This is a genomic window from Ectothiorhodospira shaposhnikovii, assembly GCF_047222355.1.
In the GTDB taxonomy this organism is placed as follows: Bacteria; Pseudomonadota; Gammaproteobacteria; order Ectothiorhodospirales; family Ectothiorhodospiraceae; genus Ectothiorhodospira.
Genome location: NZ_CP178333.1, coordinates 171,998 through 229,668 on the forward strand (window position 1 = coordinate 171,998; position 57,671 = coordinate 229,668).

Here is a 57,671-nt window from a genome sequence, read left to right on the forward strand (position 1 = left end):
CCCTTCTTATGAATCGTGTGGTGCGGATCCGCATGCTGGGTGGTGTGGGGAGGGCGGGCTAAACACCCGCCCTTACCCGATTAGCTGATTCCAGCGCAACGAGAGCCCACTTTGTATATTCGGCACCAGACGAAAAATTTGTTTCGATAATCTTCTTTAGAGTTACGTTATATATTCCATTGATTTCAGAATGCCTTACTGCGTCTAGGGACTCGTCTAGAATCTTTCCGCTGTAGTCTTCATTATCACTCAAATGACGCACTCGATATCGTTTAGTCTTGACATCCAAGCCCAGTAGTTCGGCCTTAAAAGTAACTGATTCAGACATATCGATATCTATTTTGCTAACCAGATCGAATGCCTTTTTAATTTCCTGTTTAGAGAGCGACAAAACTCTACCACGTTCGCTATTAGGTGAACCCCAATGCAGCTTCATAGGAGAGTCTAGTTTTGAAACCTCCCTTAAAAAGGAACGATATTTGGATGCAACCCTACCTTTTAATTCATGAAGTTTATTGCTGATATTATCTTCATTGTCCCTAGATTCGATTAAATTCGTTAATTCCAGAAGAACATCGGATGCCAATGAGCTATGAAACAAATCAGACGTTGACTTGGATTTTAGCTGTAGCCCGAACGAGCCCTCGAAAATCTGAGTGGCTCTGAATTTTGTTGCTTCGAGAATATCCGCTGGGATCGCGCCTTTTAGAGTGACATCGCCCTTACAATATTGCCCAAGTGCATTGGCGAGCTCTTGAAACGAAGTAAGTATGCCGCCCAAATCTCTTGCGTCAATTTCAGGAAGCTTGGTGTCCCAAGGGTAAAAATGAAGGTTATACGTTTCTCTTCTTGAGCCCGCTGCCGCAAGATCGGCATCAACAACTCCCAAACCGAGATGAACGCCTTCTTTCGATTCCAGATAAGCAGCTTCATCAGGCAAGTCTTCTAATGGTATTTGTTCTGGGAAGACATGGCGTACAGTGGATTCTCCAGAAAAGTTAGATTCCACTTCATAAAGGTATCCGTCTTCGGGAGTTAGAAAGGCTGCTCTAAGCGCAATACCTTTACTTACGATTGTGGAAAATCTATCTGCTGAAACAGGTAGATACAGCCACTTGTAACTTTCGTAATCATCAAACACAGATAATGCTAGATACTTTGTGCCAGAGTTATTTATACATGAGAAAAGCCGCGGAATATCATAAAACTGAAAGACAGTTTCAATACGCAATTTTCCGAGAATTGTGTTATGTGGAAGGTTAAGCATGAGCCACCTTCGAAGTATCCATTGGCATAAATATTTCAGCTAACTCTTGGGCGCTAATAAGTGGCCACAGCGTCTTGTGATTATAATTGTTTTTCGAGGGAGTGGGCGCAATTACACCAGATTCTGAACCTAGTTCAGCGATACAAAGCTTCTTTTTCCTCAACGCTGGCACCAATGATACAGCAGTTTTACAGTCCTCTTCTGAAGTATAAACAGACAACCCTCTAGCTTGACATGCCTTTTTACCCCAATCCTCATCTGGTTTTAGCTCATAATAAGACAGAAAATCCCTGTGTTTGGGGTTTGTTCTATTGGTGAATCTATACACCACACCCGATACATCTTCCGCATCGTCCGGTGGGCACTTCTCAGGATAATGATCTGGCCACATTGAGATTTTCTCTTCCATCTTTAATTAATCCCTGTACGACAGCTCAGAACTTCCACCAGCTAACATATAAGCGTTTATCCGCTGTGCGCAGCATGGCGGATAAACGTCTGTTGGACGAAGCCATGTACCGCACATCTTTATAATGGGGATTGTATTTTTGGCGGCGGGCCAGGCAGGCCATGAGCGGCCCTTTGGCAGGTGTGGATTACCTGTGCGGGTTCCTTCAGCCACTGTGGAGCCATGCTGGGGGATCCTTGGCAAGTGTGTTTTGAATGAACATAGCCTGATTGTTGGCCCTGTTTCAATGTTTTGCCCGCACTCAGGCCCGGCCTTTCCGGAGGCCGTCGTCAGCCTGCTCCGTCACCCACTATTTTTCAATCACTTAACATCGTCGTGCCTTGAGCGTGGGGCATGGGACAGGACGCGATATTTCGGCAATGACATGCAAACGACCTTTCCGGCATCGGGGACAAGGATACTCGGACGCTTCCTTGCGTGGCGCGGCGGTGGCTGCCGGTGGACGCGCCATCGATAATGCCCTCCTGACCTGATCAAGCTTTTGACGGCGGCACCGATTGGCCAAAAAGCCGTAATGGCGCACCCGCATCAAACCCTTGGGAAGGATGTGTTGCAAAAAACGGCGCACAAATTCTTCCCCGACAATACCATCACCTTACGCTGTTCCGTCCGATAGTCCTTGTAGGTGAAGTGAACACCGCCCTCATCTACCTTCACAATCCGCTGGTGGGTGATGGCAATGCGGTGTGTGTAGCGGCCCAGGTAGTCCACCACCGTTGCACCCCGGTTCAGGCAGGCCTTGGTGTAGACGTTCCACGATTCCCGCATCAGTGCATCCAGCACACGGTCGACTTCTCCCGGGTGACTCACCCGCGACAACGCACCGCTGGCGGCCGCCTGTCTCAAGGCAGACACCATCAGGCCACGAAACCGTCTTGACAGGGCCTTGACGGGAAACAGGTAGTTGCCCTGGCAGGATTGCCATTGACCATCCTCGCGCAGGGCGCCACCGGGGACGAGACAGTGCAAGTGAACATGCTGTGTCAGGGTTTGCCCCCAGGTATGCAGCACCGCCGTCATGCCCAGTTCTCCCCCCAGGCGCCTGGGATCTTGCCCGAAGGCCTTACACAGTTGGCCGGTATTGCACCGGCCCTGTTGATCTCCATGTCTCCGGCTCCTTGCCGAAAATCCACACTGCCACCAAGGCTAGTTCATCCTGCGGCGATTTTCACGCCTCCACCGGCTCCAGCAATTCCATCAGCAGTTGTGCATGGGCGCGTCTGAGGTCTTTCAGGCTGGCCTGGGTGGCTTCTTCTCCAAAGATCATCCGCGTGATGGCGGCGTACAGGGCCGGGGCCATGAGTAGTTCCGCCTGTTGGGTGAGGGGGCTGTGGCGTACGAGGCCCCGGGCGCGGCAGTGCTCCAGCATGGTCTGCTGTTCCTTCAGATAGGTGTCCAGCACCTCGCGGCGCCAGTAGTCCACCAGGTGGGGGGCGCGGTGGCTCTCGGTGATCAGCAGGCGCAGGGCGGCGATGAAATCCGGGTCGGTAACCCGGTCGTAGGTGTGTGCAATGAAGGCGTCCACCACCTCCGCCAGGGTGTCGCCATCGTCCAGCATCCATTTGCGGTTGTTGAAACTGGGGCTGAGCACCTTGAACAGCAGGGTCTCGAAAATCTGGTCCTTGCTCTTGAAGTGGGCGTAGAGGCCGCCCTTGGACAGGCCGGCCCGGGCGGCGATGTCATCCATCCGGGTGGCGGTGAAGCCTTTCTCCGAAAACTCGATCAGGGCCGCCTCGATGATCTGCCGCATGCGTTCTTCGGCGGCGAGGCGGCGGCGTCTGGCGGGAGGCCGGGGGGCGACGGTGCTGGACATGATGACGTTCCGGTTGCCGATATGGGTGGCGCGCGTTCTTCAGGCCATGCGTCCCAGGGTCTTGCGGAAGCGGGCCAGGGAAACGCTGAAGAGTACCGTACCGATCAGGAGCAGGAACAGGCACTGGGGCCAGATCACGTCCAGGCCGGCGCCCCGGTAGAGGATGGCCTGGCCCAGTTCCACGAAGTGGGTGGTGGGGGCCACCAGCATCACCTGTTGCACCAACTCGGGCATGCTTTCCCGTGGCGTGATGCCGCCGGAGAGCATCTGCAGGGGCAGCAGCACCAGTACCATCAGCATCCCGAACTGGGGCATGTTGCGGGCCAGGGTGGCCATGAAGATGCCCATGGAGGTGGTGGCGAACAGGTGCAGGGCGGCGCCCAGCAGGAACAGGGATACCGAGCCCTGGATGGGCACGCCCAGCAGGCCCCGCACCACCAGGAACAGGGACGCCGTGGCGGCCAGCAGGACCACCAGGCCCATGGACCAGATCTTGGCCAGCATGATTTCACCGGGGGTGACCGGCATCACCAGCAGGTGTTCCACCGTGCCGTGCTCCCGCTCCCGGATCAGGGCGGCGCCGGTGAGGATGATGGAGAGCAGGGTGACGTTGTTGATGATCTGCATCAGGGCGCCGAACCAGACCTCGTCAAGGCCGGGGTTGAAGCGGGCGCGCAGTGCCAGATCCACCGGCGGCCCCGTGGCGTCACGGTAGCGCTGCACGAATTCCTGCACCTCCGCCATGACAATCTGCTGGAGGTAGGTGTTGCCGATGAACGCCTGGCTCATGCGGGTGGCGTCCACGTTGAGCTGGATGTCCGGCGAGCGTCCGGCCAGCACGTCCCGCTGGAAGTTGGGCGGGATGTTGAGCACGAAGGTGTAGCGTCCGGCGTCCAGGCCCGGGTCCATCTCGGCCCAGGTAATCAGCGCCGGTCGCTCGAACATGGGCGGATAGAAGGCCGAGGTGATGCGGGCGGACAGGGGGGACTGGTCCTCGTCGACGATGGCGATGGCGGCCATGTTGATGCCGGAGGGGAGGGCGGTGGCGGCGGTGTACACCGAGATGGTGACGGTGTAGAGGATCAGGACCAGCATGATCGGGTCCCGCAGGAGGCTCCACAGTTCCTTGACGCCCAGGCGATGGATGTTCATGAGGCGGCGCATGGTCAGCGCTCCTGCTTTTTCAGCAGCAGGATGGACAGCCCCATGATCACCGGCACCGCCAGTAGCATGGGCCAGAAGATGGTGTACAGGTCGCTCAGGCCCAGCCCCTTGCTGAAAACGCCCCGGGTGATGAGGAGCATGTGGGTAGCCGGGTAGATCTCGCCGACGAGGCGGCCGGCGCCTTCCAGGGAACTCACCGGGTGGATCATGCCGGCAAACTGGATGGCGGGGATCAGGGTGCCGATCATGGCCAGGAACATGGCGGCCACCTGGCTGCGGGTGACGGTGGAGGCCAGCAGGCCCATGCCGGTGGAGATGATGCTGAAGATGAGCACCGCCAGCAGCAGGGTGGGGAAACTGCCGGTGACGGGCACGCCGAACAGGGTCACCGCCAGCAGGGCCATGAGCAGGAAATTGATCATGGCCAGGGCCACATAGGGGATCTGCTTGCCCAGCAGGAATTCGACGCGGGTGACCGGGGTGACGTAGAGGTTGGTGATGGAGCCCATTTCCTTTTCCCGCACCACCGACAGGGCGGTGAGCATGGCCGGCAGCATGAGCAGCAGCAGGGGGATGACCGCCGGCACCATGGCGGGCAGACTGCGCACGTCCGGGTTGTAGCGGAAGCGGGTTTCGATCCCGGCGACGGGGGTGGCCGCGGCGGTGCCCAGGCGCAGGGCCTGCTGTTCCAGCAACCATTGCCGGTGGATGCCCTGGACGTAGCCGCGGACGGTCTCCGCCCGTCGCGGCATGGCGCCGTCGATCCACATGCCGATCTCCACCGGATGACCCCGCAGCAGGTCACGCCCGAAGCCGGGCGGAATTTCGATGGCCAAGGTCAGTTCGCCGTTGACCATGCGCCGGTCCAGGTCGGCGTAGTCCCGGATCGGGGGCCGTTCGTTGAAGTAGCGGGAACCCGCCAGGCTCAGGGTGTAGTGCTGGCTGAGGGTGCTCTGATCATGGTCGAGGACGGCGTACTGCAGGTCTTCCACGTCCAGGCTGATGCCGAACCCCATGATCACCATGAGGATCAGCGAACCCAGCAGGGCCAGGGAGGCGCGGACCGGATCGCGGCGCAGTTCCAGGGTCTCCCGCCACAGGTAGCTGAGTAGCCGTTGCGGGCTGAACCGGGGGCTACGGCTGTGACCGCGGGTGGGGACAGGGGGCGTCCGGGGCGTGGCCTGGGGTTTGTGGCCGTCGTCCGCCGCGGCCTGATCGGTGCCCGCGCCGGCCTCGATCAGGTAGTCGATGAAGGCCTGTTCCAGGCTGTCGGCACCGCGTTTTTCCACCAGTCTGGCGGGGACATCGCTGTCCAGCACCTGGCCGGCGTGCATCATGGACATGCGGTCGCAGCGTTCGGCCTCGTTCATGAAGTGGGTGGAGATGAAGATGGTCACCCTGTCTCGCCGGGACAGGTCGATGAGCAGGCGCCAGAAGTTGTCCCGGGCGACGGGGTCCACCCCGGAGGTGGGTTCGTCCAGGATCAGCAGTTCGGGGCGATGGACCATGGCCACCGCCAGGGAAAGCCGCTGGCGCATCCCCAGGGGCAGTCTATCGGGCAGGCTGTTGCGCACGTCTTCCAGGTCAAAGCGCTGGACCATCTCGTCCACCCGGGCCGGTATCTCCGTCTCGGGCACCTGGAACAGACGGGCGTGCAGCACCAGGTTCTGCTGCACCGTCAGTTCCCCATACAGGGAGAAGGCCTGGGACATGTAGCCCACCCGGCGGCGGGTGTCGATGTCCCGCGGGTCCACCTCGTGCCCGAATAGCCAGGCCTGACCCTCGCTGGGGGGGAGCAGACCGGTGAGCATTTTCATGGTGGTGGTCTTGCCGCAGCCGTTGGAGCCCAGAAAGCCGAAGATCTCCCCCCGGCGGATGCGCAGGCTCACCCGGTTCACCGCGACGAAATCACCAAAGCGCATGGTCAGGTCCCGGGCCTCGATGGCCACGTCGCGGGCCTCGCCATCCTCCAGGGGCGGGATGCGTACCGGTTCGTGGCCCCGTGTCTTTTCCTCCGGCAACAGCTTGATGAAGGCCTCTTCCAGGTGCCGGCTGCCGGTGTTGGCCAGCAGGGCCGCCGGGGTATCCGTGGCTAGAACCCGGCCCTCGTCCATGGCCACCAGCCAGTCGAAACGCTGGGCTTCGTCCATGTAGGCGGTGGCCACCAGCACGCTCATCTGCGGGCGATCCTTGCGGATGCGGGTGATCAGGTCCCAGAACTGGGCGCGGGCCAGGGGATCGACGCCGGTGGTGGGCTCGTCCAGGATCAGCAGGTCGGGATCGTGGATCAGGGCGCAGCACAGGCCCAGTTTCTGTTTCATGCCGCCGGAGAGCTTGCCCGCCGGGCGGCTCAGGAAGGGCTGCAGGCCGGTGCTGCCGGTGAGGTCGTCGATGCGGCGGCGGCGTTCGGGGGCGTCGTGGCCGAACAGGCGGGCGAAGAACTGCAGGTTTTCTTCCACCGACAGGGTGGGGTAGAGGTTGCGCCCCAGTCCCTGGGGCATGTAGGCGATGCGGGGGCAGACCGCCTCCCGGTGACGGCGGTCGGCCATGTCGCCGTCCAGGACCGTGATCTGTCCTGTCTGCATGGCCCGGGCGCCGGCCAGCAGGGCCAGCAGGCTGGATTTGCCCACCCCGTCCGGCCCGATCAGGCCCACCATGCGGCCGGTGGGGATCTCCAGGTGGATGTCCCGCAGGGCGATGACCGGGCCGTAGCGCAGTCCCACCCCTTGCAGTCGGGCGACCACGGGGGCGGCGTTCATCCGCGGGGTACCCGGGCAGCGAGTGCGTCAGGCCAGGAGGTTTGCGGGTCCAGTTTCACCCAGACCACGCCGGGCAGGCCGGTCTTCACCTGGGTGAGGTGCTGTTGCAGCAGTTCCCGGTCGATCTGGGCCCGGACCCGGAACATGAGTTTCTGGCGTTCGGAGGCGGTTTCCACGGTCTTGGGGGTGAACTGGGCGGTGCTGGCCACGAAGGAGATGTGGGCGGGAATCACATATTGGGGGGCGGCGTCCAGAATGATGCGGGCCTCGCTGCCCAGGGCCACCCGGCCGGCCTGCTCGGTGGGCAGGAAGAAGGTCATGTATACGTCGCTCAGGTCCACCAGGTTGAGCACGCGGCCGCCGGCTCCCAGCACCTCGCCCGGCTGGGCCACCCGGAACTGTACCCGGGCGTCCCGGGGGGCGGTGAGCCGACTGTCCAGAATGTCTGCCTCGATGCGGGTGATGGTGGCGGCGGCGGCGGTCACGCCGGACTCGGCGCCGGTGACCTGGGCCTCGGCGGCGGCGATGGCGGCGCGTACGGCTTCCGCCTGGGCCTTGGCCGCATCCACCGCCGCGCGGGTGCTCTGGGTGCGTGCGCGGTCGTCATCCAGGATCTGTTCGGAGATGGCGCCCCGCTGGGACAGGCTCTCCGAACGGACCAGCCGGCGCTGGGCGGCGTCCAGCTCGCTTTCCCGCTGCACCACCAGGGCCTGGGCGGCGGCCAGGTCGCTGCGGCGCAGGGCCACCTGGGCCCTGGCGCTGAGCACCGTGGTGAGGGCCTGCTGGTGCTGGGCGCGGGCCTCGGCCAGTTGGGCCTCCAGGGAGCGGGTGTCCATCTGCGCCAGTACCTGTCCGGTGGTGACGAAATCCCCTTCGTCCACGAAGATCTCCGCCACCCGTCCCGGCAGCTTGGTGGCCACGTCGATTTCGGTGGCCTCGATGCGGCCGTTACCCGAGGCAAGACCCGGGTGGGTGGCGCCGTCCTGAAACTGCATCCAGGCGTAGAACGTGCCGGCGGCAACCACCAGCAGGGTGGCGACAATGCTCAGTGTCTTGAGTGGGGGGCGCATGATGCAGACCTGTGTGGCGTTGCAGGGGATGCTGTGGCCAGTGTGGCACGCTGCGTTGCCTACGGGTCTTGATCTGTATCACGTTAAAAACCGACTGGTCGGTTTTTAACTGGGCCGAACCGAGGGCTTCAGCCGCCCCGGCGCCGGAACCGGCTGGATTTCTTGAGTTCGCCGAGAATCATCCGTTCCAGTCCGTCCAGGTCTTCGCTGCGTACCTGGGCCACGTCGCTGATCCAGGCGGTGGTCTCGTTTCGTTTCTTGCTGAAGTAATCGAGGATGAACTGCTCCGACAGGAGCATGAAGCGGATCGCCTGGGCCGGGTCGACCTGCAGGAACGGGTTGCGGGCGATCTGCATGGCGGACGATTCCTGCTGCTGGCAGTAGCGGTTGAGCAGGGCGTAGAGGGCCATGCGGGCGTCGGACTGGCCGATGGGCAGGTTGTTTCGGGTTCGCGGGTGCAGGGCGGCGTCCACCAGGGCATCCAGCCACAGGGTCAGCTGGTTTTCGGAAATGCTCACCTCGCGGGCGCGTTGTTCCGCCACCAGGGCGCTGATGCGGGACTGCAGGTGTTCGGCCTGATGATTGGTCTGGTTTTTCTTGACCGTGCGACGCCACAGGGTCTGGGTCTGTTCCAGCTCCGTGCGCAGGTGTTCGATCTGTTGTCGGAGTGTCTCGGCCTGATGGTCCAGTCGGCTGACCTGCTGGAGCTTGTCGTGCATCTCGTGCTGCACGATGTCCAGCCGCACACGAAAGTAGCGGCTGAGCAGGTTTTCGATGCGCTCACTATGCTGATGGAGCTTGACGATCGCCTGCCGGATCGTTTCCGCGTGTTCTCCGTCGGCGGACTGGTGTCGAAGGAGCTGGGCGGCCATGCTGGCATCGCTGTTTTCCGCCCGCACGTCCAGCAACAGGGCGTTCAGCGCGCGGATGGCATGACCCAGCCGATCCAGCAGGATCGGTTCCTGATCGGCCTGCCAGCGGCCATGCAGGCGTTCCAGATCTTCCAGTTTGTAGTGGAAGATCTTCACGTTGGCGGTATTGCCCGTCAGCCTGGATTTGTCCAGGGCGGCCATCACTTCGTCGCCGTAACGCGCCTGCAAGTCCAGGCGACGTTCCAGGTGATGGGCGTTGGCCGCCAGGATGAGGCTTTCCAGGGCGCGCCGGGAGTAGAGCGGGGCCTCTTCCACCAGATCCAGGGGGATGTTTTCGGGTAGCTTTTCCGGGGGCAGGCGGGCCAGTTCCTCCGGCGAGAGCGAGGTCACCAGCTTCCTGAACACCTCCATGGGGATGGCGGGTTGACGCGTTGCCGGAGGGATCATGGTGTGGGCCGCGTGCGGGACGGGGACGCCTAGGCGTCCCCGCGTCCCAGGACGGGGGTCTGCAGTTGCCGGGCGAAGTCCAGCATGCGTTGGGTGGAGCGCAGGGCGCCCTCGCGCACGGACTCGTCCACCTGGACTTCATTGCCGCCTTGTTCCAGTACCTGGAGCAGGTTGTGCAGGCCGTTCATGGCCATCCAGGGGCAGTGGGCACAGCTACGGCAGGTGGCGCTGTGGCCGCCGGTGGGGGCTTCGATGAAGGTCTTGTGGGGGGCCGCCTGGCGCATCTTGTAGAAGATGCCGCTGTCGGTGGCGACGATCAGGGTGGGGTGGGGCAGTTCCCGGGCCGCCTTGATCAGCTGGGAGGTGGAGCCCACGGCGTCGGCCTGGGCGATGACCCCGGCGGGGGATTCCGGATGGACCAGCACGGCGGCTTCCGGGTGGGCCTTCTTGAGGTCGTCCAGGCCGCGGGTGCGGAATTCGTCGTGGACCACGCAGGTGGCATCCCACAGCACCATGTCGGCGCCGGTGGTTTCACGGATGTAGTGTCCCAGGTGCCGATCCGGCGCCCACAGGATCTTCTTGCCCTGGGCCTTGAGGTGTTCCACCAGCTTCACGGCGATGCTGGAGGTGACCACGTAGTCGGCGCGGGCCTTCACCCGGGCGGAGGTGTTGGAGTAGACCACCACGGTACGGTCGGGGTGGGCGTCGCAGAAGGCCTCGAACGCATCCGCCGGGCAGCCCAGGTCCAGGGAGCATTCCGCTTCCAGGGTGGGCATGAGCACGGTCTTTTCGGGGCTGAGGATCTTGGCGGTCTCGCCCATGAAGCGTACCCCCGCCACCACCAGGGTGGAGGCCGGGTGTTCCTGGCCGAAGCGGGCCATGTCCAGGGAGTCGGAGACGCAGCCGCCGGTCTCTTCGGCGATCCGCTGCAGGTCTTCATGGACATAGTAATGGGCGACCAGCACGGCATCCCGTTCCTTGAGTAGGGTCTTGATCCGCTCGATCACTGCGTCGCGCTCGGCGCTGGTGAAGCGGGGCATGTGACTCTCCACCCAGGCGGTTTCAGGGACCTGGAAGCGGTGGAGGGGTTGTGCGGTGACTGCGGTCATGAATCTTGAATCCCCTTGGGCATGCAGGGTGCTACCTTAATTGATCTTAATCGATCCTGGCCCGACTGGAGGCCCGAAGCGCCCCTCGGGTGCGGAAATCGGGTGTGTTTGTTTACGGTCATTGTGTTTGGACCGGAAGATATTATGCCCGTTCAGTGGCGTTGTCTGCTGAATCCGTGGCGGTGTCTCTTAATGTTGTTAATCAAAAACAATAGGTTGCCCATATGAGTAAGCCGCAGTTGTCTCCCGCCAAGGGGCGCCGCTGGTGGCGGCCGGCCGTCGAACTGCTGGTTGTGCTGCTGATCTTCCTGGCCTTGAAGGCCTGGCTGCAGCGGGACATGATCAGTGGCGAGGCACCCGACTTTCAGGCCCGGCTACTGGACGGAACCCCGGTGAGCCTGGCCGATTACCGGGGGGCGCCGGTACTGGTGCATTTCTGGGCTACCTGGTGCGGGATCTGTCGTCTGGAGCAGGGCAGTATTGAGACGATCAGCCAGGCATGGCCGGTACTGACCGTGGCCATGCAGTCCGGGGATGCCCAAGCGCTGGCAGCTTATATGGCGGAGCATGGTTATGCTCAGGCGGTGATCGCCGACGAAGACGGTGCCCTGGCGGCCCGTTTCGGCGTGGGGGCCGTACCGGCCAGCTTTGTGCTGGATGCCGACGGCAATATCCGGTTCCGGGAGCGAGGGTTAACCACCGGCTGGGGCTTGCGTGCACGGCTGTGGATGGCCCGGTTGCTCTGAGGTGATGGAACGGTAAATCCGTAACAGCTGTGCGCCCTGTCATGGAATTTTAATCCGGTAGCTGGGCTGCTGCGGGGCTTTAATCACGTTATATTCACCCCCAAAAGATCCGGGACACTGCTCCTCCGGGGCCGGCCCGGCGATGCGCCTGTGAGCGCTGAATGAGATGGGGCGTCAGACCCCTGCAAGAGGAGTAGACATGCACGAGCCCTAAGACGTCGTTTCGCCGGAGACCGCGGGCAGCCTGGCGGGACTGTTCAGGGAGCGAGTCAAGAGAACACCAGGAGCGGTGGCCTATCGTCAGTACGACACGGTTTCTGCCAGCTGGCAAACCCGAACCTGGGACGAAGTGGCCAAAGAGGTGGCCCGTTGGCAGGCGGCACTGCTCAAGGAGGGGTTCAAGCCCGGCGACCGGGTTGCGGTCATGCTGCGCAACTGCCGGGAATGGGTCGTCTTCGATCAGGCTTCCATGGGGCTGGGGTTGATTACCATCCCGCTCTATACCGACGACCGGCCCGATAATATCGCCTATATCCTTCAGGACGCCGGTGCCCGGATGCTGCTCCTGGGGGGCAAGGCCCAGTGGCGGCGGCTGCAGGAGGTGCGGAATCGTCTGGAGACGGTACAGCGCATCGTCTCGGTGGAGGCTGTTCCCAAGGGGGATTTCCCCGAAGAAGAGCGCCTGGTTTCCCTGGATGACTGGACCCGGGGACTGGAAGGGGAACTGATCACCCACGAGGCGGACCCTCACGGCCTGGCTACTATTGTCTATACCTCCGGCACCACCGGACGTTCCAAGGGTGTGATGCTTTCTCATCACAATATCCTCTCCAACGCCTACGCCTCCCAGCAGTGCGCGCCCATGGGCGCGGATGACCTGTTCCTCTCCTTTCTGCCGCTCTCCCACACCCTGGAGCGTACTGCCGGTTGCTACATGCCCATGATGGTGGGCGCCCAGGTGGCCTACGCCCGCTCTATTCAGGGGCTGGGGGAGGATCTGCTCACCTTGCGTCCCACGGTGATGATCTCGGTGCCGCGTATCTATGAACGCATCTACGGGCGCATCAACGCCGGGTTGGAGGAAAAGTCGCCCTTGGCCCGCAAGCTGTTCCTGACCACGGTGAATATCGGCTGGCGGCGGTTCGAACATCAGCAGGGGCGTGCCGGCTGGCATCCCGGTCTGCTGCTCTGGCCGATCCTGAAGAAGATCGTGGCCGACAAGGTCACTTCTCGCCTGGGCGGCCGCCTGCGCTATGCGGTCTGTGGTGGTGCGCCGCTGCCGCCGCCCATTGCTCGTTTCTTCATCGGCCTGGGGCTGCCGGTCTTCCATGGCTTCGGCATGACCGAGTCCAGCCCCGTGGTGAGCGTGAACCGCCCCGATGACAATCTCCCCGCCAGTGTGGGCGCGCCCTTGCCCGGAGTGGAGGTGAAGATCGGCGCCGATGACGAGCTGCTGGTGCGTGGTCCTTCGGTGATGCAGGGGTATTGGAATAACGAGGAGGCCACCCGGGAGACCATTGATGCCGATGGCTGGCTGCACAGCGGCGACAAGGCCCGGTTCGACGAGCAGGGCCATATCTTCATCATCGGCCGCATCAAGGAAATTCTGGTGCTGGGCAATGGGGAAAAGGTGCCGCCCGCCGACATGGAAATGGCCATCACCCTGGACCCGGTGTTCGAACAGGCCCTGGTGCTGGGGGAGGGTAAGGCCTATCTGAGCGCCCTGGTGGTGCTCAACCCCGAAGAATGGGAGAAACTGGCCAAGACGCTGGAGGTGGACCCTCGGGATGCCGAGGCCCTGCGCAGCCGCAAGGTGGAAAAGGCCTTGCTGGAGCGGGTGGGCGTTCAGCTCAAGGAGTTCCACGGCTATGCCCAGGTGCGGCGTCTGACCGCCTCTCTGGAGCCATGGGAAGTGGATGGCGGGTTGCTCACGCCCACCATGAAGATGAAGCGCAACCTGATCATGGCCCAGTTCCAGCGGGAGATCGAGCAGATGTACGAGGCGCACAGCAATCGCTGAGACCTGTGCTGGAGCGATCTGCGGCTGCGATTGGAATGATTCGGCGGTGCGATTGAAGCGATTGACGGTAAGGGGGGGAGAGGACTTCCTCAAAGCGATGTATTGAGTTTTTCACCAAAGTGATGCACTGAGTTTTTCACCAAAGTGATGCACTGAGTTTTTCACCAAAGTGATGTACTGAGTTTGTCATTCCCGCGAAAGCGGGAATCCAGTCATGGATTGACAGTTCTGGGCTCCCGCTTTCGCGGGAGTGACGTCAAGGGGGCGGGAGTGACGGCAAGGGGCATGGGTGACGACAAAGGGCAGGAGTGATGGCGAAAGCAGGTGTGGTAGCAAGGGACGGGAGTGGTGGTAGGGGGCTTTTCAGAACGTATTAACCCGGCAATCAAAAGTCTTTGACTTAAAATCTCAAGCCATTGATTTCAATCGTTTAAAGTTGAAAATGGTCATGCTTGTTTAATTGCCGGTTTAATAATATCGACGACACTACAAAGACGACATTAAAAATAGGGGATGCAGGGGATGACGATGCAGGCAGTTCGTATTCGTAACGGCCTTTCACTGGGGGCGGCCGTTTCACTGGCGCTGGCGGGTGGCGCCATGTGGTCCGAGCCGGTCAAGGCGGCCGGATTCTACATTCAGGAGCAAAGTGTCAGCGGCCTGGGGCGGGCCTTTGCGGGGGATGCCGCCATTGCCTCCGATGCCAGTACCATCTTCTTCAATCCCGCGGGGATGACGTATCTGTCGGGGCCGGAGGTTCAGGTTGCGGTGCATCTGCTGGTGCCGAAGGCGGATGCCCGGAACAGCAATTCCACGGCCGCCACGCCGGGGACGTTGGGTAATCCGTTGCCCTATGGGGGCGGCAACGGCGGAAATCCCTATGATCCGACGCCGGTACCGAACTTCTTTTATGCCAGACCCTTTAATGATCAGCTCTGGTATGGCTTCGGAATCACCGCGCCATTCGGTCTGGCCAATACCTACGACAAGGACTTTTTTGCCCGCTACGATTCCACGGAGACGGAGCTGAAGGTCATCAACTTCCAGCCTTCCATTGCCTACCAGGTCAATGAGCGGTTTTCCGTGGGTTTCGGTCTGGACATCCAGTATGCGGATGCCACTTTGAAGAATGCCGTGCCGGATCCGACCCGTCCTGGTGGCCCCTCGGTGGATACCGATGGTGAAGTCAGCCTTGAGGCGGACAGCTGGGATTATGGCTTCAATCTGGGGGTGATGTTCCAGCCCACCCAGGATACGCGCCTGGGTATTCACTATCGCCAGGGCATCAAGCACACTCTTGATGGCAAGGCGCGCATTACCGCCCCGAATTTTTCCAGCCCGAACCCCCTTCTTCCCGATCCGGGTTCTGTGACCAGTGAAGGTGGGGAGGCGGCCCTGCGTCTTCCCGACATCGTGACCCTGGGTGTGATGCACCGGCTGAATGACCGCTGGACGTTGCTGGGTCAGTACAGCTGGTTCAAGTGGTCCAACTTCGACGAGATCCGGGTGAAGTTCGATACTGACCGCAATGATAACGAAACTCTGCAGAACTATAAGGATACCTGGGCGCTGTCCATCGGTGCCGAATACCGCCTGGATGATCGCTGGACCCTGCGTGGGGGCATGCAGTATGACCGTACCCCGACCCAGGACGATTTCCGCACCACCCGGACCCCGGATGGTGACCGGACCTGGTTCTCCCTCGGTGCCAGTTACCAGCAAGGACCCCACTGGGGCTTCGATCTGGCCTATACCTATATCGACATCAGCAAGGAGTCTCTGGTTTTGACGCGGCCTTTCTTTGAAGACACGCCTGTCTCGAGTGAAGTCAGTATCGACGGCACCACCCGCGGTCACGTCCACATCCTGGCTGCCGCCATGCGCTACAACTTCTGAGGTCCCATGGACGCCACCTTCCCGGCCCTGCTGATACGCGACCAGGTTCAAGGGTCTGAGCGCGTCGATTTCATCCGCATGGATGAGGCCGATCTCATGCCCGGGGACGTGGAGGTGGCGGTTCATTATTCCTCGCTCAATTACAAGGACGCCCTGGGCATTACCGGCAGCGGTCGGGTGTTGCGTCGTTCTCCCATTGTGGGCGGCATCGATGCGGCCGGTGAAGTGATCGCCTCTTCGGACACCCGCTTCAAGCCCGGTGATCCGGTGCTGGTCACCGGGGCGGGCCTGGGGGAGTATCACCACGGGGGGTTCGCCGGTCGCATCCGGGTGCCCGCCGACTGGGTGGTGCCCCTGCCTGCCGGAATGGATTGCCGCCAGGCCATGATCCTGGGCACGGCGGGGCTGACCACCGCCCTGATTCTCAAGCGTTTTCAAGAAAATCAACAGCTTCCGGAGATGGGGCCGATCCTGGTCACCGGCGCCAGCGGTGGGGTCGGCGCCCTGACCATCAGTCTGCTGGCCGCCCAGGGCTACGAGGTGGTGGGCCTCACCGGGAAACCGGAGATGGCTCCCTGGCTCAGGTCGCTGGGGGCGTCCGAGGTACTGGACCGACATGGTCTGTCCATGGGCTTTCGCCCGCTGGAGACGGCCCGCTGGGGCGGTGCCGTGGATGTGCTGGGGGGGGAAGTCCTGGGCTGGCTGGCCCGGACCGTGGATGACTGGGGCAACATCGTGGTGGTGGGTCTGGCCGGTGGGGCGGATCTGCGGACCACGGTCATGCCTTTCATCCTGCGGGGGGTGTCACTGCTGGGGGTGACGTCCGCCAACTGCCCCCTGCCCATGCGAGGCCCCCTGTGGGAGCGGCTGGGCAGTGACTGGGCGATTCCTCATCTGGACTCCATCCTGAGCGAGGAGGCTACTCTGTCGCAGTTGCCCGAGTTCAGCCGCCGCATGCTGGCGGGCAGGACCTGGGGCCGAATCCTGGTGAATCCGCGCGCTGATACCTGAGTCGGTCAGGGTTGGCCGATGCCCGATAGGATGGAGTCCCGGGTAATGACTTCCCGCATCACCCGGCTCTCGGGATGCCTTCCACCGCAGATATCCAGCACCCTGCCATCGGCCAGGTGGGCTTCGATGTTGTAGCCCAGGCCCGGTTCATGATTGAGGGTGATGGTGCGGGTCTCGCCGGCTCGCAGCTGCAGCAGGGTGGTGTGTTGTTCGGTGTCCACGTTGGCATAACCGATCTCCACCGTGGGGATGGTCTCGCCGGTGCGGTTCTGTACATGCACGATGATGGCACGCTCGGGCAGAGTCAGTTCCGGGGTGGTGGCCCAGAGGGTGATGCCGATACCCGCGACCAACGCCATGGGTACGAGTAGCCAGAGTGTCCAGGAGCCTGAGTCGTTCATCAGCGAATGCTAATTCGTCAGCCGGCCCCTTGTCATTGATAACCGGCAATTCGGATCTTGCCCGCCCCACCCTCCCGTGTCCGAAGGCTGCCTCATCCCTGCTATGCTGGCACCATACCCTGTCTGACCCTCACCCGTCCTCGCCAAAGGAAAGAACGGATGCCTCCTCTTGCCCCCCGCCGACCCTGGTTTCCTTTCGTGTTTCCCCTGCTTGCCGTCTTGCTGGGTGCCTGCGGTGGCCCGCCGGAACCGGAACCTGAACCCCGGGTGCGCCCGGTGATGGCGGTCGAGCTGGAAAGCCCGACGGGATTGGCGGCACGCAGTTTCAGCGCCCGGGCCGAGGCGGCGGAACGGACCGGCCTGGCCTTCCGGGTGTCCGGCCAAGTGGTCTCGGTGCGCGCGGATCTGGGGGATTACGTGTCCGCCGGCACCGAGCTGGCACGACTGGATGACCGGGATTACCGGCTCAAGGTGCGTGAACTGGAAGGGCAGCTGGCGGCCGCCGAAGGCAAATTGACGGAGGCCCGGGCGAATTTTGAGCGGGGCCGCACCCTGGTGGCCGACGGCACCATCAGCCGTGCCGATTTCGACCGTCTTCAGGCCGGTTTTCAACAGGCCCGGGGGCAGCGGGATGCCCTTGCCGAAGGGCTGGCCACGGCCCGGGCGGCGCTGGAGGACACCGTGCTGCGGGCACCCTTCAATGCCCATGTGGCGGTGCGTGCCGTCGAACCCTTCGAGCAGGTGAGCCCCCAGCGGGTGGTCTTCGTGCTGGATCGACTGGACGTGATCGAGCTGCGGGTGGGCATGCCGGAGACACTGGTGGTGCACCGTGAGCGCCTGACGGCGGTGGATGTGCATTTTGCCGCCCTGGGCCGCGACTATGCCGGCCACGTCAGGGCCATCGGGGTGGACGTGGATGAGGATACCCAGACCTATCCGGTGCGCATCGCCGTGCAGAATCCGGATCGTCGCATCCTGCCGGGCATGACCGCCCGGGTGGATTTTCGCGCGGCGATGCCGGAAGCACACCTTGCCGACTATTTTCTGGTGCCGCTGACGGCCGTGACGGAATACCGGGGCGATCCCCATGTGTGGCGCCTGGACGAGGCGGATGAAAGGGTGCACCGGGTTCCGGTGAGCCTGGGTCCCCTGGAGCGTGAAGGCATGCGCGTCCGGGGGGATCTGCAGCCCGGTCAGCGGGTGGTGGTGGCCGGCGTGCAGCATCTGGAGGAAGGTCAGCGGGTGCGGTTGTTGACCGAGGATGACATCCGGGGGGCGCGCCGATGAACGCCGCTGTCTGGGCCATCGGCAATGGCCGTTTCGTGGGGTTCGTGGTGGCGCTGCTGGTGCTGATCGGCATCGTTGCCTATACCCAATTGGGGCAGCTGGAAGACCCCGAGTTCACGGTGCGCACCGCGGTGGTCTACACCGAATATCCCGGCGCCCGGGCGGTGCGGGTGGAACAGGAGGTGACCGAGCGCATCGAACTCAAGATCCAGCAGATGGGGTCGCTGGATCAGGTGGAGTCCTACAGCCGGGACGGGGTGTCGGTGATCTTTGTGGACATCCAGGAGCGCCATGGCCCCGACCAGTTGCGCCAGATCTGGGATGAGTTGCGCCACAAGGTCAACGAGGCGGCGCTGAGCTTGCCGGATGGCGTCGTCGGCCCCTTTGTGGATGACGAGTATGGGGATGTATTTGCCATGTTGCTGTCGCTCACCGGGGAGGGGTACGGGTACGACGATCTGGACCGCATCACCGATACCGTGCGCCGTGAGTTGTTGCGGGTGCCCGGGGTGGCCAAGGTGGAGATCTTCGGTGCCCAGGGGGAACGGGTGTTCGTGGAAACCTCCCGGGACAAGATCGCCGAGATGGGCCTGACTCCCCATCTGGTGGTGCAGGCCCTGAACCGTCAGAACGTGGTGGCCCCGGCCGGGTTCGTGGAACTGGGGCCCCGGCAGGTGCGGATCTTCGCCAGCGGGGTGTTCGAGTCCCTGGAGCAGATCCGGGACCTGGCCATCCGCAGCCCGGTCACCGGCAATCTGGTCTATCTGCGGGATTTTGCCGAGGTGCGCCGGGGCTTTGCCGATCCGCCCGAGGCCCTGCTGCGTTATGACGGGACGCCTGCTCTGGCCATCGGCATCGTGCCCACCTCGGGGGTGAACGTGGTGGACCTGGGGCGTCTGGTGAACGAACGCCTGGACGAGATCACCCGCGGCCTGCCGGTGGGCATGGCCTTCGGCGTCATCGCCGACCAGCCCCGGGAGGTGCGCACGGCGATCAACGAATTCATGGTCAACCTGGCCATGGCGGTGGTGATCGTCATTGCCGTGCTGCTGATTTCCCTGGGGTTGCGGACCGGGCTGATCGTGGGGTCCGGGGTGCCGTTCACCATCCTGGCCACCTTCATCGCCATGTGGATCACGGGCATCGACCTGCACCGGGTGTCCCTGGGGGCGCTGGTGATCGTGCTGGGCATGATGGTGGACAATGCCATCGTGGTGGCGGAGCTCACCTATGTGAAGATGCAGCGGGGCCTGGATCGTCTGGAGGCGGCGCGGGAGGCGGTGGCCGAGACTGCCTGGCCGCTGCTCTCCGCCACCCTGATCGCGGTGCTGGCCTTCTCCCCCATCGCCCTGACCCAAACCGCCACCGGGGAATTCACCCGCTCCCTGTTCTGGGTGGTGGGTTTCAGTCTGCTGCTGAGCTGGGTGCTGGCCATCACGGTCACCCCGGTGATGTGTCATCGCTGGATGAAGGTGAGCGCCGGCGGCGAAGGGCAGGACCCCTATGGGGGGCGGCTGTACGGCGGGTTCCGCGGCCTGCTCCACACAGTGCTGGTCTGGCGTCGCACGGCAGTGGCCGCCTTCGTGGGTCTTTTGATCGTGGCGGTGCTGGGTTTCATGCTGGTGCCGCAGATCTTTTTCCCGCCGGCGCAACGGGCCCAGTTCATGGTGGATTACTGGTTGCCCGAGGGCAGCCGTATCACCCATACCGCCGCCGACATGGCGGCCATCGAGGCCTGGCTGGGAGGCCACGAGGAAGTGGATACGGTAACGGCCTTCATCGGCGAGGGTGCCCCCCGATTCTATCTGCCCATGTTGCCCGAAAGTCCCAATCCCGCATTCGGCCAGATCCTGGTCAATCTGCGCGAGGTTGGGGATCTGGAGCCGATGATGGCCCGGACCCTGGATTTCATGCGCGAGGGCTTCCCCGACGCCGAACCCCGGGTGCGGCCCATGCAGCTGGGGGATCCGGTGCGCTATCCGGTGATGCTCCGCATCCTGGGGCCGGACCGTGTGGTGTTGCGGGAACTGGCGGAAGAGGCCGCGACCCGGCTGCGGGCTGATCCCCGGGTGGCCCATGTTCACCCCAACTGGCGGGACAGGACGCCGCAGATCCAGGTCCAGGTGGACCAGGAACGGGCCCGGCGAGCCAATGTCACCAGTGCCGCCGTGGCCGAGGCCCTGGCCACCGCCTTTGCCGGCCAGGCCATCGGCGTCTACCTGGAAGACGACAAGCGCATCCCTATCGTATGGCGTTTCCCCCTGGAGGAGCGTACCGATCCCACCCGGGTGGAGACCATGGTGATCTGGCCGGAGCAGGGAAACCGGCCGGTGCCGTTGTTGCAGGTGGCGGATATCTCGATGGTCTGGGAAGACGCGGTGATCTGGCGTCTGGACCGGGAGCGGGCGTTGACCCTGCAGATGGATCTGGTACCCGGCGTCACCGCCCATGAGGTGGTGCGGGATCTGGCCCGCGTGGTGGAGGATCTGTCATTGCCGGTAGGGTATCGACTGACCTGGGACGGGGAGGCGGCCAAGTCCGCCGAGGCCCAGCGGGGTGTCCTGCAGCCGGTGCCGGTGGTGCTGGGCTTGATGGCGCTGGTGCTCATGGCTCAGTTCAACAGCTATCGCCGTTCCCTGATCATCCTGCTGACCGTGCCCCTGGGAGTGGTGGGGGTCAGCGCCGGCCTGTTGTTGCTGCAGCAGCCCTTCGGTTTCATGGCCCTGCTCGGGGTGATGAGCCTGTCGGGCATGATCATCAAGAATGCCATCGTGATGGTGGAGCAGATCGATCTGGAGATGGAGCGGGCGGAGGATGCGCGCCAAGCCCTGGTGGAGGCGGCGGTGAGCCGCGTCCGGCCGGTGATGCTGGCGGCCCTGACCACGGTGCTGGGCATGATCCCCCTGGCCCTGTCCGGTCCGTTCTGGGCGCCCATGGCCATCGCCATCATGTTCGGCCTGGCCCTGGCATCCCTGCTGACCCTGCTGGCGGTACCGCTGTTCTATGCGATCCTGTTCGGCAGCTGACGGGCGGCCCTGGCCGGTGAGGTCAGAGCCGCTTGCTCACCACCTTGATGCCGTCATCCTCGGGGCTGTTGCGGGAGGTGAAGCCCAGTCGGTGCATGAGGGCGATCATGTTGGTGTTCTGGGTCAGCACCTCGCCTTCCATGGTGCGCAGGCCCCGGGAGCGGGCCACGTCCATGAGTTCGTTCATCAGGTGGGAACCGATGCCGCGGCCCTGCCATTCGTCCGCGACCACCAGGCCGAACTCACAGCTCTGCTGATCCGGGTTGGCGGTGTAGCGGGCCACGGCGATCTGCAATTCCGAGCCGTCCGGCTGTTCACGCACCGCGATCAGGGCCATCTCCCGGTCGTAGTCGATCTGGGTGAAGCGCACCAGCATGTGGGGGGTGAGTTCGTGCACTGCCTGCATGAAGCGGAAGTAGCGTGCCTCCGGCGAGAGATTGCGCACGAACTCCTGCTCGATCCTGGCGTCTTCCGGTCGGATGGGACGGATGGTCAGATTGATGCCGTCCGGCAGTTGCCAGTTGCTCACCAGGTGGGCGGGGTAGGGATGGATGGCCATGTGGGCATAGCGGTCCGGCATCGACGGCGGATAGTCCACGGAGATGCGGGCGTCCACCGCCGCCAGTCCCCGTTCGTCGGCGATCAGGGGATTGATGTCCATGTCCTGGATCTCCGGTAGTTCACAGACCATCTCCGACACCCGCAGCAGTACCTGCTCCAGGGCCTCGTCGTCCACCGCCGGCATGTTGCGGAATTCCTTGAGCAGCTTGGCCACCTTGGTGCGGGCGATCATGCCCTCGATGATGACCTCGTTCAGGGGCGGCAGGGCCACGGCCCGGTCCTTGATGACTTCCACGGAAGTCCCGCCGGAGCCGAAGCTGATCACCGGACCGAAGACCGGGTCCCGCAGCACGCCCACCATCAGTTCGCGGCCGTAGGTGCTCTTGTGCATGCGCTCGACGGTGACGCCGTTGATGCGGGCATCGGGTCGCAGGCGCCGGGTGTCCTCGATCATGGTCTGGAAGGCGCTGCGCACGGACTCGGCGCTGGCGATGTTCAGCCGCACCCCCTGTACGTCGGATTTGTGGGTGATGTCGGGGGAGTCGATCTTCATGGCCACCGGATACCCCACGGTGCCGGCCGCCACCAGGGCCTCGCTGGCGGTGTTGGCACGCATGGTCTGGGTGACCGGGATGCGGAAGGCAGACAGGACCGCCTTGGATTCCATGGTGCTCAGGACCTTGCGGCCTTCCGACAGGGCGCTTTCAATGATGAGCCGGGCACCTTGCACGTCGGTGCGGGTGCGGTCGGAAAGGGGGCCGGGAACCTGCAGCAGCAAGCGCTGGTTGCGCTTGTGGGCGGCCAGATAGGCAAAGGCCTCCACCGAGGCTTCCGGGGTGGTGAAGTGGGGCAGGCGTTCCTTGGTGAAGTGCTCCCGGGCGGTGCGTACCTGATTGTCTCCCATCCAGCAGGCCAGCACCGGTTTTTGGGTCTTGCGGGCCACCGGGGTGATGGCCTGCGCCACGCCCAGGGGATCGGTCATGGCCTGGGGGGTGAGCATGACGATGGTACCGTCCACGCCGTTGTCATCCAGGCAGGCCTTGAGGGCCGATTCGAAACGTTTGGCATCGGCGTCTCCCAGTAGATCCACCGGGTTGCCGTGGGACCACTGTTCCGGCAGGGCCTTGTTCAGGCTTTCCATGGTGGCGGCGCTGAGCTGGGCCATGGCGATGTCCAGTTCCACCGCCCGGTCCGTGGCCATGACCCCCGGGCCGCCCGCGTTGGTGACGATGGCCAGCCGGTTGCCTTCGATCCGGTAGCCGCTGGAGAGGATGCGGGCCGCGGAGAAGAGTTGCTGGATGGTCATGGCGCGCACGGCGCCGGCCCGTTCCAGGGCGGCGTCGAAGACGTCGTCGGCACCGACCAGGGCGCCGGTATGGGACATGGCGGCCCGGGAGCCTTCCGCATGACGACCGGACTTGATGACGATGACCGGCTTCATGCGGGCCGCTGCCCGCAGGCCGCTCATGAAGCGTCGGGCGTTGCGGACCCCTTCCACGTAGACCAAGATGCTGCGGGTCTCTCGGTCCAGGGCCAGGTAGTCCAGCACGTCGCCGAAATCCACGTCCGAGGCATCCCCCATGGAGACCACGGCGGAAAAGCCGATTTCCTGGCTTTCCGCCCAGTCCAGGATGCCGGTGCAGATGGCGCCGGACTGGGACACCAGGGCCAGGTTGCCGGGCAGGGCCCGGTTTTTGCTGAAGGTGGCATTCATGCCCCGGTTGGGTCGAATGATGCCCAGGCAGTTGGGGCCGATGAGGCGCAGGTCGTACTCCTTGGCGATCTCCATCACTTCCTGTTCCAGACGCTTGCCCACCCGGCCGCTCTCGGCAAAGCCGGCGGACAGGACCACGGCGCCCTTTACCCCGTGTTCGCCGCAGTGACGCAGGATGCCGGGCACCGTGCGCGCGGGTGTGGCCACGACCACCATGTCCACCGGGCGACCGATGGCTTCCACATCCGGATAGGCCTTGCGACCCTGGACAGTGTCATGCTTGGGATTGACCGGGTAGAGCTCGCCCTTGAAACCGGCGTCGATGAGGTTGGCGAAAACCAGGGTACCAAGGGCGTTGGTCCGTTCGCTGGCACCGATCACGGCCACGCTGCGGGGATTGAAGATGCGGCTGAGAAAGTGTGGTCCCATGATTCGACGGTCGACGCCCCTGAGTGAGTGTTCATCCGAGTATAGTATGGGAGATGCTGCGGTGCGGCGAAACCGCTTCTTGAGCAGGGCTTTCATCAGTTTGCACGCCTCTTTTTGCTGCACTGCTTCGGGGTAATATGGTCATGACCACGAAGGAGCCCATGACCATGACCATCGCATTCATTACCCACCATGACTGTACCCTGCATCGGGTTGCCACACATCATCCGGAAGTGCCGGAACGTCTGGCGGCCATCGATGATCGCATGCTGGCCTCGGGGTTGAGCATGCTGCTGCGTCATTATGATGCCCCTCTGGTCACCCGCGAGCAGCTGTTGCGTGTCCATGCCGAGGATTATATCGACTGGGTGGAGGCCTCCGCACCGGGTTCCGGCGGGATGGTCTGCCTGGATGACGGTGATACGGTGATGACCGAGCACACCCTGCAGGCGGCCCGACGGGCGGCGGGGGCGGTCATCCTGGCGGTGGATCTGGTCATGGGCGGCGAGGCTAAATCGGCCTTCTGCAGTGTGCGTCCTCCGGGCCACCACGCGGAGCGCGCCCGGGCCATGGGTTTCTGCATCTTCAACAACATTGCGGTGGGCGCCGCCCACGCCTTGGCGCGTCATGGTCTGGAGCGGGTGGCCGTGGTGGATTTCGATGTGCATCACGGCAACGGCACCGAGGAGATCTTCCGCAATGAGCCGCGGGTATTGTTCTGTTCCACCTTCCAGCATCCCTTCTATCCCTTTACCGGAACGGAGGTGGATACCGACCATATCGTCGGTGTGCCCTTGGCCAGAGGGACGACCGGGACGGAATTCCGGGAAGCGGTGGCGGAACACTGGCTGCCGGCCCTGGAGGCCTTCCGGCCTCAGCTGATGATGATCTCGGCCGGTTTTGATGCCCACCGGGAGGAGGACATGGCGGATTTCATGCTGATCGAGGACGACTACGCCTGGGTGACACGCAAGCTGAGGGACATTGCCCTGCGCCATGGGGAAGGGCGGGTGGTGTCCTGCCTGGAGGGGGGCTATGCCCTGTCGTCCCTGGGGCGGTCGGCCTGCGTGCACGTGGATGCCCTGATCGGGCCGTGACGGCGCCCCGTCCCCGATCCTTCTCCCCCTGCCGGGGGAGAAGGGAGGCGTGTCAGGCTATGCCTTCCACTTGATGTTGCAGCCCAGGCTGGGTGTCTGGTCCTGGGGTGCCGGCCGCCCCGCCAGCAGGGCGTCGGCGGCGGCCCGCAGGTCAGCGCCGGTGACCGGGATGTCGCTGCCGGGTCGGGAGGCATCGAACTGCCCCCGGTAGAACAGCCGCCGGTCCGCGTCGAACAGATAGAAGTCCGGCGTGCAGGCGGCGTCATAGGCCCTGGCCACTTCCTGGGTCTCGTCGAACAGGTAGGGGAAGGTGTAGCCGAAACGACGGGCCTCGTCCTTCATCTTTTCCGGGCTGTCTTCCGGGTAGTTTTCCACATCATTGGCATTGATGGCGATGACGGCCAGCCCCTTCTCGGTATAGGCGCGGCCGAAACGGGCGAACTCGTGCCGGATCAGCTGCACGAAGGGGCAGTGATTGCAGATGAAGGCGATGACATAGCCCTTTGCATCGGGAAAGTCATCCAGGGATACCCGCTTGCCGGTGCTCGGGTCGGGCAGGCTGAATGCCGGGGCCTGGGTGCCCAGTTCCAGCATGTTTGATTCTGTTCTTGCCATGGTGGCTTTCCTCCTCGTGATGGCGTCATGGGCAGGGGATGGTGTGGCGCTGATGCACCGATTCGATCTCCTCCAGGACGGCTTGGCTCAATGTGATCTCCAGGCTGGCGATGTTCTCTTCCAGTTGTTCCAGCCGGGTGGCGCCGATGATGTTGCTGGTCAAAAAGCTGCGACTGTTGACGAAGGCCAGGGCCATTTGGGCCGGTGACAGTCCGTGACGTCGGGCGATTTCCACATAGGCGCGGGTGGCGGCCACGCCGGTTTCCCCGGAGTAGCGGGAGAAGCGGGAGAACAGGGTCAGGCGGCCATCGGCGGGGGGTGATTCCAGGTATTTGCCGCTCAGGGCACCGAAGGCCATGGGGGAATAGGCCAGCAGACCCACCTGTTCCCGGTGCGCCATTTCCGCCAGCCCCACCTCGAAGCCGCGGTTGAGCAGGTTGTAGGGATTCTGGATGGACACGACGCGAGGCAGGCCCTGGCGCTCGGCCACGCGCAGATATTCCATCAGGCCCCAGGGGGTCTCGTTGGAGATGCCGATGGTGCGTACCTTGCCGGCCTTGACCATGTCCCCCAGCACCGCCAGTGTTTCGGCGATGGGGGTGTCATCGGCTTCCGGCTGGTGCTCGTAGCCCAGCTTGCCGAAGTAGTTGGTGCTGCGCATGGGCCAGTGGATCTGGTACAGGTCCACGTAGTCGGTTTGCAGGCGCTGGAGGCTGTCGTGCAGGGCCTGCTCCAGGTGAGCGCGGTCGTGTCTGGGGCCGCCGCGGATATGGCCCAGCTCGCTGCCGGGGCCGGCGGCCTTGGTGGCGATCACCAGGTCGTCCCGGCATCCCCGCCGGGCCAGCCAGTTGCCCAGATAGGTTTCGGTGCGCCCCTGGGTCTCGGCCCTGGGGGGTACCGGGTAGAGCTCGGCGGTGTCGATGAAGTTGATGCCGTGATCCACGGCCATGTCCAGCTGGCTGTAGGCCTCGGCTTCGGTGTTCTGTTCGCCCCAGGTCATGGTGCCCAGGCAGAGCAGGCTCACCTGGATGTCCGAAGTGCCCAGAGTCCTGTATTGCATGATGTTCTCCCGTCCGTTTCAAGCGTTCAGGGGCATGGTAATCCAGGATGTCCGCAATGACACGGCAATGGGGCCGAGAGGGATGTCCCGCCGGGGCTTGGGGTGGCAATCCCCGGCGGGTACAGAGCACGTCGGGCTTAGCCGCGTTTTTCCAGCAGGTCGCGGATGATGGGCGCCAGGATGATCTCCATGGCCAGCCCCATCTTGCCGCCGGGCACCACGATGGTGTTGCGCCGTGACATGAAGGAGTCATGGATCATGTTCAGCAGGTAGACGAAATCCACTCCGAAGCGTTTGGGATCACGGAAGCGGATCACCACCAGGCTTTCGTCCGGGGTGGGAATGTCGCGGGCGATGAACGGGTTGGAGGTATCCACCGTGGGTACCCGCTGGAAGTTGATGTCGGTGCGGGAGAATTGCGGGGTGATGAAGTTCACGTAGTCGGGCATGCGCCGCAGGATGGTGTCGACAATGGCCTCGGCGGTGTAGCCTCGTTCCGCGTTGTCGCGAAAGATTTTCTGAATCCACTCCAGGTTGACGATGGGGACCACGCCGATGCCCAGATCCACATGTCGGGCCACGTCCGTGTCACCGTGCTTGACCAGGCCGTGGAGGCCCTCATAGAACATCAGATCCGTGCCTGGCGCGATGTCTTCCCAGGGAGTGAACTCACCGGGCTTGAGGTTGCCGTTGAGACGGCCATTGTGATGGGCGGCCTCGTCATCATTGTGGATGTAGTAGCGCTTCTTGCCGGTGCCTGTTTCGCCGTAGGTATTGAACAGTTCCTCCAGCTTGTCGAACAGGTTGGCGTCGGGGCCGAAATGGCTGAAATGGTTGTTGCCCCGGGTGCCGGCCTCTTTCATCGCCTGCTTCATTTCCACCCGGTTGTAGCGGTGGAAGCTGTCGCCCTCGATGACCACCGGGTTGATATGCTCACGACGGAAGATGTGTTCGAAGGCATTCTTGACGGTGGAAGTGCCGGCGCCGGATGAGCCGGTGACGGCCACGATGGGATGTTTCTTCGACATGTTCTGACTCCTCGTTGCTTGATGGTAAAAGCCTGCGACTCATTATTTATTTGATTTATTTGTATCTATCGGCACGGTCGCCGTGACCCGGGCCGTATGCCTTGTCATCGCTGCAAAGTCGTGAGTCCCGTTCGTGTCGTGCTGGGCCTAGAACACCAGGTTCAGCATCACCAACGACACGATCAGGAACAGAATCGTCATGATGCCCCCCGCCCTCACGAAGTCCATGACCCGGTAACCGCCAGGTCCCATGATCAGGGCGTTGACCTGGTGGGTGGGAATCAGAAATGAGTTGGAGGTGGCGATGGCCACGGTGAGGGCAAATACCCTTGGATCCGCGTCCATGCCCATGCCTTGCGCCGCCACGGCAAAGCTCACCGCCAGCGGCACCAGTAGCACTGTAGCCCCCACGTTGGACATCACCAGGGTGAAGAACGTCGCCAGTATCGCCATGGTGGCCTGCAAAATCCAGGGAGACACCTGGCCGAGCAGGGAGAGGGTCTGCTGGGCGATCCAGGCGGCGGTGCCGGTCTGATCCACGGCGGCCCCCAGGGGGATGAGACTGGCCAGCAGGAAGACCGTCTTCCAACTCACGGCCCGGTAGGCCTCGTCGATGCTCAGCACGCCGGTCAGGATCATGCCGACGGCCCCCGTGAGCAGGGCCACCGACAGCCGCAGGTCGGTGAACAGGATCAGGGCCAGGGTGATGAGAAAAAAGGTCAGGGCGAAATGCACCTTCTGGGGGCGCAACTCCTCGTGGGGGTAGTCGCTGGTGATGACGACGAAGTCACGGTCCTTCTCGATCCGGGCCAGCGAGTCCCAGCGGCAATGGCAGACCAGGGCATCTCCCGCCTGCAGCGGGACTTCCCGCAGACCCTGGCGAATGGTTTCCTCGCCCCGATGAATGCCCAGGACCGACAGCCCGTAGGTCTTGCGCATGGCAATGTCGGTAACCGAGCGCCCCACCAGATGGGAACTGGGCGGGATCACCACCTCGCCGATGCCCGACCGGTTGGGTGCCAGGGCGTCGGCGAAGATGTCCAGCCGGTCGTTGAGCCGGTTGCCGCTTCTGGCGGCAAAGGCCTCCAGGGCTTCATGGCGCCCCAGCAGGGCCAGGTGGGCATTGGGCGCGATGGTCAGGCCGCTCCAGGGGCCGACCCGACGCTCTCCGTTCATGAAGGTGGCCACGACGATGACGGGGAATTCCCGTTCCAGGTCGCCGACGGTCTTTCCCGCCAGCGTGCTCTCCTCGCTCAGGCGCATTTCCCGGATCACGAAGTCCAGTCCGTAGACCCGCTGAAAATAGGCTTCGGTGCTTTCGGCATTGGTACTTTCCCCCTTGGTGGCGGGCAACACATAACGGCCCAGCAGGACGAAATAGAGAATGCCGGTGGTCACCAGGGCCAGGCCGATGGGGGTGACATCAAAGAGCTGGAAGGGCTCCATGCCCTCCGGCAGGAGATCGTTGAGCAGGATCAGGGGGCTGGAACCCACCATGGTGATGGTGCCGCCGAGGATGGCGCAAAAGCCCATGGGCATGAGCAGCCGCGACATGCTCAGGCCGGTGCGGGCGCTGATGCGGGAGACCACGGGAATGAACAGGGCGGCGGCGCCCACGTTCTGCATGAAGCTGGAGATCACGCCCACGGTGCCGGACACCATGGGCAGGATGCGCCGTTCCGTGTGGCCGCCGACCTTCATGATGAAGCTGGCCACCTGGCTCATGACACCGGTCTTGTCCAGTCCGGCGCCGATGATCATGACCGCGATGATGGACATGACGGCGTTACTGGCAAAGCCGTTGAACAGGTTCTGGACATCGGTGATGTCGTGCAGGCCCGGTACCAGGCTCATCAGTCCCAGCAGCACCATGATGCAGATGGCGGCCACATCCACTCGAACCACTTCGGTGACGAACAGGACGATGGTGAGTCCCAGCAGCCCCAGGACCACCATCATCTGCGGTGTGAGAACGAGTGATTCCATTTGGATTATATGTGTATGAGTTTATGATATATATATTTCAAACCTTTCCATTATTTCATCATATTCTTGAAATGCAACTCCCCATCCGGGGCGTCATGGCGCCCCGGGACAGGGCCGCGCCTCTGGTCCGTGGGACAGCAAGTTCGCTATGCTCCCTGAACGACCTTATCGCCAGGAGACCCCTGCCATGGACTCACAGCTCTCCCCCGTGGGGCGGTTCCAGACCCTCCTGCTGGCCACCGACGGCACCGAATGCAGTGCCGGCGCGGAAGCCGTGGCGCTGGGCGCGGCATCCCGCTGCGAGTCCCGGCTCATCCTCATGCGGGTGGTGCTGACCAATCCGGAATATGAGTCCATGGCGCCCGACCGGGTGGCGGACGAGACGGCGGCGGCTCGGGACGACCTGGAGCGCCTGCGCAAGCGGGCCGTGGACATGGGCATCGCCTGCGAGACGGTGATTCGTCATGGCGTGGATGCCTATCTGCCCGTGGTGCAAGCGGCGGAAGAAAAGCGCGTGGACTGCATTGTGGCGGGGCGTCGGCAGCGCAGTGACCTGGCCCGTCTGATGGTGGGGGATTCCACCGCCAGGATCATCGGTCATGCCCCCTGCAGCGTGCTGGTGGCCGCCCAGGGCGCGGATCGCCCCCGACGCCGGATTCTGGTGGCAACGGATGGGTCCCGGCTGGGGGATGCCGCCTGTGTGGCGGCGGCGCACCTGGCCGAGGTCTGCGAATTGCCCCTGACGGTGCTGACGGTCACATCACCGGATCAGAGCGAAGAGCGGCGGGTAGAGGCCAGTCAGACGGTGCAGCGGGTGCTGGACAGTCTGATGCGTGAGCGTCGGGGGCGGGGTGCGGGGCTGGAGGGCATGGTGGAGCAGGGGCGGCCGGACGCGGTGATTGTGGATGTGGCCCGCGGCCGTGGGGCGGACCTGATCGTGGTCGGCAGTCACGGCCGCACCGGTCTCAAGCGCCTGTTCATGGGCAGTGTCTCCGAACGGGTCATTGGTCATGCCCCCTGTCCGGTGCTGGTCATCAAGTAACCGCCGGTTCCCTGGCAAACAGGACGTCCCACACGCCGTGCCCCAGTCGTTGTCCCCGTTGTTCGAATTTGGTCAGGGGACGGTATTCGGGGCGGGGGCTGAAACCCTCGCCGGCCAGGTTGCGGAATCCGGCGGCCTGATTCATCACCGTCAGCATGTGTTCGGCGTAGGGTTCCCAGTCGGTGGCCAGGTGCAGTACGCCGCCCGCCCGCAAGCGCGATCCCAGTAGTGCCACGAACGCCGGCTGTACCAGGCGCCGCTTGTGATGCCGCTTCTTCGGCCAGGGATCGGGGAAATAGATCTGTATCCGGTCCAGGGATCCTTCCGGAATCTGCAGTGTCAGGACTTCCACCGCGTCATGGCAGGCCACTCTCAGGTTGGAGAGTTGCAGGGCCTCGATCTGTTGCAGCAGGTGTCCCACGCCGGGGCGATGGACTTCCACGCCGATGAAGTCCCGGCCCGGGGCTTCGGCGGCCATCCGTGCCAACGACTCCCCGTTGCCAAACCCGATTTCCAGCGTGACCGGCGCCTGTCGGCCAAACAGGGCGGGCAGGTCCAGCGGCTGTGGCGTGAATGCCAGCCCCCAGCGCGGCCAGAGGTCATCCAGGGCGCGCTGCTGGCCGGTGGTCAGTCGTCCTTCGCGGCGGACGAAACTGCGGATCCGGCGACGGCCGTCAGCGGTGGGTGTGAAAGGCAGTGAGTTGTTCATGAGGCGGGATCAGGCCATGGCGGACCCGGTTGGGTCCGCCGATAGTAACGATGGATTAGAAGAAGGTGCCGTCGATGGGGGACGAGGCAGAGGCATAGCGCCGGCGCGGCATCCGGCCCGCCAGGTAGGCCTCGCGACCGGCCAGGATGGCGTGTTTCATGGCCGAGGCCATGAGGACCGGGTTGCGGGCGGCGGCGATGGCGGTATTCATAAGTACGCCGTCGCAGCCCAGTTCCATGGCGATGGCCGCATCGGAGGCCGTGCCCACGCCGGCGTCGACCAGGATGGGCACATTGGCGTTTTCCACGATCTCCAGCACGTTATAGCGATTCTGGATGCCCAGGCCCGAGCCGATGGGGGCGGCCAAGGGCATGACGGCCACGCAGCCGATCTCTTCCAGGCGCTTGGCCAGGATCGGGTCATCGCTGGTATAGACCATGACCTTGAAGCCTTCGGCGACCAGGGTTTCCGCGGCCTTCAGGGTCTGTACCACGTCGGGGTAGAGGGTTTTCTCGTCACCGAGGACTTCCAGTTTCACCAGGTCGTGGCCATCCAGCAGTTCCCGCGCCAGACGACAGGTGCGCACGGCATCTTCGGCGGTATAGCAGCCGGCGGTGTTGGGCAAGATGGTGTAGCGATCCGGGGGGAGTACGTCCAGCAGGTTGGGTTCATCCGGATTCTGGCCGATGTTGGTGCGTCGGATGGCGACCGTGACGATCTCGGCGCCGCTGGCCTCGGTGGCCTGGCGGGTCTCTTCCAGGTCCTTGTATTTGCCGGTTCCCACCAGCAGGCGGGAGCGATAGGCGGTGCCGCCGATCACCAGGGGGGAATCGGTGGTCGTATCCGGGGAGTGGCTTGTGGTCGACATGGGGATACCGTGTATGTGTTGAGGATTAACCGCCGCCGATGGCCTGCACGATCTCGATGCGATCGCCGGGAGCAAGGCGGTGGGCGTCGAACCGGCTGCGGGGCAGCAGTTCGCCGTTCACTTCCATGGCCAGGCGGCGACCGGTCAGGCCCAGTGCTTCCACCAGTGCGGTTGCGGTGGGCGGCTCCGGCAGTTGGCGGGTTTCGCCATTGACAATGATGTCCATCGTGGAATCTTCTTAAGTAGACGGATGGCAGGGGAGGCATCTTAACGTAAAGCCGTCGCGTTCGGGACGCATGGTCCCGTGTGCGTCGTGACCGTTGAGAAGCGAACCCCGAGCGCATACACTATGGTCACTGCGCGGGTGTAGTTCAATGGTAGAACCTCAGCTTCCCAAGCGTGCGACGCGAGTCGCAAAGGTAGCTAGCCTTCCCCCACGTTTAAGAGGGGTAGAGTAGCACCCAATCGGGTATCAGCGTCCGACCCTTGTGGTCGGGGGTCATGGTGCCCTAGCGGCGAAGGCCGCTTCAATGATTGTCCAGCATCGCCTTCGGGCGATTGCAGTGGACCGGATGTTCAGCCATCCGTAGCCTAGGGGCGGTGCGGCGTTGGTAACGACGCGGTGCTAAGCGCCCTGACAATGTAGCCACCCATGCGGGTACATGCCGTCCCGCGAGGGGTGGCATGTGTAACCAGAAGACGCGTCTGGTGAGGCGCTAGGCTGGTCTAAAGGGTTAGCGTAAGCTAATCGCTGTTAAACGCCGTAAAGTTGAACAGGCCAAAGCGTCTGACAGGCCTGAGCCAAAATGGCAAGTGGTCGGTTGTCCTGTTGCTTGGTCGGGACACGCTGACATCAGCACCACCGGCGGAAAGGCGAAACCCTCGTAGACCGTGTCATTGACGCGGAACGCGGTAAGCCCGACACGCTGTCCCCTCGGGGACTAGGCCCACCGCAAGGTGTGCCGAAGGCGTAGCGGGTAAAGGATCGTGGAGAAAGCGAATGCCCTGCTGTAATGGTGGGGATAGGGGATGAAACGATCGCCCCGATGCGAAAGCATGCTGACTTCCACGTGGTGGCCTGTCGCTAGATAGGCCTGTAGAAATCGCCCTGAGGGGACTGTACACGGTCCCCTCAGGGGAGAAGCGTGTATCAGTCCTCAAAGGTACCGCGGGTGTAGCTCAATGGTAGAGCTCCTGCTTCCCAAGCAGGCGACGTGGGTTCGATTCCCATCACCCGCTCCACTCCTGTCCCGTTCCGGGATGGGGTTCACCTAGGAGACTGATATGGACGCTATTTCACATAAATGCGATGTCGTCTCCTCCGACTGGACGCACTGGCACCAGATTCATTGGTTCAGTAGCTACCAGGCGGTGCGACGACTACAGACCCGCATAGCGAAGGCGACTCAGCTTGGTGACTGGCGTAAAGCCAGACGTCTGCAGCGGCTGCTGATACGCTCATCGAGCGCAAAGGCGATCGCGGTAAGGCGTGTCACCGAGAATCGGGGTCGCAAAACCCCCGGCGTGGATGGCATTACCTGGTCCACTCCGGAGTCGAAAATGATGGCCGTCCGGGCTCTTGAGCCCAAAGGCTATCGACCAAAGCCTCTTCGGCGTATTCACATTCCCAAAGCCAACGGAGGGAAACGCCCGCTGGGTATCCCCACGATGCACGACCGAGCCATGCAGGCGCTGTATCTGCTGGCCCTGGAACCTGTCGCGGAGACCACGGCTGATCCCAATTCCTACGGCTTTAGACCCGAGCGTTCCACGGCGGATGCTATTGTCCAATGTCGGAACGCGCTCGGACGCTCCCACTCTCCGGAGTGGGTGCTGGATGCCGATATCAAGGGTTGCTTTGACAATATCAGCCATGACTGGATGGTGAAGCATGTCCCCATGGATGTGTCGATCCTGAAGAAGTGGCTCAAGGCAGGGTATGTGGCCCAAGGGCGTCTGTTTCCGACCCAGGCCGGCACTCCGCAAGGCGGGATTATCTCGCCCACCCTTGCCAACCTCGTGTTGGACGGGCTGGAACGTGGGTTGAAGGAGCATTTCCCACGGCGGGCGAAGCTCAATGTGGTGCGGTACGCGGATGATTTTGTCGTGACGGCAAGTAGCCGTGACATTCTGGAAGACAAGGTCAAGCCGTGGATTGAGGCGTTTCTGGCGGAACGGGGTCTCACCCTGTCACCGACCAAGACCGAGATCCGCCACATCACCGAGGGTTTCGATTTTGTTGGCTGGAACGTGTGCAAGCGGCAGGGGAAACTGCTGATTGTTCCGGGGAAAGGGAACGTAAAGGCGTTTTACCAAAAGGTCAGGGATCTCCTGAGGCGGATGCGTACGGCTCCTCAGGCCGAGGTGATCCACGCACTGAATCCCGTTCTACGGGGTTGGGCGTACTATCATCGAAGCCAGATGGCGTCGCGCACGTTTGCCAAGATGGATCACAAGATCTTCACGGCCTTATGGCGCTGGGCGCTACGTCGGCACCCGAACAAGGGGAAAAGATGGGTCAGGAGGCGGTATTTCCAGACCCTCGGTCCCCGGCAGTGGGTGTTCACAGATGGAACTCAGACTTTGATCAGGCTGTCCGATGTCAAAATCAGGCGGCACAACAAGATCAAGTCCGACGCCAACCCACATGACCCGGCATGGGGCGAGTACTTTGACTCTCGTACGCGGGAGCGGATGCTGCAAACCCTGGCGGGTCAGAGGAAGGTAGCCTGGCTTTGGAAACGACAGGCGGGGATTTGTCCGATATGCCGTCAACAAGTGACTTCAGAAACGGGGTGGCATCTTCACCACCGGATCTGGAGGACGCACGGCGGTAGTGATGAAGCGTCAAACCTCGTCATGTTGCACCCAGATTGCCACCGGCAGTACCACGCGGTGGCAGGGTCGCCGGTTCCGTCAGTGACTGACGGGACTTAGCGGCTGCTTGAGCCCGGTGCAGGGAAACTTGCACGCCGGGTTCTTAGGGGGGGGATTGGGCCGCGAGGCCCGATCCCCTACCCGACTGATGACGTGGGTTCGATTCCCATCACCCGCTCCAATTCAGCTTCCATGGAAATCCACTGAGTTCCATAAGTCGTTGTCAGCAAAGAGTATTTCGCCAGACAACGATCCAGTGAGATCCACCGGAATCCACCCGCTGCTGGACTGATTCAGTCCATCCGGTAGTCCATCAAAGCGGTCGGGTTCGAGTCCGGATTGTTCCTGGGGTTGAGCGGGCCATGGGATGAGCATCTGACTCCTGACTCTGTTCAGGAGCAGACATGGCACTTACCGACATGACGGTCCGGCAGGCCAAGGCCACCGGCAAGGACTACACCCTCGGCGATAGCGACGGGCTCTCCCTCGGCGTGAGCGCGCAGGGAGGGAAATCCTGGCACTTCCGCTACACGTGGCTTGGCAAGCAGAAGCGGATGTCCCTGGGAACCTACCCGGAGATCAGCCTGCGCGATGCCCGCGCCAGACGTGACGAGGCCCGCGCGCTGCTGGCCAAGGGCATCAACCCCCGGCTCCATCGCGAGAAGGAACGTCAGGCGATCTCCCTGGCCGCCGAGCACACTTTCCAGGCGGTCTACGAGAAGTGGCTCGCGCACCGCTCGCTCAAGCTCAAGGAAGGCCGGCAGAGCACGCTGGTTCAGATTCGGCGCGCCTTCGACAAGGACGTCCTGCCCGCGTTGCGCAAGCGGTCGATCTACGAGATCAACCGCGCCGACCTGCTTGAGGTCGTCGGCCGCATCGAGCGGCGCAAGGCGCTGTCGGTGGCCGAGAAGGTGAGGACCTGGTTCAACCAGCTCTTCCGCTACGCCTTGGTGATCGTGCCGGGACTGGAGCGAAACCCGGCCTCCGACCTCGATGTCGTCGCATTGCCCCAGCCGCCCGTGCGCCACAACCCGTTCCTGCGCATGGAGGAGCTGCCCGCTTTCCTGCGAACCTTGCGCAAGTACCCCGGCAGACAGCAAACCCAGCTCGGGATTCGACTCCTGTTGCTGACGGGTGTGCGGACGGGAGAGCTCCGCCGTGCGGAGCCGGGGCAGTTCCTTCTGGACGATGGCCTGTGGATCATCGAGCCGGAGAACGTGAAGCAGTTGAAGACCCGGATGATCAAGGCGGGAAAGAACCTAGCGGACATCCCTCCCTACATCGTGCCTCTGTCCGTTCAGGCCATCGAGGTCGTCAGGTTCATGCTGGACCGCTTCAAGCCGGCCCAACGCTATCTGTTCGCCCACGCCAGCGACCTCAATGAGCGCATCAGCGAGAACACCATCAATGGGGCGCTCAAGCGTCTGGGTTACGAGTCGCAACTGACCGGCCACGGCATCCGCGGGACGATTTCGACGGCGCTCAACGAGATCGGCTACCCGAAGGTTTGGATCGAGGCACAACTGTCCCACGCCGACCGGGACAAGGTGAGCGCGGCCTACAACCACGCCGAGTACGTGGAGCAGCGACGCCGCATGATGCAGGACTGGGGCGATCGGCTCGACCTGTTCGAACAAGGCCAGGTCGAAGCCGCCAGCGCCCACCTGACCGTCCACCTGGAAGGCGTAACCGGCGCCGCGGAGGATCGGAACGCCGGAACGCCTCCAGGGGAAGCGGCGGCCCCGATTCTGCTGGCGGCAATGCCGCGGGATGGCATGAGTCTGTCAACGATCCCGGTACAGCGACTGTCGGCCGTTCGGGCGCCCCGATCCGAGGAGCCCGCCCTGTCGAACATCCAGCGCGAACGGATGCTGCTGCTCGATATCCTGGAGGCGCCCCACAACCTCTCCGTCGCCGAATATGCCAAGCTCGCCGGCAAGTCCCGCCGCTGGATCACTTACGAAATCCAGGCCGGCAACCTCCTGTCGATCAGCCTGGGCAACCGGGGACAGCGCGTACCGGATTGGCAGCTCGATCCCCTCAAGCGCCGGCTGGTCCAGACCATCCTCAGGCAGATGCCCCCGGGAGTGGATACGTGGCACATCTACCACGCGCTCATGCGGCCGAGTGGACTGTTCCAGGGGCAGTCCCCGATCAATGCGGTGACGCCGGAGAACCTGCACGTCGCCGTGCATCTGGTATGCAGTGCGGTGGGCGAGAAGGTGATGCAGCGCGAGGGTCTTGGCATGTGAGCCTGAAGTGCCCCAACGGCAGGTCGCCGACATGAGGGTTCTACACGGGATCGGTTATCAGCGACAGATACGGATTGTTCGGTGGCGCGTTGATGAACAGGACCTGCGGGTCTTCCAGCAAGTAGCCGTGGAGGCGCCGCGATTTCCGCAGCCCCGTGACCGTGCAGGTCCAGATGTTCAGGCCGCTCCGTTGCTTGCGGTGCAGTTGCAGCTTCTCGAATCGTTTCTGCACCCATTGCCAATCGGCCAACTGTTCCTGCCTTGCAAGCAAAGCGGTCTTGGGGTGCTCCTGGGCATAGCGCTGGAACACGCCCGGACTGACCAGATAGACGGTATCGGCGACCGTATGCACCAGCGCCTTGGCGTCATTGATGATGAGCGTGCGCGCCTCTATGCGCCGACGCAGCCAGGCGACGAAGTGCTCGCCCGACGGCGTCTCCTCCAGCGCTGGGGTCGAGGCAGGTGCCGGTGCTCTCGAGTCGGCCGTGGCTCCTGGGTCACCGGACTCGATGGTTCGGCCTTCCATGGCGGGAAGGGGAGACTCGTTGGCCGATGAAGAGCCGGCCAACGCCACGTCGGAGGTGCCAAGCAGACCCAGCAACGCTTCGATGCCATCACCGGCTGGCTGCACCGGCAAAGACTCGGATACGGCCGAATCCTCCACGACTGGCAGCGACGCGGGAATGGTCGGTTCCACCTCCTCCTGCACCACCGTCACCGTTCCGGCGAACGGCGGAGGCCGCTCGTCGCCTTCCCAGATCAGTGAGGGCGCGAGGCGCAGGAGCGTGAAGGTATGCGACCAGCCCGCGTCGCTGGTGACGGTGGCCTTCCAGATCGCCTTGTCATCCGGTGTGGCCAGGGCAATGCCATGGTCCTGCAGGACGTTGAACACCGCCGTGTTGTTCGACGGAATGCCGTCGATGCCCAGGGCCAGCAGATGGGCGCGCAGCTTGTCCGCGACGGTCTTGCTCACCAGCCAGAGCGCGTCCTGGGTCAGCCATCCATCCGAGGCTTGGGGCTGATTCAGCTTGAATTCCTCCTTGAGCAGATAGCGCAGGCCGTCCAGCAGCTTGCGCTGCAGCGCGTGCCTGGGCGCCGCCAGCGCCTTGCCGGGATCGCCGCCGAGTTCCTGGGCGACCGATGCCTGGTCGGCCTGCACGACCAGTTCGCCGAGCGTGCCGGCGTGCTCGTACTGGCCGGCCAGCACGTACAGCAGCGCGGCCCAGAGGTCGGGATAGCCGCTGAGCCAGTCGAAGATGTCCCGATCGAGAAGGCGCGCGTAGAGCAGCCCGGTGGCGGCGCTGTGCAGGCGGTACTCGCGCTCCTTTCGGTAACGGAAGCGGTAGGGCTTTCGCAGCGGACCATGCCAGGGATGCCAGATCGTGCCGTCGGCATGTTCGACGTGCAGATCGACCGCGATCTTGCCGATGTCGTGCAGCAGGGCCGCGTAGGCCGTGCCTGCGGTCCAGGCTTCGGCCTGGGCTGCCTGTGCCTCCGGCGTGACGCCCGCAGGCAGCAGGTATGACTGCCGCAATTTCAGCGCGTAGGCGACAATCTCCAGGCCGTGGTCCAGCATGCCGCCCGGATAGGCGTGGTGGTGGTTCTCGGAGGCCGGGAACTGCTGGACCAGCTCTGCGTAGCGCTCCAGTGGGGCGAGGTAGAGCGTGGCGAACTGCCGGCGCGAGAGCGATGTGCTCTGCCAGATGTGTTCCAGCAGTTTCTGCCGACGCGGCGTGGCCAGCAGCGATGCGGCCGACTCCGGCCGCATCGACCCTTTCGGAGTTTCGACGGCGGAGGTGGGCGGTGTGCCGGCGGTGGGTGGCACCCGTTTGCGCTGGAACAGCGAGAGCATGGCGAACCCCGGATGACGGGCTGCTCGGGGGCGCCTTTTGGCCTTTTCAGGATAGGGCCTTTCCCCTTGGCGCCCTTCCTTTGCCCCTTCCCAGCCCTTTGGCCTTTGTCGGAAGCCTTTGGGTATAGGGCCGCTGCTTCGTGGATGCCACGATGAATGCGGCATGGGGCAATCCCGGCAAGTGGGTCGCTGCGGGACGTTCGTCAGCTCTGGCCCAAGCCGGTGTCGAGGGCGGCGGATTGCGCTGCGAAGTCGTCGGGACGGCGCTTGCGGAAGGTTTCGAGATTGGCGAGCTTCCAGCGCAGTGCCGGCAGTTGCGCGGCGTGCTGGCACTGCACCAGCGACCAGTCCGGTTCTGCGCGCGCCAGCCCGCTCAGAAACTGCTTGTGCGCGGTGCTCAGTCGCTGTGGCAGCTCGCGCCGCATCCTGGCGCGAGCGTCGAGCAGTGTCTCCAGGGAGCAGTCCACTTCGGTCATGCCGACAAAGGCCCGCTCGTACTCGCCGGCGATGTCCTTGTCGTTGCCGAACAGCACTTCGTGGGGCGGCCGGTTGTGGCCCGCCAGATAGATCACGAAGCACTCGACCATGCCATCGCTGATGTCGCCCGATTCGTAGAGCTGCCACACGTCGAACAGGTCGCGGGGGTGCTGCCGATCCAGCGCGGCCACCAGCTTGCTGGCGTACAGCTCGTCCGGTGCCAGAACCGGCAGCTCGAACTCGACGCCGAACAGATCGCTGGTCTTGACGCTCAGCGGCAGCCGCTCGACGGGCAGCACGCTGCCTCGGAACACGACGTTGACCTCGATCTTCACCTGGTTGGCGTCGTTCTCGACGATCAGCTTGGTGTCCCCCAGGTCCTTGGCGCGAACCAGGCGTGTCTGCACGCCCAGTGGTGCAACGCGCGTGGCGATGGCGGCCAGCTCCTGGTTGATGGCTTGCAGCGCTTCGTCGCGCGGCGTCTGCCACGGGAGGTACACCACGTCGATGTCCACCGACAGGCGCGGCATGTCCCGCACGAAGAGGTTGATGGCCGTGCCGCCCTTCATGGCGAAGATGTCGTTGGCGAACACGTCGGGCGCGACGGCCAGCAGCAGGCGAACGGTGTCCGCGTAGGTCTTATCCATGAGGTCTCAGGCTCAGCAAGGTGCCGTCATCGAGCCGGCTCATCCAGCGCGTGTTGCTGCCGGTGCGAACCGGGTACTGCTCCAGCAGGGCATCGACATCCACGAGGCTGGTCTCGCGCGCCCAGGTGAGGAACAGGCGCACGGCCTTCACGCTGGCGCAGCAGGACAGCAGTTGCCCGAGCAAGTCCTTGCGGGGGGAACGCAGTCCATCAAAGAGGTTGCGGGCCTCTTCGAGGCTCTGCTTGACGCCGGCTTCGTACAGCATCTCCAGAACGGCACGCTCGGGGGCTGCCACCCGCAGATCCTCGGGCAGACCAGGCGGCGTGGTCAGAGTCTTGCCGGCCAGCGCCGTATCCGGCCAGTCGAACAGGCGGGCGTGGACGTAGCGGGCCGGAAAGCGCGAAGTGAACCAGGCCGGCAACGCGAAACGACCGTCGCCCCACAGCACCAGCGCCTCCCGGCTGCCCAGGTTGTGCCGCACACCCTGCAGGGCCAGGGCGCTCTTGCCGCCGACGTGCAGGCCGGGCACGCGCTGTTGCAGGAACTTCAGCGCACCGTAGACCCCGAACGCATCGTTCGGGAAGGCATAGACGCCATGGGCCAGGCGCACGAGCCACCCGCCGTCGGCATAGTGGGCGGCGAGCTGGGGCGACACCCCGAACTGGCTCAGGGTGGCAAGGTCGAACGGCGCCCCGCGGGGGAGTCCCGCCTGCAGTCGCTTGATTACCTGATGCCGAGAATTTCCATCCATGCTATAAGAATAGCACGGAATCCAATCATCCCCTAGAGCTATCGCAAGAACGTGCAGGGAAAGTAGCATAACGTTTGATTTATCGCGCAGAGTCTAATCGCCCTGCGACCGCTCTGCCAGCCGCAACCCGCCCTCCTGATCGCGGTCTATCCTGGAGGGCAAGCGGCACCACTGAAACCGAGGCACATGAGCATGACCACCAACACGCACAACGGGCGCTGGAGCCACCGGCTGGGCCGGGGGGCTGGCCGTGCCTGGCGTGGATACCTGCGCCGCGAGCAGCGTGTCGCCGGCTGGCTGGTGACGCGCTGGGTGCCTGCGGGCGCGGCGACGGCGGTGCTCTGGATCGTCAAGCTGGCCGTACTTGGCATGCTGCTCTACACCGTATCCTGGCTCGTCCTGCTGCTGGCCTTTGCGGTGATCGCCGCATGGCTCGCGCGGAACGCCGACGAGGACGACGAGAAGCAGCCGGAACTTAGAGACGGACACTCGGGCGTCGGCCTGTACGACAAAGATGACTGGCGGATCGACATGGGCGATCCCGACGAGCCGTAGCTGCCGCATCAACGCGAGAGAGTGCTCCTTACTTCGCAGCACCTTTCGATACAGCCGTCATCGCAAGGCGAGAGCCACTACCCCCAGCCGACTTCGCATCGGACGTGCCAGTGATGAGACCGCCCAGGAAGTTTCCGGCGCGAACGCCTGCCCATCCGAGTGCCATGACCCAGAACGTCGGCAACACGATGAACATCGTCGCCATGACGAAGTTGAGCAGCATGTCCCCGAAGGCGTTGTTCAGGCCGATCAAGGGATCGAAGTTCGAGTGCGGCCGGCTCGCGCCGAACCCCCAGCCATAGAGCGCATCCAGGATCGTGCTGTCGATCCAGCGCGCGAGCTGGAACCAGAAGTCCACGAAGAACAGCGCGAACTGGACGCAGCTCACCGTCACCACCGTCTTCAGGTCGTAGGTGCCGATCAGCAGCACCAGCGGGATGCAGATGACGAGCGCCATCTTGAGTATCGTCAGCACCATCGGCAGCGCCTGGCGCACCACGTCCATCGCCGGAAAGAAGCCCAGCGAGCCGACGGTCAGCCCCAGGTCGCCCGCGCCGCGCGTGACGATGTTCGGCAGCGTCTTGTCGATCTGGCCGCCGTAGTCGGTGTAGACGGCGCCCTGGTTCATCTTCTGCTGCCTCGGCGAGACCACGGCGCGGATCACCGAGTCATTGACCTCGCTCTGCGACAGGAAGCCCACCCAGCGCCCGATGCGGGTCAGCAGGTCCGGGGCGACCTGTGCCAGCAGCCGGCTGCGCAGTCCCTGGCCGCCATCGGCCCACCACTGCCGGCAGGACGGATAGCCGCCGCCGCTGTCCACCTGTGCCAGCCCCGCATCGCGGGTCGCGTCGTAGGGCCAGCCCGTGCGTGGGGTCTTGGCGCGATAGGTGTCATAGAAGCCGGGCGTGTCGAGGAAGTAACTCGACCCGATCCAGGTGACGTCGTTCATCTGCTCGTCGGAGAGCGTCGGCCGGTTCATGAACAGCTTCGCGCGCGACGGCCCGTAGCAGTCGTGCGTGAAGTCGGCGACCTCCTGTGCCAGCACCGGATCATCGATGCGCGTGGCATCGACATCCATGCGAATCTGACGCAGGTCGGTGCCGCAGGGAATCGCCGCCACCGCGGCGCCCGTGACCGCCTTCGAGATGGCGTGCATGAAGAACCACCACACCGGCACCAGCGCGCTCTGGTCGTTGAGCGCCGTGTAGACGTTGGACCAGCCCGTGTCGTTGGGCAGCGGGACGTTGACCTGGCATTGCGCGGAGCGCGTGGTGTCGAACCTGATCGTGGCGAGATCCACCGGGATGAACGGGATGCCGGCGAACATGATGACCACGATCGCCACCCACACCCGGTTCTCGATGCGCATCGACGACAGCACGCCCTTGTTGCCTTCGTCCGCACCTTCGCTGCGGGCCTTGAGCCATTCCTGGATCACGATGGCCACGAACGGCAGCGCGAACACGCCGCTGGCCACGAGGATGCTCCAGATGCCGTTGTTGACCACCCAAGCCACCAGGGTCAGGTAATACTCCAGGTAGTCCGTGGTGTAGAGCGTCATGCCTGCCTCCCGGTGTCAGCCGTGCTGCAACAGTTGGCTGGCTTCCAGCGCGACCACGGCGATCACGGCCGCGATCTCCGTGCGCAGCAGGCGCTGATGCGTCTCGCGTGACGGCTCCCGCCGCAACAGGCGCCGACGCATCCACCACCAGCCGTAAGCCGTCGCCCCGTAGAGGCACAGCCGCCACACGAAGAAATGGCCGGCATGCGCCTGCAGCCAGTGCTGCCAGCCCTCGACGCCGCCGACCACGTGGATGCCGGCGATGTTCACCGCCACGGCGGCGGCGACCACCAGCAAGGTCCACAGCAGCGCCACGCCGACGCGGCGGTTGAACAGCCATGGCAGCCGCAGCCAGGCCAGCCGGCTCACTGGACTACCCTCCTGTCGCTAGCGCGACATCCTCCCCTAGGGAGGTTCGCGCGCCCTTCGGGCGGCCGTGCGGGCGCGCTCATGGCGTACCGCTCCGCGGCTTCTGGACTTCCCGCAGACGGTCGCGTGTGGTGTCGCCCTCGAAGACGCCGCGCGAACCGGCAGCGCGGGTGCTGTGGCGCTGGATGATCGCCATCGCCGAGTTACCGGCCAGCGTGCGGCGCAGCTCCAGCTCAGTCTTGAGGTTGTTGATCTCCTGCTCCAGCGGTATCCGTCCGGTAGCCCCCGTATTCCATAGTCCCCACTGATCCTCCATCGTCACCGGTACGATCTCAAGCAATAAGGGGATGTGGCGGATGAGCAGAGGTATCCAACAGCGCAAGCGCGCTTTCTGGAAGGATCTGGTCCAGCAGTGGGCGGCCTCAGGCCAGAGCAAGGCGGCCTTCGCCCGTCAGCATGGGGTCACGCCCCGCCAGTTATCGCAATGGGCGGCGCGGTACCCGGAGTGGGTGCTGGGCGAGGCTGAGCCAGGGCGCGCGCCTTCGAAGCCGACAGCCGTGCCGCAGCGGTTTTTGGCGGTCCGCACGGTGGAGGACAAGCCCGATCCCGTGGCCCTGTCGCTGCAGCCCGGGGTTGGACCGGTGGTCGTGGCATTGGGCAATGGCCGACGGTTGGAACTGTATCCGGGGTTCTGCGCGCAGACCTTGAAACGGGCCATGCAGGTGCTGGAGGCATGATCGGCTGGCCCACGGGGATGGCCATCCATCTGGCAGTGGCGCCGGTGGATTTCCGCAAGGCCTTCGATGGCTTGTGTATCGAGATTGTTGAGGTGCTGGAGCGGGATCCACTCAGCGGCGAGCTGTTCGTCTTCCGCAACCGGGCCGGAGACAAGCTCAAGGCCCTGTACTGGGATGGTCAGGGCTTCGTGATGATCTACAAGCGCCTGGAGAAGGGGCGCTTCAAGTGGCCCCATCACGCCGAGGGTGATGCAGAGGAGGTTCGGCTCTCCCGCAGCCAGTTGCAGGCTTTGTTCGAGGGCATCGACTGGCGGCGCCTGGAAATGCCCCCACGATGCCTTGCCACCGCCACCGGTTAATAGATAATTATTATCTATAAGTCAGCCACTTAGCGCGCCATGAATGGTAAAATGCGGGCATGTCGAACACCGCTGCACAAGGCCTGCCGACGCCCCCTCCCAACCTGCGCGAGTCTCAACTTCGCGCCGCCGTGGCAGAGCGCGATGAGGTCATCGCGCAGCAGTCCCAGCAGCTCGTTCAGCTGCAGTCCACGGTCAATGAACTGAGCGAACAACTGCAGCGCCTCAAGGACCAGGTCCTTGAAGCACAGCGCAAACGCTTCGGGCAAAGCTCTGAACGCGGCCGTTACCTCCAGGAGGATCTATTCCATCCGCTGGAGGCACCCATCCCCGAGCAGGACGAAGAAGAGGCCGCCGCCCAGGCGCCCACGAAACGGCGCAAGACCCAACCGCCCCGGGGCCGCCGTGCCCTGCCACCGGAACTGCCCCGGGAGACGATGCGCTACGACTACGACGATGAAACCCGGGCCCAGCTGGAGGCACAGAACGGTGGCCCGCTGGAAGAGATCGGCGTCGATGTGACCGAGACCCTCGAGTACGCCCCCGGGCATCTGTACGTCAAGCGCCATGAAGTGCCCAAGTATGCAATCCGGGGTGATCAGGGGGAGCGCACCATCGTCTCCCCACCACGCCCCTCGCCGCCGATCCCCGGCGCTCAGGTGGGTGCCAGCCTGCTGGCCCATACCGTGATCAGCAAGTTCGCGGATCACCTGCCGCTCAACCGCATCAGTCAGCAGCTGGCCCGGGATGGTTATGACGTTCCCCGCCAGCGGCTGTGCGATTACGTGCTGCTGTCCGCCTCGGTCCTGGCCCCGCTGGCCGACCTCATCCGCCAGGATGCCCTGGCCAGTCCGGTGTTGCACAGTGACGACACCACGGTGCCGCAACTGGAGAAGGGTCGACGACAAACCCGAACCTGCCGCCTGTGGCTCTACCTGGGCCGCGGGCGGGAAGACGGCATCATCCCGGTGTTCTACGACTACACCACCAACCGATCCCAGGAAGGTCCACTGGCACACCTGCGTGACTACCAGGGATATCTGCAAGCCGATGCCTATGCGGGCTACCTCAATGCCGAACGGATCCAGGCGGCGCTGGTCTGGTGTGCCTGCTGGTCCCATGCCCGGCGCCCGTTCGAAAAGATCGCCCGCAAACACAAGCAGCGCGGCCGCGTGCATCTCATCATGAAGCTGATCACCGCGATCTACCAGGTGGAATCGCGCCTGCGAAGGCAAGGGATCAATGATCCCGAGCTGATCCGGCAGGAACGCCAGCGGCGCACGGTGCCGATCCTTAAGCGCCTGCGTCGGCTGCTGGACCGCATCCTGCCCAGCCTGCCTCCCCGGGGGGAGTTCGCCGGGGCGATCCGCTACACCCTCAACCACTGGCAGGCCCTGCTGCGCTTCACCGAGGATGGCCGCCTGGAGCCCGACAACAACCGCGGCGAACGTGCCCTGCGCGGCGTATGCGTGAGTCGCAAGAACTGGAACTTCACCGGCTCGGAGAATGGCGGTCACGCCCTGGCCATCCTGCTCACCCTCCTGGAGACCTGCAAGCAGAACGGGGTGAACCCCCGTCACTATCTGATCGATGTGCTTGAGCGCATCCAGGATCATCCCGCCAATCGCCTCCACGAACTGCTGCCCTATCACTGGGCACCGCTGGCCCAGAGTTGCGGGGAGCATGCCAGCCCCGACTGACGGCTGGCTATACGGGGGCTACCGGACGGATACCTCCAGCGCGCTGTTCTCCTGGTCGACCGCCCGCACGGCCAGTTCGTTGGCAGCGACGTTCGGCTCCTTCTTGCCGGTGAGCAACGTGCGTTGCAGCAGCAGGGCCTTCTCCAGCACGCTGGACAGCGCCGCCTCCGACGCCAGGCGCTTGCCCAGCACGTCCTGGTCGGGTTCGTCCCGCAGGGCCTCGATCACGCCGCGGGTGATCGGCAGAGAGCTGCTGCCGGCCGCGTCGAGGTTGGTCGGCGTCGTCGGCCGGGCGCCCGTCACCAGCTCCTGCAGCACCTGCAGCTTGGTCTCGTACTCTTCCTGGATCACTGGCGTGAGCCCGACGCCAGGCGTGGTCTGGGTCTTCGTGCAGTTTTCGCAGGTGCGTTGCTCGCGTTCGCCCAGCACGCGGTTCGCAAAGGCCGCGGCCGCGCCGGGCGACGACCATGTCTGGCAGGTCAGGCGGTTGCCGCAGGCGCTGCGCGCGATCGACGAGGTATCGGTGACGCTGCGCCCGTTGAGCAGGTTGTAGCCCGCGCGTGTCACGTCGCCGACCACCTTGATCGAACTCTGGCCAGAGCCACCCGCGTTGCCGCCGCCGACCCAGGGCACGCCGTTGTTCCCTTTGTTGGACTCGGCCTGCTCGATGGCGGAAACAGCGTCGGTGCTGCTGACCGCATCCCGCAGCGCCATCCCTTCGGCGAGCTGGTCCCAGCCGGCCTGGCCGCCGGCCATATCCGCCATGCGATTGGCGATGGCCCGGCAGGTCATCTTCGAGCGGTCGAAGTCCAGGCGCGCCTGGAGGATGCCGTTGGTCAGCAGGTTGTAGAGCCCCGGGTCGGCGCGCTGGATGATCAGCGCCGGCAGCGAGGCCACGGCGCTGGTGGCGTTCTGGATCACGTTGCTCATGATCGTCTGGAAGCCGTTGGTGATGCCGTTGAGCTGGTTCTGCAGCGTCGTGGTGATGCTCATGTCGCCGCAGATCAGGTTGCTGTTCCAGCCGACGCCGACGCCGATGCTCTGCATGTTGCCGGCACCACCCATCGACACGGCCCGGCCGCCGCCGATGCTGTAGAGCACGTCGTCGCCGATCACGCTGCCGCTGGCGTTCACGCCATTGGGGTCGATGCGGGTCTGCGCCCAGGCGACGCCGACGACCAGCGTGATGGCCGCCACGAGCAGCGTGGCCCGCAGGTGCGACTTCGCGCGGCGCAGGAAGTCTGGGAGGGAGGCGTTCATCGTGGGTTCCTCACATGAAATCGACGCTGCCGAGGAAGACCTGGCCACGGCGCCGGCAGCAGGAGTACGGCCGCCACAAGGCCCAGGCGTAGTCGCCCTGCTGGGCCTGCACGCGGGTGCGGCTGTGCGGGAAGACCACGCAACTGTTCGAGAGCGTGGGCGTCAGCTCCTGCCACTTGCCCGTCGAGGCGTCGGTCTCCATCAACGCGCCGGCCGGCCAGTAGCCGTCGCGGGCGCTGGCCAGCAGGGGCTGGTAAACGTGAATCTGGTTGCGGCGCGTCACGATGTCGCCCGCGCGCTGCGCGACCACGGCGCCGCTCTTGTGGTCGTCGGTCTGGTGCAGGAAGCCACCGCGGGGATACACGTTGCCCCAGAGGTTCAGGCCGGTGCGCGTACCGATTTCGCGCCGGCCGGGGATGAGCGCTTCGGGGTAGAACGCTTCCGGGATGTTGTAGCGCCAGGCGATCGTGTCGAGCGTGCTCAGCAGATACGGCATGAAGGCCGTGCCAGCGCCTCCGCAGGTGTAGCCGGAGGCGCTGGCGAACTGGCTGAACACCATCCCGGCCGGATGGCCGATGACATCGGCGTTCTTGAACTTGGCGAGGTTGTTCTCGTTGTCGTGATTGGTCGTGCCGTCACCGCCAGCCTTCGCGGTCGGGTTAGGCATGCTCATCGCCCTGACTTCCAGCCACGGGTTTTCGCCGGTGTTCGAGTAGCTCGACACCACCGCATCGGGGACGTAGTGGCGCACCTTGACGGAGGTGCGCACCGAGCAGCCGAAGGGCGTGCAGTACAGCCAGTAGCAGATTCCGACCACGCGGTATTCGAGGCAGTCGGGGGACAGCGCCGACGAGACGATGGTGGCGGTGTCCAGGGCGAACGTCGACGTGGCCGCGCTCAGCAGCAGCGAGGCGGCGGTGGCGCGCAGGCGCCGGCGTGCCAGCGGGAGGCTCATGGCTGCGTGCTCCGGTAGGCGTTGATGCGCGCGACGGCGCGGGACACGTCGGGCTCGCCGTAGACCACATAGCGTCGATCGACCACCACGGCGGGAATCTTGGCGATGCCCAGTCCCCAGGCATCCGCGATACCCTGATAAGCATGGCCGATGCGGCGCTGCAGCGCCTCGCCGCCGTCATGCAACCGCTGCCGCACCAGGGCCGCGGCCTGTTGGGGGTCGGCCGGCAGGTGCGCGGAGAGTTCGACCTCGATGCGCGCGGCCTGGTCCAACTCGATGATCCGCACGCCGGCCGGGGCCTGCACCGGATGACGGCTGTCGGTGACGACGAGCACGTTGGCGGCCCAGGCGGAGGGGCCGATCAGCACAGCGAAGAGTCCGGCCGCAAGCAGGCGCCACTGCGCTACAAATGGGTTGGATATGGGAGCTGGCATGTCGAGCCACCGTGAAAACGATCAGGGTGGGTAGTCGACTCCAGGGGGGCGATGGAAGCGACTGTCAAACCGGAATCGGCACTCTCCGGTTTGACGCGACAACAGCAGCGAGCGTTATGGGCTGCTCAGGATGCAAAAAACGGGGAAGCTGGAAGCTCCCGTCAAGATCAATACGCTGCCATCTGGAGGACCTTGTGTACGAGGCTGCACCAGAACCTATCCATCAGCCTCCTTCTTCCGCGAGTTCGTCACTTTCCGGCTGGCATGCACGGCCAGCACGTTCTGCACGAAGCGGATGCCTGTCGTGCGCGCAGCGAATGCCGCGACCAGATATTGACCCAGGAACCAAGCGGTCGAGATCAGAATGCGAGGCGTATCCAACCCACTGAAATACATCACCGTGGGAACTATGGGCACGAGCAGCAGCGACATCGCGGCAATGTCGCGGAACAGCAGATAGTTCTTGTGGCTGTCCACGACCGAGGGGTCTGAATCGACCTGCTTGTAGAGGCCATACCACTTCGCGTTCTGGTCGCGTTCACCCACAGGGAACTCGCCGACGTTCTTTTTCAGCTTCGTCAGGTCGATGCGGTGATCCGCCGGCGCGTGCACGGAAAAGGCACGCGAACCCGGCAACGGATGCTTGCAGCGCCAGAATACGAGGATGGCCTTGTGGTCGGCCGAAATCAGCGACGAGAAGATCAGCACCGGGATCGGCAACAGTGCGGTCAGGCTGGCGCGAACGGCCGCCAGTCGAGTCGGCGTCAGATCCTCGATCGCGGTGTGGAAGGCAAGGACCAGAAGGACGAGAAAGTCCAGGATGAGCGTCGCCACCAGCCATGCGAGGTTGCGGCCCTTGAGTGTCTTGCTGCCGTAGTTTTTGGTGTCCCTCATCCATAGCACTCCGTATAGATGGTGAAATCGCCACGATCATTGACGTTGAATTGAATCCAGCCATCGCGTCGCGTCGTGAGCACACGGCGCTGTTTTCCAGTCGTGGCGACAAGAACTCCGTTCGGCCAGTGATCTATGACGCGCTGGCGATAGGTCTGAGTCATCCCCTGCGTATCATGGACGATTGCTTTGTCGGACATCACGATCGCTCGCGGGTGACAGTAGTCGAATAGCGCCCGGCAGTAGCCGTTCTCTCGGCCGTGGTGGGATGCCACGAGCACGGTCGTGTCGATGAGCTCAGCTCGAAATGCCGGCTGTTCGAGCAGCGCCAGCCATCCGTCTTCCTCAAGGTCGCCGGGAAACAGAATCTTGAATGGCCCGTACTTGAAGAATGCCACCATGCTCAGGTTGTTCGTGTCGTAAAAGGGTGGCGTCGAGTTCCAAAACGTCCGCACCGAGATGCCTCCCATACTCTCATCGAAGGGGACGTCCACGGGGTAGACGTAGCCGGCATGAATGTCCAAGTATCGTTCGATGTCCTCGGTCAGTTCGCCGCTGGCCTCCTTGATGATCCTCATGACTTCGGGTGACACGCTGCGATTGCGGAAGAACGTGGATACCGTGATTCCTTCTTTCCACAGGTTGTTCAGATCGCTGATGTGGTCGAGGTCCGCATTCGTCACGAACAGGTAGTCCAGAACGTTGCGCTTCAGGTAGTGCTTGATGTAGGTGCTCGGCTTCCAGCCTGTGGTGCTGTTGTCACCCGAGTCGATCATCGCCAGGCGCCCTTCCACGCCGTAGGCAGAGCGATGTGTGAGCATGGCGCAGGCGCCATGTTCAACGTCCCATATCTTCAAGATCATCTCGCCTGGCATATCACTGCACCGCACCTTGCAAGATTTGCAGGTCTTGCTCTCCGACGATGAGCTGAACAGCCGGCAGGCCGTCATCGGCCATGCCGAGTGCCAAATGGACGAGCTGCACGAGGTCGTGCCGGCTCGGAGATGCGGAGTGGCCAGGCGGATGGCTATGCCATTCGCCGACGTAGCCGACCATGCCCGCGGTGCGCTTGGCGGCGTCCTTGACCGCTTCAGCAAGTCCGGCGACGCCACGCTCGAAGGAGTCGGGGCTGGCCTTGCTGTCGGAGGGCGCCGGCAAACCGGTGACGATGACAACAGCCCTGATGTTGAAATCGTAGTACCCGAGCAGCACGCCGCCGGTTTCGTTGGGAAAGCTTTGCTGGCGCAAAGTCCGCAACTGTTGTTCGACGCCGTCGTCGATATAGAGGTCAAGCTCACCCAGCGCGATACGCCGCTCGGGCACTGCTGGCACATCATGCACCTCGACGCCGCCACGCGCAGGATCGCGTTGCCAGATCCGAATCAGGGCATCCTCGCGCGCCACAGCGGCCTGGATCTGCTCCGCCAGCGTGCTTGCCTGGCCCAGGATGCGCGAGTAAGGCATCACGAGTGAGATGTCGCGGCAACTCGCCCCGCTCCAGAAGGTGCTCGCGTGGCCGTCGAGGTGGACTCTCCCCCAGTCCTGCTGGATCAGTGCGCGATAGTACTGCGCCTCCAGTGTGCGAAGCCGTTGCATCCGCTTCGCATCCTCGGCAAGCAGCACTGCAGCGTTGCCGTTCGGCGTGACGAAGACGGAGAAATGTCGCGGAAGGGTATCGACCACGCTGGCCGCTCGTGGGTATTCAAGTGTGGTCGAGGCGTCGATGGCCAGTGCGGCGCCGGCGAGCGCCTGTGCAACATCCGCCTGTGCAAAGTCGCAGCCATCAGCCACTACTGGGACAATCTCGGTCGCTCCTTCCATTGCGGCGGCATGTAATCCTGCGACCACCGTGGCCTTGGTCTCGCCAATGTGTTGCGCGTAGGCACCGTGCCGAGAGAGGTTGTGCGGCTTGATGTGATCCTTGTCGATAACCGTCCAACGTCCCCAGCCGCTGCGGCCCCATAGATTTAGCAGCGCGCTGCCGAGCGAGCCTGCGCCGACCAATACGCCCGCTGGCCCTTCTTCCGTGACCCCGGATTGACGCATCGCCGCCGTTCGGTCGTTTTGAGTCAGGACAGCCATGGGCAGGATGGGCTGCTCGCGCCATGCCGTTGCTGGTTGCTGGTTCAGCAGGTCCTTGTAGTACCGTTTTTCATGGACAAACAATGCACCGCAGGCGATGCCGAGTTCGAGGCCGCCAATCGGTACGAGGAATGCCCGATGCGCGACGCCACCGGGCTCGGCATCGACGCTTCGGCGAATGGGGATATGCAAGAGGATGATCGTGCCCTTGTCGTCAGCCGAGGCGGTCGTGCCTGCTTCATCGATGTCAGCCTGTAGCGCTTCCCGTAGAGGACCAATCAGGTCTACCTCGCGTCGTGCCAGTACATCCGCCAGTTGCCCCAGCGTCACAGGATCACGCTCGACGAGGCCGTGCACGATGGGGGGCAGCGCCAGTTCAATGTGCTTGGTCGTCTTGACACGTGGGGCGGTCTTCGCAATGGGTTCCAGAAAGCAAGTGAAACCGCCGTCAGGGCGTTCATGCCGGAGAACGATGGCGAAACGCAGAGCGGGATCTTTGCGGAGTTCGGTCAGATTCCACGGCAGAACGAGTTCGTACTTGCTGGCAAAGAAGAGATGCTCAACCGGCTGGTCCGCCGCGTGTAGCTCGCCTCGGGCGCTCTTCTCCAGCCACCACTGGATGCGACGAAGGAATGCTTCGGGCGTCCAGGTGCGCATTACCGCTCCGGCTGGCTCGAAATATAGGCATAGGCTCGCAGGGGTGCCGGGTACGCCTTGGTTCTGATGCATCAGGATTGGGAAGTCCTGACGCAGCGCCAACACCTCGATCAGCCTCTTGGGGTCATTGGGGACACACAGCGCCAAGCGCTCACGGTACCGGATGCCGACCGGATTCTTCGGCGGTACGTCGTCACACTCGACCTCCACGACGAGACATTCGAGCGTCGGATCGCCGTCAACGGGATGGCGGAGAATCTGGACAAGCGAATAGTCGCGCTGACGCTGGACCGCGCCAAACAGCGCTTTCGCACGGGGGATCGTTAGTTCGCTGGCGTCCTTGACCTCTACGACGTTAGCGAGCTCGTGGTACGCATCCGGCATCATCCAGCTCGTCAGCCTGCGCGCGGCGGAGTTGAGGTGATGATGGCCGGCGCGCCGATGGACGCTGAACGCTTCCAGGTAACGCCGCCGCTGGCAATCTCGAAAACGATCGGTTCTGGCTTGTTGGCGTTCGGCTCCTCCATCGTCACCAGAAACTTGCGTCCGCCGACTTCCTTCAAGTAGCGCTCGTAGGTGTTGCGGGCTTGGATGTGCGGTGGTTGCACTTGCTCGTAGGACTCCTTGATGTCTGGAATGGGCTTGCTGCAACTGACGATGTAGGCGTCGCGCTTCCCTTGGAGCAACAGTTCCTTGATCAGCGGCTTCGGCTCAGTCTCTTTGTCGCCTTTCTGGCCTTCCTCGTTGAGTGCCAGATAGCTGCAATGGTGCGGGATGTTGTACAGATCCCAGGCGAGGCGATCATCGTTCTTGTGGTACCTCGTCGTGCGGACGATGTCTTCCATTTCCTCCCAGGTGGCATCGCCCACTTCCAGGTAGTCGTAATACGCGCCATCTGCCAGGAAACGTACGTTGAACACCAGCGAGGCGCGGTTGCGGATGATGTCTCCTTCGTCACAATGCTTGATGAAAGGTGAGTGGCAGAAGAACTCAACCCCATCGCTGGCCAGCGAGAATCCGGGGACAATTGTGCCGGCGTCTATGAAGAGATGATCGCGCGCCGAAGCCGCTTCTCCCCGTTCTTTCAGTCGAGGTTCGAGCCAATCGGCGAGCGCCTTCGGCTTCGAGAACACAAGGATGTCCTTGCCTTCCAGTAGGCGGTGTCGCGCCTCTTGCCGGAGCAGTACAAACTCTTCCTGCTGATGGTCCTTGTCGGCCTCCTCCAGCAGCATGGCGGCTGGAACCCAAAGCTCCCGAATCTTGATCCGACCTTCGCCTTGGTACTTCTTGGCATGCTGAAGCTCGAAGAAGTCGGTGCTGCCTTGGATGTGATCCAGGTCCGCATGAGTGAAAGCCACCACGTCGAAGTAGTCGCGATCGACTGCCTTCAGTTCGTCCTTGAGACGGGACTTCAGGTCGATTTCCGGGGTGTCGGTATCTTCGGCTCTATCGCGGTGGCAAAAGTCGAAGAGAACGCGGCGGCCGCCAGACAGGACAATCTGGGTGGTGTCCCCGTTTCCGACCGGGTAAAAGACAACCTTATGCACGTCTGCCACGGAGTACTCCTTGTTCAGGATAAGTGGCAGCTTTGCTATTTAGCACTCTGCCACCGAGAGTGCTAACACTATATATACGAATCCACTGACGATCAACACACTATATGTAGATTGTCAAGCGAGGTGCGTCGCAAAAGGTGCGTCGTGCAGGCAATACCGCCTGAGTAGCTGGGTGACCCCAGTGGTCCGTCATTGGGACGCCACGGCCCCGCGTCCATGCCGGGTAGAAATTCCACAGGCGCCCCGGAAGGGACGCCTGCGGTGCGGGCTACAACAAGCCGGCTTCGGCGAACGAGTACGGGCTGCCCTTGCCGACGATGAAGTGATCCAGCACCCGGACATCGACGGTGGCCAGGGCGCTCTTCAGCCGCTCGGTGATCGCACGATCAGCGGCCGAGGGCTCGGTGTTCCCCGAGGGATGCTGATGCGCCAGGATCAGCGCCGAAGCGTTGAGCGCCAGCGCACGCTGGACCACCACCCTCGGATACACCGAAGTCTGGTCGACCGTGCCCTTGAACAGCGGCTCGTAGGCGAGCACCTGGTGCTGGTTGTCGAGAAACACGACGGCGAAGATTTCGTTCGGCTCCGCGACCAGTTTCAGGCGCAGGTAGTCGCGCACGGCGGCGGGACTGCCCAGCGCCGGACCGGCCTTGAACACGCGGTTCTCCAGCAGGGTGATGGCCTGCCGGATGATCCAGTCTTCGTGCTGGGCGGCGATCAGGGTGAGCGACTCCGGGCAGGAGTCGGCGATGACAAGAGACATGGCGAACCTCCAATGGATGAGATCGGAGGGCGCCTGCCCCTGGAGGGCAAACCCTCCTGGGGACGATGGGGATGGAACAGGTGACGAGCGGGCATCCACCACCGCGGATGCGGCGGCTGTTCGCGTCAAGGGATGCGATGCGAACGGGTTTCGATCAACGCGGACGAGCCGCGCCGCAGCCTTGAAGATCGATGGCTACCTGGGCATGTGAGTTACTCCGGCCTGAAGGCCGGAGCTTCCTCGCCACGATTCAGACGGAGCCTTCGGCTCCGAGGCAACGCTTGTCTCGCTGACCCCGGCATGAATGCCGGGGCTTGCGCTCGACCCGTGGTCACCGGCGACGCCGGCGGGCATGTCTGGGGAATGGGCGGGTTCGGCTGCGGTCGTGCTGCCGGCGGCGAGCAGGTCGATGGCCGACAGCAAGGCATCGCCTTCGACGGGACCGTGCAGCAGGAGGGTCTTGCCGGACTCGCGGTCGCGCAGTTGCAGGGCCGGCGTGGCCGCGATGCCCTGCTGTGCCGCTTCCGCCGCCTGGGCACGGATGACGGCATCGGGGCGATCGCTGTCGAGACAACCCTGCATGGCTGGCGTGAGGTCGGGATAGTGCAGGCCTTCCGGCAGGCCCTGGCCGTCGCCACGGGTGTTCGCGTAGAGCCATGCCACGGCCTGCCAGAACGAGGCATGTCCGCCCGTCTCGCCCGCGCACTCGGCCAGGCGTGCCCCGGCGGTCGCGGCCGGCTCGTGCATGGACAGCGGCAGGTGGTGCCACTGCCAGTTCACCTCGGGATGGGCGTCGATCCAGTGCTTGAGCGCGGGGAAGTAGGCCCGGCAGTACGGACACTCCAGGTCGGCGTACCCGACCACCGTGAAGCGCGCGTCGGCACGGCCATACTATAGTGGACCCCGATATCTAGACAGCAGTTTAAGCTCTGAGTGGGGGGCTGAATCGGGATACTAACAAGATGACTGAAAAACGGAAGAGAAACACGTACAACGCTGAATTCAAGGCGAAAGTTGGTCTTGAGGCGATTCAGGGGGTCAAGACCGTCAACGAGATCGGTCAAGCCTACGGGGTCCATCCCGCCCAAGTGACCCAGTGGAAGAAGGCGATCCTCGAGCAGGCTGGCACGCTCTTCGAAGGCAAGCGGGGCCCCAAGCCAGTGTCGGAAAAGGATGCCCCGGACCGTCTCTACGGTGAGATTGGGCGCCTGAAGATGGAACTCGATTGGCTCAAAAAAAAGTCCGGGATCAACCTGCCGTGAACCGTCAAGACTGGATTGACGCGGGTGGCGAGATCTCCATCGTTCGCCAGTGTGCGCTGGCCGGGGTTTCCCGGGCGACCGTGTATGCGCGCTGGCGTTTGTCACCGGATGAGGCCGGCGACCTGCTGCTGTGTGGACTCATCGACGAGATCTACACACGACGGCCGTTCTACGGGAGTCGGCGCATGGTGGTCGAGCTGCGGACCCAGGGCCATAAGGTCAACCGTAAGTGTGTCCAGCGCCTGATGCGTCGGATGGGGTTGGCGGCGATCGCGCCGGGTCCGCATACCAGTCGTCCGCACCCGCAGCACAAGGTTTATCCGTATCGGCTGCGTGGCGTTGTGGTCAACCGGCCCAACCAGGTTTGGAGTACCGACATCACCTACATCCGTCTGGCTCAGGGCTTCGCCTACTTGGTCGCGATCCTGGACTGGTACAGCCGCAAGGTCTTGAGTTGGCGGCTCAGCAACACCATGGATACGACCTTCTGCGTTGACTGCCTCGAAGAGGCCCTGCAGCTGTACGGGCCACCGGAGATCTTCAACAGTGACCAGGGCTCGCAGTTCACGGCTGACTCGTTCACTGGCGTGCTCAAGCGAGAGGGAGTCACTATCAGCATGGATGGCCGCGGAAGGGCCTTTGACAACATCTTCGTCGAGCGACTCTGGCGGACGGTGAAATATGAAGACGTCTACCTCAAGGGCTACGCCAATCTCAAGGAAGTCACGCTGGGACTGATGGACTACTTCGCGTTCTACAACGGCGAACGCCCCCACGCGGCTCTGGCGAACGAGACACCGGATACGGTCTATCGGAACCGGCAGGGCGGAGGCGCACTGATCGTGGATAAGTACGGCCCGTCGGCTGTGACGCCACCCAGTGAAACCGCAGTACCAGGGCAGCGCTGTTCCGCTGCGAGCGAACCCCAAGCTATTGCTTAAACTCGTACTCTTTCTGTCTTGACGATGGGGTCCACTTTACCTCGCAGGCATGGCGACGATGCGGCTGTGCGCTATGGCCGCCGAGATTATTCCAGAGCGCGATCTTGTTGCGCTAGCTGCCGGTAAGTTGCTTGCAGGCCGGGACAGGGACGGGGTCTCCCCAGAGGAAGCACAGCAAAACCGCATTCGCATGTACTGGGGCTACCTCGACCCTGATTTGAATCTATTAAAGGAGTACCACCAGCTTGGCGCTCAGGTGAACGA

General features: G+C 63.4%; 44 protein-coding genes, 1 tRNA gene and 5 pseudogenes (1 of these 50 cut by a window edge). 17 read left to right on the top strand and 33 right to left on the bottom strand.

The window, feature by feature from the left end:
• Window positions 1–58: 58 nt before the first annotated feature.
• The 9 genes and pseudogenes from ACLF6L_RS00750 to nadA form a co-directional block, all read right to left on the bottom strand.
• Window positions 59–1,267, bottom strand: coding sequence for a DUF6575 domain-containing protein (locus ACLF6L_RS00750; protein WP_412852134.1), 1,209 nt, complete (start codon window positions 1,265–1,267; stop codon window positions 59–61).
• Complete coding sequence (locus tag ACLF6L_RS00755; protein WP_412852135.1) at window positions 1,260–1,676, bottom strand: hypothetical protein; 417 nt, start codon at window positions 1,674–1,676, stop codon at window positions 1,260–1,262. The genes ACLF6L_RS00750 and ACLF6L_RS00755 overlap by 8 nt, the downstream gene beginning before the upstream one ends.
• Window positions 1,677–2,040: 364 nt before the next feature.
• Window positions 2,041–2,756, bottom strand: a pseudogene (locus ACLF6L_RS00760) (transposase).
• Window positions 2,757–2,904: 148 nt separating this feature from the next.
• Complete coding sequence (locus ACLF6L_RS00765; protein WP_238618298.1) at window positions 2,905–3,549, bottom strand: TetR/AcrR family transcriptional regulator; 645 nt, start codon at window positions 3,547–3,549, stop codon at window positions 2,905–2,907.
• Window positions 3,550–3,588: 39 nt separating this feature from the next.
• A complete protein-coding gene (locus tag ACLF6L_RS00770) occupies window positions 3,589–4,713 on the bottom strand; it encodes an ABC transporter permease (RefSeq protein WP_412852136.1) in 1,125 nt (374 codons plus the stop codon).
• 2 nt (window positions 4,714–4,715) lie between these two features.
• A complete protein-coding gene (rbbA, locus tag ACLF6L_RS00775; RefSeq protein ID WP_238618300.1) occupies window positions 4,716–7,472 on the bottom strand; it encodes a ribosome-associated ATPase/putative transporter RbbA in 2,757 nt (918 codons plus the stop codon).
• Window positions 7,469–8,542 carry an HlyD family secretion protein gene (locus ACLF6L_RS00780; RefSeq protein WP_238618301.1) on the bottom strand — a complete coding sequence of 358 codons (1,074 nt, stop codon included), beginning with the start codon at window positions 8,540–8,542 and terminating at the stop codon, window positions 7,469–7,471. The genes rbbA and ACLF6L_RS00780 overlap by 4 nt, the downstream gene beginning before the upstream one ends.
• Window positions 8,543–8,670: 128 nt before the next feature.
• Complete coding sequence (locus ACLF6L_RS00785) at window positions 8,671–9,861, bottom strand: hypothetical protein (protein ID WP_238618302.1); 1,191 nt, start codon at window positions 9,859–9,861, stop codon at window positions 8,671–8,673.
• A gap of 29 nt (window positions 9,862–9,890) precedes the next feature.
• Window positions 9,891–10,970, bottom strand: a complete 1,080-nt coding sequence (gene nadA, locus ACLF6L_RS00790) for a quinolinate synthase NadA (protein WP_412852137.1) — start codon at window positions 10,968–10,970, stop codon at window positions 9,891–9,893.
• Between the two features lie 224 nt (window positions 10,971–11,194).
• Here nadA and ACLF6L_RS00795 point away from each other — a divergent pair, with 224 nt between their 5' ends.
• The 4 genes from ACLF6L_RS00795 to ACLF6L_RS00810 all read left to right on the top strand — a co-directional run bounded on the left by ACLF6L_RS00795 (window position 11,195) and on the right by ACLF6L_RS00810 (window position 16,643).
• Window positions 11,195–11,716 (top strand): protein disulfide oxidoreductase, encoded by a 522-nt coding sequence (locus ACLF6L_RS00795; protein ID WP_412852138.1) that lies wholly within the window; start codon window positions 11,195–11,197, stop codon window positions 11,714–11,716.
• Between the two features lie 244 nt (window positions 11,717–11,960).
• Window positions 11,961–13,736 (top strand): AMP-dependent synthetase/ligase, encoded by a 1,776-nt coding sequence (locus ACLF6L_RS00800; protein WP_412852801.1) that lies wholly within the window; start codon window positions 11,961–11,963, stop codon window positions 13,734–13,736.
• 522 nt (window positions 13,737–14,258) lie between these two features.
• Window positions 14,259–15,632: an OmpP1/FadL family transporter gene (locus tag ACLF6L_RS00805; RefSeq protein ID WP_412852139.1), complete on the top strand. Its 1,374-nt coding sequence runs from the start codon at window positions 14,259–14,261 to the stop codon at window positions 15,630–15,632.
• Between the two features lie 6 nt (window positions 15,633–15,638).
• Window positions 15,639–16,643, top strand: coding sequence for a YhdH/YhfP family quinone oxidoreductase (locus ACLF6L_RS00810; protein ID WP_238618306.1), 1,005 nt, complete (start codon window positions 15,639–15,641; stop codon window positions 16,641–16,643).
• A 5-nt stretch (window positions 16,644–16,648) separates the two neighbouring features.
• Here ACLF6L_RS00810 and ACLF6L_RS00815 read toward each other — a convergent pair whose 3' ends face one another.
• Window positions 16,649–17,044, bottom strand: a complete 396-nt coding sequence (locus ACLF6L_RS00815; protein ID WP_141565357.1) for a hypothetical protein — start codon at window positions 17,042–17,044, stop codon at window positions 16,649–16,651.
• Between the two features lie 159 nt (window positions 17,045–17,203).
• On the opposite strand from ACLF6L_RS00815, the gene ACLF6L_RS00820 reads away from it, so the two are divergent.
• Together ACLF6L_RS00820 and ACLF6L_RS00825 are read left to right on the top strand one after the other, a co-directional pair.
• On the top strand, window positions 17,204–18,331 hold the full coding sequence (locus ACLF6L_RS00820; RefSeq protein ID WP_238618307.1) for an efflux RND transporter periplasmic adaptor subunit: 1,128 nt from the start codon (window positions 17,204–17,206) through the stop codon (window positions 18,329–18,331).
• The gene (locus ACLF6L_RS00825; RefSeq protein ID WP_412852140.1) at window positions 18,328–21,357 is read left to right on the top strand and encodes an efflux RND transporter permease subunit; all 3,030 of its coding nucleotides are present in this window, start codon (window positions 18,328–18,330) and stop codon (window positions 21,355–21,357) included. Before ACLF6L_RS00820 ends, ACLF6L_RS00825 begins: the two co-directional genes overlap by 4 nt.
• A 22-nt stretch (window positions 21,358–21,379) precedes the next feature.
• On the opposite strand, the gene ACLF6L_RS00830 is transcribed toward ACLF6L_RS00825, so the two are convergent.
• Window positions 21,380–24,061 carry a bifunctional acetate--CoA ligase family protein/GNAT family N-acetyltransferase gene (locus ACLF6L_RS00830; protein ID WP_238618309.1) on the bottom strand — a complete coding sequence of 894 codons (2,682 nt, stop codon included), beginning with the start codon at window positions 24,059–24,061 and terminating at the stop codon, window positions 21,380–21,382.
• Between the two features lie 167 nt (window positions 24,062–24,228).
• Here ACLF6L_RS00830 and ACLF6L_RS00835 point away from each other — a divergent pair, with 167 nt between their 5' ends.
• Entirely contained in the window at window positions 24,229–25,158 is a 930-nt protein-coding gene (locus ACLF6L_RS00835; RefSeq protein ID WP_238618310.1) for a histone deacetylase family protein, read from the top strand.
• A gap of 57 nt (window positions 25,159–25,215) precedes the next feature.
• On the opposite strand, the gene ACLF6L_RS00840 is transcribed toward ACLF6L_RS00835, so the two are convergent.
• The 4 genes from ACLF6L_RS00840 to ACLF6L_RS00855 form a co-directional block, all read right to left on the bottom strand.
• Window positions 25,216–25,773 (bottom strand): thioredoxin family protein, encoded by a 558-nt coding sequence (locus tag ACLF6L_RS00840; RefSeq protein ID WP_238618311.1) that lies wholly within the window; start codon window positions 25,771–25,773, stop codon window positions 25,216–25,218.
• Between the two features lie 25 nt (window positions 25,774–25,798).
• On the bottom strand, window positions 25,799–26,833 hold the full coding sequence (locus ACLF6L_RS00845; RefSeq protein WP_412852141.1) for an NADP(H)-dependent aldo-keto reductase: 1,035 nt from the start codon (window positions 26,831–26,833) through the stop codon (window positions 25,799–25,801).
• A 137-nt stretch (window positions 26,834–26,970) separates the two neighbouring features.
• The gene (locus ACLF6L_RS00850; RefSeq protein ID WP_008933068.1) at window positions 26,971–27,861 is read right to left on the bottom strand and encodes a phosphoribulokinase; all 891 of its coding nucleotides are present in this window, start codon (window positions 27,859–27,861) and stop codon (window positions 26,971–26,973) included.
• Between the two features lie 147 nt (window positions 27,862–28,008).
• Complete coding sequence (locus ACLF6L_RS00855; protein ID WP_412852142.1) at window positions 28,009–29,847, bottom strand: SLC13 family permease; 1,839 nt, start codon at window positions 29,845–29,847, stop codon at window positions 28,009–28,011.
• Between the two features lie 187 nt (window positions 29,848–30,034).
• On the opposite strand from ACLF6L_RS00855, the gene ACLF6L_RS00860 reads away from it, so the two are divergent.
• Entirely contained in the window at window positions 30,035–30,889 is an 855-nt protein-coding gene (locus ACLF6L_RS00860; protein ID WP_238618314.1) for a universal stress protein, read from the top strand.
• Here ACLF6L_RS00860 and trmB read toward each other — a convergent pair.
• The 3 genes from trmB to thiS are packed head-to-tail and all read right to left on the bottom strand — an operon-like array spanning window position 30,882 to window position 32,692.
• Window positions 30,882–31,598, bottom strand: a complete 717-nt coding sequence (trmB, locus tag ACLF6L_RS00865) for a tRNA (guanosine(46)-N7)-methyltransferase TrmB (protein ID WP_412852143.1) — start codon at window positions 31,596–31,598, stop codon at window positions 30,882–30,884. The two genes, ACLF6L_RS00860 and trmB, sit on opposite strands and share 8 nt — an antisense overlap.
• 55 nt (window positions 31,599–31,653) lie before the next feature.
• Entirely contained in the window at window positions 31,654–32,466 is an 813-nt protein-coding gene (locus ACLF6L_RS00870) for a thiazole synthase (RefSeq protein ID WP_238618316.1), read from the bottom strand.
• A gap of 25 nt (window positions 32,467–32,491) precedes the next feature.
• Window positions 32,492–32,692, bottom strand: coding sequence for a sulfur carrier protein ThiS (gene thiS, locus ACLF6L_RS00875; protein ID WP_090209555.1), 201 nt, complete (start codon window positions 32,690–32,692; stop codon window positions 32,492–32,494).
• 942 nt (window positions 32,693–33,634) lie between these two features.
• Here thiS and ACLF6L_RS00880 point away from each other — a divergent pair.
• The 3 genes from ACLF6L_RS00880 to ACLF6L_RS00890 all read left to right on the top strand — a co-directional run bounded on the left by ACLF6L_RS00880 (window position 33,635) and on the right by ACLF6L_RS00890 (window position 37,595).
• Window positions 33,635–33,708 (top strand) — tRNA-Gly (locus ACLF6L_RS00880).
• Between the two features lie 42 nt (window positions 33,709–33,750).
• The gene (gene ltrA / locus ACLF6L_RS00885) at window positions 33,751–35,403 is read left to right on the top strand and encodes a group II intron reverse transcriptase/maturase (protein WP_412852144.1); all 1,653 of its coding nucleotides are present in this window, start codon (window positions 33,751–33,753) and stop codon (window positions 35,401–35,403) included.
• A gap of 344 nt (window positions 35,404–35,747) precedes the next feature.
• Window positions 35,748–37,595 (top strand): tyrosine-type recombinase/integrase, encoded by a 1,848-nt coding sequence (locus ACLF6L_RS00890; protein ID WP_412852145.1) that lies wholly within the window; start codon window positions 35,748–35,750, stop codon window positions 37,593–37,595.
• A gap of 40 nt (window positions 37,596–37,635) precedes the next feature.
• On the opposite strand, the gene mobH is transcribed toward ACLF6L_RS00890, so the two are convergent.
• The 3 genes from mobH to ACLF6L_RS00905 form a co-directional block, all read right to left on the bottom strand.
• Window positions 37,636–39,447, bottom strand: a complete 1,812-nt coding sequence (gene mobH / locus ACLF6L_RS00895; RefSeq protein ID WP_412852146.1) for a MobH family relaxase — start codon at window positions 39,445–39,447, stop codon at window positions 37,636–37,638.
• Window positions 39,448–39,650: 203 nt separating this feature from the next.
• Window positions 39,651–40,571 carry a nucleotidyl transferase AbiEii/AbiGii toxin family protein gene (locus ACLF6L_RS00900; protein ID WP_412852147.1) on the bottom strand — a complete coding sequence of 307 codons (921 nt, stop codon included), beginning with the start codon at window positions 40,569–40,571 and terminating at the stop codon, window positions 39,651–39,653.
• Window positions 40,564–41,322 carry a type IV toxin-antitoxin system AbiEi family antitoxin domain-containing protein gene (locus tag ACLF6L_RS00905; RefSeq protein WP_412852148.1) on the bottom strand — a complete coding sequence of 253 codons (759 nt, stop codon included), beginning with the start codon at window positions 41,320–41,322 and terminating at the stop codon, window positions 40,564–40,566. The genes ACLF6L_RS00900 and ACLF6L_RS00905 overlap by 8 nt, the downstream gene beginning before the upstream one ends.
• A gap of 186 nt (window positions 41,323–41,508) precedes the next feature.
• On the opposite strand from ACLF6L_RS00905, the gene ACLF6L_RS00910 reads away from it, so the two are divergent.
• A complete protein-coding gene (locus tag ACLF6L_RS00910) occupies window positions 41,509–41,877 on the top strand; it encodes a DUF3742 family protein (protein ID WP_412852149.1) in 369 nt (122 codons plus the stop codon).
• Window positions 41,878–41,905: 28 nt separating this feature from the next.
• Here the strand turns inward: ACLF6L_RS00910 and ACLF6L_RS00915 are convergent, their stop codons facing one another.
• From ACLF6L_RS00915 to ACLF6L_RS00925, 3 genes and pseudogenes are all read right to left on the bottom strand, one after another.
• Window positions 41,906–43,438: a conjugal transfer protein TraG N-terminal domain-containing protein gene (locus ACLF6L_RS00915; protein ID WP_412852150.1), complete on the bottom strand. Its 1,533-nt coding sequence runs from the start codon at window positions 43,436–43,438 to the stop codon at window positions 41,906–41,908.
• Between the two features lie 15 nt (window positions 43,439–43,453).
• Entirely contained in the window at window positions 43,454–43,807 is a 354-nt protein-coding gene (locus tag ACLF6L_RS00920) for a hypothetical protein (RefSeq protein ID WP_011237257.1), read from the bottom strand.
• Window positions 43,808–43,886: 79 nt separating this feature from the next.
• Window positions 43,887–44,072 (bottom strand): annotated as a pseudogene (locus ACLF6L_RS00925) (integrating conjugative element protein); the annotation flags it as partial.
• Between the two features lie 91 nt (window positions 44,073–44,163).
• On the opposite strand from ACLF6L_RS00925, the gene tnpA reads away from it, so the two are divergent.
• From tnpA to tnpC, 3 genes are read left to right on the top strand one after another with little or no spacing between them, the layout of a single operon-like run.
• Complete coding sequence (gene tnpA / locus ACLF6L_RS00930) at window positions 44,164–44,544, top strand: IS66 family insertion sequence element accessory protein TnpA (protein WP_412851408.1); 381 nt, start codon at window positions 44,164–44,166, stop codon at window positions 44,542–44,544.
• A complete protein-coding gene (gene tnpB, locus ACLF6L_RS00935) occupies window positions 44,541–44,903 on the top strand; it encodes an IS66 family insertion sequence element accessory protein TnpB (protein ID WP_090209625.1) in 363 nt (120 codons plus the stop codon). Before tnpA ends, tnpB begins: the two co-directional genes overlap by 4 nt.
• Window positions 44,904–44,962: 59 nt before the next feature.
• Window positions 44,963–46,603 (top strand): IS66 family transposase, encoded by a 1,641-nt coding sequence (tnpC, locus tag ACLF6L_RS00940; protein ID WP_412851407.1) that lies wholly within the window; start codon window positions 44,963–44,965, stop codon window positions 46,601–46,603.
• A 24-nt stretch (window positions 46,604–46,627) separates the two neighbouring features.
• On the opposite strand, the pseudogene ACLF6L_RS00945 reads toward tnpC, so the two are convergent.
• The 9 genes and pseudogenes from ACLF6L_RS00945 to ACLF6L_RS00985 all read right to left on the bottom strand — a co-directional run.
• Window positions 46,628–47,863, bottom strand: a pseudogene (locus ACLF6L_RS00945) (integrating conjugative element protein); the annotation flags it as partial.
• A 10-nt stretch (window positions 47,864–47,873) separates the two neighbouring features.
• On the bottom strand, window positions 47,874–48,818 hold the full coding sequence (locus tag ACLF6L_RS00950; protein WP_412852151.1) for a TIGR03756 family integrating conjugative element protein: 945 nt from the start codon (window positions 48,816–48,818) through the stop codon (window positions 47,874–47,876).
• The gene (locus tag ACLF6L_RS00955; protein ID WP_412852152.1) at window positions 48,815–49,252 is read right to left on the bottom strand and encodes a TIGR03757 family integrating conjugative element protein; all 438 of its coding nucleotides are present in this window, start codon (window positions 49,250–49,252) and stop codon (window positions 48,815–48,817) included. Before ACLF6L_RS00955 ends, ACLF6L_RS00950 begins: the two co-directional genes overlap by 4 nt.
• A gap of 216 nt (window positions 49,253–49,468) precedes the next feature.
• Window positions 49,469–50,146 (bottom strand): hypothetical protein, encoded by a 678-nt coding sequence (locus ACLF6L_RS00960; RefSeq protein WP_412852153.1) that lies wholly within the window; start codon window positions 50,144–50,146, stop codon window positions 49,469–49,471.
• On the bottom strand, window positions 50,143–51,021 hold the full coding sequence (locus tag ACLF6L_RS00965) for a ComEC/Rec2 family competence protein (protein ID WP_019486743.1): 879 nt from the start codon (window positions 51,019–51,021) through the stop codon (window positions 50,143–50,145). Before ACLF6L_RS00965 ends, ACLF6L_RS00960 begins: the two co-directional genes overlap by 4 nt.
• Window position 51,022: 1 nt before the next feature.
• Window positions 51,023–53,272 (bottom strand): Mov34/MPN/PAD-1 family protein, encoded by a 2,250-nt coding sequence (locus ACLF6L_RS00970; RefSeq protein ID WP_412852154.1) that lies wholly within the window; start codon window positions 53,270–53,272, stop codon window positions 51,023–51,025.
• Window positions 53,273–53,280: 8 nt separating this feature from the next.
• Entirely contained in the window at window positions 53,281–54,441 is a 1,161-nt protein-coding gene (locus tag ACLF6L_RS00975; protein WP_019486741.1) for a hypothetical protein, read from the bottom strand.
• A 268-nt stretch (window positions 54,442–54,709) separates the two neighbouring features.
• A complete protein-coding gene (radC, locus tag ACLF6L_RS00980; protein ID WP_034005105.1) occupies window positions 54,710–55,204 on the bottom strand; it encodes a RadC family protein in 495 nt (164 codons plus the stop codon).
• A gap of 330 nt (window positions 55,205–55,534) precedes the next feature.
• Window positions 55,535–56,095: pseudogene (locus ACLF6L_RS00985) on the bottom strand (DsbA family protein); the annotation flags it as partial.
• Window positions 56,096–56,166: 71 nt separating this feature from the next.
• Here ACLF6L_RS00985 and ACLF6L_RS00990 point away from each other — a divergent pair.
• A pseudogene (locus tag ACLF6L_RS00990) lies at window positions 56,167–57,407 on the top strand (IS3 family transposase).
• A 73-nt stretch (window positions 57,408–57,480) separates the two neighbouring features.
• Window positions 57,481–57,671: the beginning of a hypothetical protein gene (locus tag ACLF6L_RS00995; RefSeq protein WP_412852155.1), read on the top strand. 772 nt of this gene lie beyond the right edge of the window; only the first 191 of its 963 coding nucleotides appear in the window; it begins with the start codon at window positions 57,481–57,483; its stop codon lies off the right edge, out of view.

Bases quoted from the DNA above. Each gene is read 5' to 3' on its own strand.
- ACLF6L_RS00750 (WP_412852134.1), bottom strand. From the start codon at position 1,267: ATGCTTAACCTTCCACATAACACAATTCTCGGAAAATTGCGTATTGAA.
- ACLF6L_RS00755 (WP_412852135.1), bottom strand. From the start codon at position 1,676: ATGGAAGAGAAAATCTCAATGTGGCCAGATCATTATCCTGAGAAGTGC.
- ACLF6L_RS00765 (WP_238618298.1), bottom strand. From the start codon at position 3,549: ATGTCCAGCACCGTCGCCCCCCGGCCTCCCGCCAGACGCCGCCGCCTC.
- ACLF6L_RS00770 (WP_412852136.1), bottom strand. From the start codon at position 4,713: ATGCGCCGCCTCATGAACATCCATCGCCTGGGCGTCAAGGAACTGTGG.
- rbbA (WP_238618300.1), bottom strand. From the start codon at position 7,472: ATGAACGCCGCCCCCGTGGTCGCCCGACTGCAAGGGGTGGGACTGCGC.
- ACLF6L_RS00780 (WP_238618301.1), bottom strand. From the start codon at position 8,542: ATGCGCCCCCCACTCAAGACACTGAGCATTGTCGCCACCCTGCTGGTG.
- ACLF6L_RS00785 (WP_238618302.1), bottom strand. From the start codon at position 9,861: ATGATCCCTCCGGCAACGCGTCAACCCGCCATCCCCATGGAGGTGTTC.
- nadA (WP_412852137.1), bottom strand. From the start codon at position 10,970: ATGACCGCAGTCACCGCACAACCCCTCCACCGCTTCCAGGTCCCTGAA.
- ACLF6L_RS00795 (WP_412852138.1), top strand. From the start codon at position 11,195: ATGAGTAAGCCGCAGTTGTCTCCCGCCAAGGGGCGCCGCTGGTGGCGG.
- ACLF6L_RS00805 (WP_412852139.1), top strand. From the start codon at position 14,259: ATGACGATGCAGGCAGTTCGTATTCGTAACGGCCTTTCACTGGGGGCG.
- ACLF6L_RS00810 (WP_238618306.1), top strand. From the start codon at position 15,639: ATGGACGCCACCTTCCCGGCCCTGCTGATACGCGACCAGGTTCAAGGG.
- ACLF6L_RS00815 (WP_141565357.1), bottom strand. From the start codon at position 17,044: ATGAACGACTCAGGCTCCTGGACACTCTGGCTACTCGTACCCATGGCG.
- ACLF6L_RS00820 (WP_238618307.1), top strand. From the start codon at position 17,204: ATGCCTCCTCTTGCCCCCCGCCGACCCTGGTTTCCTTTCGTGTTTCCC.
- ACLF6L_RS00825 (WP_412852140.1), top strand. From the start codon at position 18,328: ATGAACGCCGCTGTCTGGGCCATCGGCAATGGCCGTTTCGTGGGGTTC.
- ACLF6L_RS00830 (WP_238618309.1), bottom strand. From the start codon at position 24,061: ATGGGACCACACTTTCTCAGCCGCATCTTCAATCCCCGCAGCGTGGCC.
- ACLF6L_RS00835 (WP_238618310.1), top strand. From the start codon at position 24,229: ATGACCATCGCATTCATTACCCACCATGACTGTACCCTGCATCGGGTT.
- ACLF6L_RS00840 (WP_238618311.1), bottom strand. From the start codon at position 25,773: ATGGCAAGAACAGAATCAAACATGCTGGAACTGGGCACCCAGGCCCCG.
- ACLF6L_RS00845 (WP_412852141.1), bottom strand. From the start codon at position 26,833: ATGCAATACAGGACTCTGGGCACTTCGGACATCCAGGTGAGCCTGCTC.
- ACLF6L_RS00850 (WP_008933068.1), bottom strand. From the start codon at position 27,861: ATGTCGAAGAAACATCCCATCGTGGCCGTCACCGGCTCATCCGGCGCC.
- ACLF6L_RS00855 (WP_412852142.1), bottom strand. From the start codon at position 29,847: ATGGAATCACTCGTTCTCACACCGCAGATGATGGTGGTCCTGGGGCTG.
- ACLF6L_RS00860 (WP_238618314.1), top strand. From the start codon at position 30,035: ATGGACTCACAGCTCTCCCCCGTGGGGCGGTTCCAGACCCTCCTGCTG.
- trmB (WP_412852143.1), bottom strand. From the start codon at position 31,598: ATGAACAACTCACTGCCTTTCACACCCACCGCTGACGGCCGTCGCCGG.
- ACLF6L_RS00870 (WP_238618316.1), bottom strand. From the start codon at position 32,466: ATGTCGACCACAAGCCACTCCCCGGATACGACCACCGATTCCCCCCTG.
- thiS (WP_090209555.1), bottom strand. From the start codon at position 32,692: ATGGACATCATTGTCAATGGCGAAACCCGCCAACTGCCGGAGCCGCCC.
- ltrA (WP_412852144.1), top strand. From the start codon at position 33,751: ATGGACGCTATTTCACATAAATGCGATGTCGTCTCCTCCGACTGGACG.
- ACLF6L_RS00890 (WP_412852145.1), top strand. From the start codon at position 35,748: ATGGCACTTACCGACATGACGGTCCGGCAGGCCAAGGCCACCGGCAAG.
- mobH (WP_412852146.1), bottom strand. From the start codon at position 39,447: ATGCTCTCGCTGTTCCAGCGCAAACGGGTGCCACCCACCGCCGGCACA.
- ACLF6L_RS00900 (WP_412852147.1), bottom strand. From the start codon at position 40,571: ATGGATAAGACCTACGCGGACACCGTTCGCCTGCTGCTGGCCGTCGCG.
- ACLF6L_RS00905 (WP_412852148.1), bottom strand. From the start codon at position 41,322: ATGGATGGAAATTCTCGGCATCAGGTAATCAAGCGACTGCAGGCGGGA.
- ACLF6L_RS00910 (WP_412852149.1), top strand. From the start codon at position 41,509: ATGAGCATGACCACCAACACGCACAACGGGCGCTGGAGCCACCGGCTG.
- ACLF6L_RS00915 (WP_412852150.1), bottom strand. From the start codon at position 43,438: ATGACGCTCTACACCACGGACTACCTGGAGTATTACCTGACCCTGGTG.
- tnpA (WP_412851408.1), top strand. From the start codon at position 44,164: ATGAGCAGAGGTATCCAACAGCGCAAGCGCGCTTTCTGGAAGGATCTG.
- tnpB (WP_090209625.1), top strand. From the start codon at position 44,541: ATGATCGGCTGGCCCACGGGGATGGCCATCCATCTGGCAGTGGCGCCG.
- tnpC (WP_412851407.1), top strand. From the start codon at position 44,963: ATGTCGAACACCGCTGCACAAGGCCTGCCGACGCCCCCTCCCAACCTG.
- ACLF6L_RS00950 (WP_412852151.1), bottom strand. From the start codon at position 48,818: ATGAGCCTCCCGCTGGCACGCCGGCGCCTGCGCGCCACCGCCGCCTCG.
- ACLF6L_RS00955 (WP_412852152.1), bottom strand. From the start codon at position 49,252: ATGCCAGCTCCCATATCCAACCCATTTGTAGCGCAGTGGCGCCTGCTT.
- ACLF6L_RS00960 (WP_412852153.1), bottom strand. From the start codon at position 50,146: ATGAGGGACACCAAAAACTACGGCAGCAAGACACTCAAGGGCCGCAAC.
- ACLF6L_RS00965 (WP_019486743.1), bottom strand. From the start codon at position 51,021: ATGCCAGGCGAGATGATCTTGAAGATATGGGACGTTGAACATGGCGCC.
- ACLF6L_RS00970 (WP_412852154.1), bottom strand. From the start codon at position 53,272: ATGATGCCGGATGCGTACCACGAGCTCGCTAACGTCGTAGAGGTCAAG.
- radC (WP_034005105.1), bottom strand. From the start codon at position 55,204: ATGTCTCTTGTCATCGCCGACTCCTGCCCGGAGTCGCTCACCCTGATC.